The sequence below is a fragment of the Methylobacterium sp. Leaf100 genome (assembly GCF_001422845.1).
GTDB lineage: Bacteria > Pseudomonadota > Alphaproteobacteria > Rhizobiales > Beijerinckiaceae > Methylobacterium.
Window position 1 is genome coordinate 110,377 of sequence record NZ_LMMW01000056.1, and the last position, 54,509, is coordinate 164,885.

The 54,509-nt window shown below is 70.1% G+C and carries 54 protein-coding genes (2 of these 54 only partly in view); 36 read left to right on the top strand and 18 right to left on the bottom strand.

Features of this window, described 5'->3' with window-relative positions; genetic code table 11:
• From ssuC to ASF25_RS18055, 4 genes are all read left to right on the top strand, one after another.
• On the top strand, positions 1-21 hold the end of the coding sequence (gene ssuC / locus ASF25_RS18040) for an aliphatic sulfonate ABC transporter permease SsuC (protein ID WP_056172542.1). Its footprint begins 792 nt before the window's first position; only the last 21 of its 813 coding nucleotides appear in the window; the start codon falls outside the window, past its left edge; the stop codon is at positions 19-21.
• 47 nt (positions 22-68) lie between these two features.
• Positions 69-920, top strand: coding sequence for an ATP-binding cassette domain-containing protein (locus ASF25_RS18045; RefSeq protein WP_056306289.1), 852 nt, complete (start codon positions 69-71; stop codon positions 918-920).
• A gap of 69 nt (positions 921-989) precedes the next feature.
• Positions 990-2,150, top strand: coding sequence for an FMNH2-dependent alkanesulfonate monooxygenase (gene ssuD, locus ASF25_RS18050; RefSeq protein ID WP_056266749.1), 1,161 nt, complete (start codon positions 990-992; stop codon positions 2,148-2,150).
• Between the two features lie 281 nt (positions 2,151-2,431).
• Positions 2,432-3,334, top strand: coding sequence for a sulfonate ABC transporter substrate-binding protein (locus ASF25_RS18055; RefSeq protein ID WP_244473091.1), 903 nt, complete (start codon positions 2,432-2,434; stop codon positions 3,332-3,334).
• Between the two features lie 95 nt (positions 3,335-3,429).
• On the opposite strand, the gene hisS is transcribed toward ASF25_RS18055, so the two are convergent.
• The 3 genes from hisS to secB all read right to left on the bottom strand — a co-directional run bounded on the left by hisS (position 3,430) and on the right by secB (position 6,242).
• Positions 3,430-4,953 carry a histidine--tRNA ligase gene (hisS, locus tag ASF25_RS18060; protein ID WP_056306291.1) on the bottom strand — a complete coding sequence of 508 codons (1,524 nt, stop codon included), beginning with the start codon at positions 4,951-4,953 and terminating at the stop codon, positions 3,430-3,432.
• 122 nt (positions 4,954-5,075) lie between these two features.
• On the bottom strand, positions 5,076-5,561 hold the full coding sequence (locus ASF25_RS18065; RefSeq protein WP_056172524.1) for a DUF3429 domain-containing protein: 486 nt from the start codon (positions 5,559-5,561) through the stop codon (positions 5,076-5,078).
• A 174-nt stretch (positions 5,562-5,735) separates the two neighbouring features.
• Positions 5,736-6,242: a protein-export chaperone SecB gene (gene secB / locus ASF25_RS18070; protein ID WP_056172521.1), complete on the bottom strand. Its 507-nt coding sequence runs from the start codon at positions 6,240-6,242 to the stop codon at positions 5,736-5,738.
• Between the two features lie 479 nt (positions 6,243-6,721).
• Between secB and ASF25_RS18075 the strand changes: the two genes are divergently transcribed.
• From ASF25_RS18075 to ASF25_RS18115, 9 genes are all read left to right on the top strand, one after another.
• On the top strand, positions 6,722-7,447 hold the full coding sequence (locus ASF25_RS18075; protein ID WP_056306293.1) for a Tim44/TimA family putative adaptor protein: 726 nt from the start codon (positions 6,722-6,724) through the stop codon (positions 7,445-7,447).
• A 101-nt stretch (positions 7,448-7,548) separates the two neighbouring features.
• On the top strand, positions 7,549-8,724 hold the full coding sequence (locus tag ASF25_RS18080; RefSeq protein WP_244473092.1) for an MltA domain-containing protein: 1,176 nt from the start codon (positions 7,549-7,551) through the stop codon (positions 8,722-8,724).
• A complete protein-coding gene (locus ASF25_RS18085; protein ID WP_056266740.1) occupies positions 8,721-9,362 on the top strand; it encodes a Smr/MutS family protein in 642 nt (213 codons plus the stop codon). Before ASF25_RS18080 ends, ASF25_RS18085 begins: the two co-directional genes overlap by 4 nt.
• A gap of 265 nt (positions 9,363-9,627) precedes the next feature.
• Complete coding sequence (gene rho / locus ASF25_RS18090) at positions 9,628-10,971, top strand: transcription termination factor Rho (protein ID WP_056172508.1); 1,344 nt, start codon at positions 9,628-9,630, stop codon at positions 10,969-10,971.
• Between the two features lie 182 nt (positions 10,972-11,153).
• Positions 11,154-12,473 (top strand): tRNA uridine-5-carboxymethylaminomethyl(34) synthesis GTPase MnmE, encoded by a 1,320-nt coding sequence (gene mnmE / locus ASF25_RS18095; protein ID WP_056306297.1) that lies wholly within the window; start codon positions 11,154-11,156, stop codon positions 12,471-12,473.
• A gap of 74 nt (positions 12,474-12,547) precedes the next feature.
• On the top strand, positions 12,548-14,431 hold the full coding sequence (gene mnmG, locus ASF25_RS18100; protein ID WP_056306299.1) for a tRNA uridine-5-carboxymethylaminomethyl(34) synthesis enzyme MnmG: 1,884 nt from the start codon (positions 12,548-12,550) through the stop codon (positions 14,429-14,431).
• Complete coding sequence (gene rsmG, locus ASF25_RS18105) at positions 14,421-15,059, top strand: 16S rRNA (guanine(527)-N(7))-methyltransferase RsmG (protein ID WP_056306394.1); 639 nt, start codon at positions 14,421-14,423, stop codon at positions 15,057-15,059. The genes mnmG and rsmG overlap by 11 nt, the downstream gene beginning before the upstream one ends.
• On the top strand, positions 15,056-15,904 hold the full coding sequence (locus ASF25_RS18110) for a ParA family protein (RefSeq protein WP_056172499.1): 849 nt from the start codon (positions 15,056-15,058) through the stop codon (positions 15,902-15,904). The genes rsmG and ASF25_RS18110 overlap by 4 nt, the downstream gene beginning before the upstream one ends.
• Positions 15,905-15,943: 39 nt before the next feature.
• Entirely contained in the window at positions 15,944-16,840 is an 897-nt protein-coding gene (locus tag ASF25_RS18115) for a ParB/RepB/Spo0J family partition protein (RefSeq protein ID WP_056172496.1), read from the top strand.
• A 38-nt stretch (positions 16,841-16,878) separates the two neighbouring features.
• On the opposite strand, the gene holA is transcribed toward ASF25_RS18115, so the two are convergent.
• The 3 genes from holA to leuS form a co-directional block, all read right to left on the bottom strand.
• Positions 16,879-17,907 carry a DNA polymerase III subunit delta gene (gene holA, locus ASF25_RS18120; RefSeq protein ID WP_056306301.1) on the bottom strand — a complete coding sequence of 343 codons (1,029 nt, stop codon included), beginning with the start codon at positions 17,905-17,907 and terminating at the stop codon, positions 16,879-16,881.
• 13 nt (positions 17,908-17,920) lie between these two features.
• Positions 17,921-18,478 carry an LPS assembly lipoprotein LptE gene (lptE, locus tag ASF25_RS18125; RefSeq protein ID WP_056172987.1) on the bottom strand — a complete coding sequence of 186 codons (558 nt, stop codon included), beginning with the start codon at positions 18,476-18,478 and terminating at the stop codon, positions 17,921-17,923.
• A 125-nt stretch (positions 18,479-18,603) separates the two neighbouring features.
• The gene (gene leuS, locus ASF25_RS18130; protein WP_056306304.1) at positions 18,604-21,207 is read right to left on the bottom strand and encodes a leucine--tRNA ligase; all 2,604 of its coding nucleotides are present in this window, start codon (positions 21,205-21,207) and stop codon (positions 18,604-18,606) included.
• Between the two features lie 252 nt (positions 21,208-21,459).
• On the opposite strand from leuS, the gene ASF25_RS18135 reads away from it, so the two are divergent.
• Entirely contained in the window at positions 21,460-22,173 is a 714-nt protein-coding gene (locus ASF25_RS18135; protein ID WP_056306306.1) for a YggS family pyridoxal phosphate-dependent enzyme, read from the top strand.
• Between the two features lie 10 nt (positions 22,174-22,183).
• On the opposite strand, the gene ASF25_RS18140 is transcribed toward ASF25_RS18135, so the two are convergent.
• Positions 22,184-22,609 carry a MarR family winged helix-turn-helix transcriptional regulator gene (locus ASF25_RS18140; RefSeq protein ID WP_056172483.1) on the bottom strand — a complete coding sequence of 142 codons (426 nt, stop codon included), beginning with the start codon at positions 22,607-22,609 and terminating at the stop codon, positions 22,184-22,186.
• A 115-nt stretch (positions 22,610-22,724) separates the two neighbouring features.
• Here ASF25_RS18140 and ASF25_RS18145 point away from each other — a divergent pair, with 115 nt between their 5' ends.
• A complete protein-coding gene (locus tag ASF25_RS18145; RefSeq protein WP_056306308.1) occupies positions 22,725-24,035 on the top strand; it encodes an MFS transporter in 1,311 nt (436 codons plus the stop codon).
• A 17-nt stretch (positions 24,036-24,052) separates the two neighbouring features.
• On the opposite strand, the gene ASF25_RS18150 is transcribed toward ASF25_RS18145, so the two are convergent.
• Positions 24,053-24,586, bottom strand: a complete 534-nt coding sequence (locus ASF25_RS18150) for a L,D-transpeptidase family protein (RefSeq protein WP_056172476.1) — start codon at positions 24,584-24,586, stop codon at positions 24,053-24,055.
• A 290-nt stretch (positions 24,587-24,876) separates the two neighbouring features.
• Here ASF25_RS18150 and ASF25_RS18155 point away from each other — a divergent pair, with 290 nt between their 5' ends.
• The 6 genes from ASF25_RS18155 (at position 24,877) to ASF25_RS18180 (ending at position 29,842) form a co-directional block, all read left to right on the top strand.
• Complete coding sequence (locus ASF25_RS18155; RefSeq protein ID WP_056172474.1) at positions 24,877-25,563, top strand: response regulator transcription factor; 687 nt, start codon at positions 24,877-24,879, stop codon at positions 25,561-25,563.
• Between the two features lie 61 nt (positions 25,564-25,624).
• Positions 25,625-26,113, top strand: coding sequence for a Crp/Fnr family transcriptional regulator (locus ASF25_RS18160; RefSeq protein WP_056266720.1), 489 nt, complete (start codon positions 25,625-25,627; stop codon positions 26,111-26,113).
• 207 nt (positions 26,114-26,320) lie between these two features.
• Positions 26,321-26,749: a hypothetical protein gene (locus ASF25_RS18165; protein ID WP_056172468.1), complete on the top strand. Its 429-nt coding sequence runs from the start codon at positions 26,321-26,323 to the stop codon at positions 26,747-26,749.
• Between the two features lie 77 nt (positions 26,750-26,826).
• Positions 26,827-27,669, top strand: coding sequence for a 2,3,4,5-tetrahydropyridine-2,6-dicarboxylate N-succinyltransferase (gene dapD, locus ASF25_RS18170; protein ID WP_056172465.1), 843 nt, complete (start codon positions 26,827-26,829; stop codon positions 27,667-27,669).
• 184 nt (positions 27,670-27,853) lie between these two features.
• Positions 27,854-28,729, top strand: coding sequence for an alpha/beta hydrolase (locus ASF25_RS18175; RefSeq protein ID WP_056172462.1), 876 nt, complete (start codon positions 27,854-27,856; stop codon positions 28,727-28,729).
• 204 nt (positions 28,730-28,933) lie between these two features.
• Positions 28,934-29,842 (top strand): phosphatase PAP2 family protein, encoded by a 909-nt coding sequence (locus tag ASF25_RS18180; RefSeq protein ID WP_082502900.1) that lies wholly within the window; start codon positions 28,934-28,936, stop codon positions 29,840-29,842.
• Positions 29,843-30,055: 213 nt separating this feature from the next.
• Here ASF25_RS18180 and ASF25_RS18185 read toward each other — a convergent pair whose 3' ends face one another.
• Positions 30,056-30,814, bottom strand: a complete 759-nt coding sequence (locus tag ASF25_RS18185) for a TerC family protein (protein ID WP_056306310.1) — start codon at positions 30,812-30,814, stop codon at positions 30,056-30,058.
• Between the two features lie 52 nt (positions 30,815-30,866).
• On the bottom strand, positions 30,867-31,796 hold the full coding sequence (locus ASF25_RS18190) for a lipid kinase (RefSeq protein WP_056306312.1): 930 nt from the start codon (positions 31,794-31,796) through the stop codon (positions 30,867-30,869).
• 362 nt (positions 31,797-32,158) lie between these two features.
• On the opposite strand from ASF25_RS18190, the gene ASF25_RS23000 reads away from it, so the two are divergent.
• The 3 genes from ASF25_RS23000 (at position 32,159) to ASF25_RS18205 (ending at position 34,764) form a co-directional block, all read left to right on the top strand.
• Entirely contained in the window at positions 32,159-33,013 is an 855-nt protein-coding gene (locus tag ASF25_RS23000; RefSeq protein WP_056306314.1) for a hypothetical protein, read from the top strand.
• Positions 33,014-33,067: 54 nt separating this feature from the next.
• The gene (locus ASF25_RS18200; RefSeq protein ID WP_156369061.1) at positions 33,068-34,285 is read left to right on the top strand and encodes a hypothetical protein; all 1,218 of its coding nucleotides are present in this window, start codon (positions 33,068-33,070) and stop codon (positions 34,283-34,285) included.
• A 266-nt stretch (positions 34,286-34,551) separates the two neighbouring features.
• Positions 34,552-34,764: a DUF1127 domain-containing protein gene (locus ASF25_RS18205; RefSeq protein WP_056172448.1), complete on the top strand. Its 213-nt coding sequence runs from the start codon at positions 34,552-34,554 to the stop codon at positions 34,762-34,764.
• 115 nt (positions 34,765-34,879) lie between these two features.
• On the opposite strand, the gene ASF25_RS18210 is transcribed toward ASF25_RS18205, so the two are convergent.
• Positions 34,880-37,825 (bottom strand): phosphoenolpyruvate carboxylase, encoded by a 2,946-nt coding sequence (locus ASF25_RS18210; protein WP_082502906.1) that lies wholly within the window; start codon positions 37,823-37,825, stop codon positions 34,880-34,882.
• A gap of 280 nt (positions 37,826-38,105) precedes the next feature.
• Between ASF25_RS18210 and ASF25_RS18215 the strand changes: the two genes are divergently transcribed.
• The 3 genes from ASF25_RS18215 to ASF25_RS18225 are packed head-to-tail and all read left to right on the top strand — an operon-like array spanning position 38,106 to position 39,597.
• The gene (locus ASF25_RS18215) at positions 38,106-38,375 is read left to right on the top strand and encodes a hypothetical protein (protein ID WP_056172445.1); all 270 of its coding nucleotides are present in this window, start codon (positions 38,106-38,108) and stop codon (positions 38,373-38,375) included.
• An 11-nt stretch (positions 38,376-38,386) separates the two neighbouring features.
• Positions 38,387-39,115 carry a hypothetical protein gene (locus ASF25_RS23935; RefSeq protein ID WP_200927320.1) on the top strand — a complete coding sequence of 243 codons (729 nt, stop codon included), beginning with the start codon at positions 38,387-38,389 and terminating at the stop codon, positions 39,113-39,115.
• A 32-nt stretch (positions 39,116-39,147) separates the two neighbouring features.
• A complete protein-coding gene (locus ASF25_RS18225; protein ID WP_056172440.1) occupies positions 39,148-39,597 on the top strand; it encodes a cupin domain-containing protein in 450 nt (149 codons plus the stop codon).
• Here ASF25_RS18225 and ASF25_RS18230 read toward each other — a convergent pair.
• The gene (locus ASF25_RS18230) at positions 39,594-40,463 is read right to left on the bottom strand and encodes a DMT family transporter (protein ID WP_056172437.1); all 870 of its coding nucleotides are present in this window, start codon (positions 40,461-40,463) and stop codon (positions 39,594-39,596) included. The genes ASF25_RS18225 and ASF25_RS18230 overlap by 4 nt on opposite strands.
• A 170-nt stretch (positions 40,464-40,633) precedes the next feature.
• On the opposite strand from ASF25_RS18230, the gene ASF25_RS18235 reads away from it, so the two are divergent.
• Complete coding sequence (locus ASF25_RS18235) at positions 40,634-41,863, top strand: glycerophosphodiester phosphodiesterase family protein (protein WP_056306321.1); 1,230 nt, start codon at positions 40,634-40,636, stop codon at positions 41,861-41,863.
• 43 nt (positions 41,864-41,906) lie between these two features.
• On the opposite strand, the gene phbB is transcribed toward ASF25_RS18235, so the two are convergent.
• Positions 41,907-42,635: an acetoacetyl-CoA reductase gene (gene phbB / locus ASF25_RS18240; protein WP_056266695.1), complete on the bottom strand. Its 729-nt coding sequence runs from the start codon at positions 42,633-42,635 to the stop codon at positions 41,907-41,909.
• A gap of 135 nt (positions 42,636-42,770) precedes the next feature.
• On the bottom strand, positions 42,771-43,952 hold the full coding sequence (locus ASF25_RS18245) for an acetyl-CoA C-acetyltransferase (protein WP_056172427.1): 1,182 nt from the start codon (positions 43,950-43,952) through the stop codon (positions 42,771-42,773).
• A gap of 328 nt (positions 43,953-44,280) precedes the next feature.
• Here ASF25_RS18245 and phaR point away from each other — a divergent pair, with 328 nt between their 5' ends.
• Both phaR and ASF25_RS22260 read left to right on the top strand, forming a co-directional pair.
• Entirely contained in the window at positions 44,281-44,895 is a 615-nt protein-coding gene (gene phaR, locus ASF25_RS18250; protein ID WP_056172424.1) for a polyhydroxyalkanoate synthesis repressor PhaR, read from the top strand.
• 95 nt (positions 44,896-44,990) lie between these two features.
• Positions 44,991-45,230, top strand: a complete 240-nt coding sequence (locus ASF25_RS22260; RefSeq protein ID WP_082502908.1) for a hypothetical protein — start codon at positions 44,991-44,993, stop codon at positions 45,228-45,230.
• A 157-nt stretch (positions 45,231-45,387) separates the two neighbouring features.
• On the opposite strand, the gene rpmF is transcribed toward ASF25_RS22260, so the two are convergent.
• Entirely contained in the window at positions 45,388-45,576 is a 189-nt protein-coding gene (rpmF, locus tag ASF25_RS18255; protein ID WP_056306323.1) for a 50S ribosomal protein L32, read from the bottom strand.
• A gap of 363 nt (positions 45,577-45,939) precedes the next feature.
• Between rpmF and ASF25_RS18260 the strand changes: the two genes are divergently transcribed.
• The 6 genes from ASF25_RS18260 to rpoN all read left to right on the top strand — a co-directional run bounded on the left by ASF25_RS18260 (position 45,940) and on the right by rpoN (position 51,493).
• Positions 45,940-46,356, top strand: a complete 417-nt coding sequence (locus ASF25_RS18260) for a helix-hairpin-helix domain-containing protein (protein WP_056306325.1) — start codon at positions 45,940-45,942, stop codon at positions 46,354-46,356.
• A gap of 100 nt (positions 46,357-46,456) precedes the next feature.
• A complete protein-coding gene (locus tag ASF25_RS18265) occupies positions 46,457-47,083 on the top strand; it encodes a ribonuclease D (RefSeq protein WP_056306327.1) in 627 nt (208 codons plus the stop codon).
• A gap of 203 nt (positions 47,084-47,286) precedes the next feature.
• Complete coding sequence (locus tag ASF25_RS18270) at positions 47,287-48,027, top strand: hypothetical protein (protein ID WP_056172411.1); 741 nt, start codon at positions 47,287-47,289, stop codon at positions 48,025-48,027.
• Positions 48,024-48,761 (top strand): LptA/OstA family protein, encoded by a 738-nt coding sequence (locus ASF25_RS18275; RefSeq protein WP_056306329.1) that lies wholly within the window; start codon positions 48,024-48,026, stop codon positions 48,759-48,761. Before ASF25_RS18270 ends, ASF25_RS18275 begins: the two co-directional genes overlap by 4 nt.
• Before the next feature lie 53 nt (positions 48,762-48,814).
• On the top strand, positions 48,815-49,606 hold the full coding sequence (lptB, locus tag ASF25_RS18280; protein WP_244473093.1) for an LPS export ABC transporter ATP-binding protein: 792 nt from the start codon (positions 48,815-48,817) through the stop codon (positions 49,604-49,606).
• A gap of 315 nt (positions 49,607-49,921) precedes the next feature.
• The gene (rpoN, locus tag ASF25_RS18285) at positions 49,922-51,493 is read left to right on the top strand and encodes an RNA polymerase factor sigma-54 (RefSeq protein ID WP_082502910.1); all 1,572 of its coding nucleotides are present in this window, start codon (positions 49,922-49,924) and stop codon (positions 51,491-51,493) included.
• 11 nt (positions 51,494-51,504) lie between these two features.
• Here rpoN and ggt read toward each other — a convergent pair whose 3' ends face one another.
• From ggt to rlmN, 3 genes are all read right to left on the bottom strand, one after another.
• Positions 51,505-53,235: a gamma-glutamyltransferase gene (gene ggt / locus ASF25_RS18290; RefSeq protein WP_056306333.1), complete on the bottom strand. Its 1,731-nt coding sequence runs from the start codon at positions 53,233-53,235 to the stop codon at positions 51,505-51,507.
• Positions 53,236-53,724, bottom strand: a complete 489-nt coding sequence (locus ASF25_RS18295) for a hypothetical protein (RefSeq protein WP_056172400.1) — start codon at positions 53,722-53,724, stop codon at positions 53,236-53,238. It abuts the gene before it with no gap.
• Positions 53,725-53,794: 70 nt separating this feature from the next.
• Positions 53,795-54,509, bottom strand: partial view of a 23S rRNA (adenine(2503)-C(2))-methyltransferase RlmN gene (gene rlmN, locus ASF25_RS18300; protein ID WP_056172397.1) — the 3' portion only. 587 nt of this gene lie beyond the right edge of the window; only the last 715 of its 1,302 coding nucleotides appear in the window; the start codon falls outside the window, past its right edge; its stop codon occupies positions 53,795-53,797.

Here is a 54,509-nt window from a genome sequence, read left to right on the forward strand (position 1 = left end):
CCCGCCTACCGGACCGTCTGAGGCGCCGCCTCGCTCCAAGCCCTCGAAGAACTCCAACGGACCCGGCCATGACCGCCACCGCCCTGCGCGTCCACGACGCCGCGCCCGAAACCGTCCCCGTTCAGAAGCCCGCCGATCGGCCGGCGAAGGGTACCGCCCCCCGCGCCCGGCCGCCCGAGGCCACCGGCGGCCTCGCCGTCACCGTCCGCGACCTGTCGAAATCCTTCGACGGGCATACGGTCATCGCCGGCCTCGACCTCCATATCCCGGCCGGGCAGTTCGTGGCCGTCGTCGGCCGTTCGGGCTGCGGCAAGAGCACCTTGCTGCGCCTCATCCTCGGCCTGGAGCAGCCGAGCGCCGGCCGCGTCGTCCTCGAATCCGACGCCGTGCGGGCGCCCCCGAAGCGCATCATGTTCCAGGAGCCGCGCCTCCTGCCCTGGGCCAAGGTGGTGGACAACGTCGCGGTGGGCTTGGGCGAAACCGGCACCCGGGCCGAGCGCCGGGCGCGGGCCGCGAGCGCGCTGGCCGAGGTCGGCCTCACCGACAAGTCGGCCAACTGGCCCGCCACCCTGTCCGGCGGCCAGCGTCAGCGCGTGGCGCTCGCCCGCGCCCTCGTCTCCCGCCCCGGCCTGCTCGCCCTCGACGAGCCCCTCGGGGCCCTCGACGCCCTCACCCGCATCGACATGCAGGCGATGATCGAGGCGATCTGGCAGGCACAGGGCTTCACCGCCCTCCTCGTCACCCACGACGTCGCCGAGGCCGTGGCCATGGCCGACCGCATCCTCGTCGTCGAGAACGGGCACATCGCCCTCGACGTGAAGGTCGACGTGCCCCGCCCGCGCCGGCGCGGCGACCCGGACCTCGCGGCCCTCGAAGGCCGCATCCTCGACCATCTGCTTCAGAACCAAGCGCCGGCCTGAGCCGGGCATCCTGCAGAACCAAGCGCCGGCTTCGGCCGCGCTTTCGCCCCTCATCCGAAAGAGTTTCCCATGACCGGTCAGACCGACGTCCTCTGGTTCCTGCCCACCCACGGCGACGGCCGCTACCTCGGTGCCCAGGAGGGCGCGCGCGCAGTCACGCTGCCGTATCTCCGCCAGATCGCGCAGGCGGCGGACGAGCTCGGCTATTATGGCGTGCTCCTACCCACGGGCCGCTCGTGCGAGGATTCCTGGGTGGTGGCCTCCGCCCTCGTCCCCCTGACCCAGCGCCTGCGCTTTCTCGTCGCCGTGCGCCCCGGCCTGCAGGAACCGGCCGTCGCCGCCCGCATGGCCGCCACCCTCGACCGGATCTCCGACGGCCGCCTCCTCATCAACGTGGTCACGGGCGGCGATCCGGTGGAGCTGCGCGGCGACGGCGTGTTCCTCGATCACGACGAGCGCTACGTCGTCACCGACGAGTTCCTGCACATCTGGCGCGGGCTGATGTCCGGCGAGACCGTCAGCTACGAAGGCAAGCACCTCAAGGTCGAGGAGGGCCGGGTGATCTTCCCGCCCGTGCAGAAGCCCTACCCGCCGCTGTATTTCGGCGGCTCCTCCCCCGCCGGCATCGAGGTCGCGGCCGAGCATTGCGAAGTCTACCTGACCTGGGGCGAGCCCCCGGCCGGCGTGGCCGAGAAGATCGCCAAGGCCAGGGAGGCCGCCGACCGGAAAGGCAAAACATTCTCGTACGGCATCCGCCTGCACGTCATCGTCCGCGAGACCGAGGGCGAGGCCTGGGCGGCCGCCGAGAACCTGATCTCGCGCCTCGACGACGAGACCATCGCCAAGGCGCAGGCCACCCTGAAGCGCCAGGATTCCGTCGGCCAGAGCCGGATGATGGCGCTCCACGGCGGCGACCGCACCAAGCTCGAGGTCTCGCCCAACCTCTGGGCCGGCGTCGGCCTCGTGCGCGGCGGCGCCGGCACCGCCCTCGTCGGCTCCGCGGATCAGGTCGCCGACCGGATGAAGGAGTATATCGATCTAGGCATCGATCGCTTCATCCTGTCGGGCTACCCGCACCTCGAGGAAGCCTACCGCTTCGCCGAACTCGTGTTCCCGAAGCTCCCCTTGCGCGCCACCACCGGCGTCGCCCCGAGCAACGCCCGCAACGACGGGCCCTTCGGCGAGGTGATGGCCAACGACATCGTGCCCCGCCGGGTGTCGGCGCACTGAGGACGCACCTCTCTTCCCCTTGCGGGGAGGGATCGAGGGTGGGGGTGGTTCCGCCGGCCTCCGCACAGTGAAGTCCTGGCTCGATGAGGAGCGCCCGGCCACCCCCACCTCCGACTCCTCCCCGCGAGGGGGAGGAGCGCGCTTCCGGTGTCCACCGAATCCCGTCCCCTCCCCCTGTCGGAAGAACGTCCATGCCACGCGCCACCACCCATGCCCTCGTCGCCCCGAGAGTCCCATCCGTCGGCGCCTGGGCGTGGTTCGCCGCCGCCCTCTCGTTCCTGATGCTGTTCACCCTCCAGGCCCGGGCCGACGAGAAGGTGATCCGGATCGGCTACCAGAAGTACGGCACCCTCGTGCTCCTCAAGGGCAAGGGCCTGCTGGAGGAGCGTCTGAAGCCGCTCGGCTACCGCGTGACGTGGTCGGAATTCCCGTCGGGCCCGCCCCTGATGGAAGCGCTCAATGCCGGAGCCATCGATTTAGGCTCGGCCGGCGAGGCGCCGCCGATCTTCGCCCAGGCCGCGAGCCGCGATCTCGTCTACGTCGCTCACGAGCCGGCCGCGCCGCGGGGCGAAGCGATCCTCGTCGCCGCCGACAGCCCGATCCGCACCGTGGCCGACCTGCGCGGCCGGACCATCGCCCTCAACAAGGGCTCCAACGTCCACTACTTCCTCGTGCGTGCCCTCGAAGCGGCGGGCATCCCCTACGATGCGGTGAAGCTCGCCTTCCTCGGACCCGCCGACGCGGCGGCGGCCTTCGCCCGCGGCTCCGTCGACGCCTGGGCGATCTGGGACCCCTACCTCGCCTCCGGCGAGCGGGCGACGGGCGCACGCACCCTCGTCACCGGTGAGGGCCTCGTGCCGAACCGGCAGTTCTACCTCTCGCGCCGCCCCTTCGCCGACGCCGCCGTCAACCGCGCCGTCCTCGACACCACCCTGGCGGCCATCGGGACCATCGACGCCTGGGCCAAGGACAACACCGATGCGGTCGCGGCCGAACTCGCGCCGTCCGTGGGCATCCCGGCCCCGATCCTCACCGTCGCCCTCAAGCGCCTCACCTACGGGGTCACGCCCCTCGACGCCGGCACCGTGGCCGACCAGCAGGCCGTGGCCGACACCTTCCACCGCCTCGGCCTGCTGCCGAAGCCCCTGGTGGTCTCGGACGCCGTGTGGAAGCCCGGCAGCTAAAACCCGAATCCACACGGAGTGACGACGAAACGCGAAAGGGCGGGGGGATGCGTCCCCCCGCCCTTTCGCTTGGCATCGTTCACCGAGGCGGTGCCCTAGTAGTGCCGCGCCAGGACTTCGCGCACCCGCGCGACCATCTCGGCCTCCGGCACCGAGAACTGCGCCGGCCGGGCGGCCTTCCACTCGGCGTTGCTGCTGATGCCCTCGGCGGCCTTGGCGCCCTCGATGAGGTCCTTGATCTGGACCTCGCCGGCCTCGCGCTCGTTCGAGCCCTGGATGATGGCGCAGGGGGAACCCCGCCGGTCGGCGTACTTCATCTGCGCCTTCATGCCCGAGCCACCGAGGTAGAGCTCGGCCCGGATGCCTTCGCCGCGCAAGGCCGCGACGAGGCGCTGGTAATCGGCGATGTTTTCACGATCCAGCACCAGCACGACCACGGGGCCGGGCTTGCTTGTGCCCTCCAGCAACGGGCTCCCGGTGAGCTGGAGCGCCGAGAACAGGCGCGAGACGCCGATGGAGAAGCCGGTGGCCGGCACCGGCTCCGAGCGGAACCGCCCGACGAGACCGTCGTAGCGCCCGCCGCCCGCCACCGAGCCGAAGCGCACGGTCTGGCCGTCCTCGTTCACGACCGGGAAGGTCAGCTCCGCCTCGTAGACCGGGCCGGTGTAGTATTCGAGGCCGCGCACCACGCTGGGGTCGGCGCGGATCCGGTCGAAGCCGTAGCCGGCCGCCGCGCACAGGCGCATCATCGCGTGGAGTTCGGCGATCCCCTCGCGGCCGGTCACCGAATCGCCCACCACCTCGGTCCAGGTGCCGAAGAACTGTTCCCAGAACGCCATGCGGTCGGCGCCCTCCACGGGGGCGGACTGGAACGAGACGTAGGCGAGGATGCGCTCCACCGCCGCCGCATCGAGGCCGGCGCCCTTGGTGAAGTCCCCGCTCTCGTCCTTGCGGCCGGCACCGAGAAGGTCGCGCACGCCGTCGGGCCCGAGGCGGTCGAGCTTGTCGATGGCGCGCAGCACGGTGAGGCGCTGGCCCGCCTTGTCGGCGCCCGCGAGGCCGATGGCCTCCATGACGCCGTCGAGCACCTTGCGGTTGTTCACCTTGACGACGAACTGGCCGGTGAGCCCGAGCTTCTCCAGGGTGTCGGCCATGAGCATGCAGATCTCGGCATCCGCCGCGACGGTGCCGGCCCCGACGATGTCGGCGTCGAACTGCATGAACTGGCGGAAGCGCCCCGGGCCGGGCTTCTCATTGCGGAAGACGTAGCCGGCGCGGAAGCTGCGGTAGGGCTTGGGGATGGAATCGAAATGCTCGGCGACGTGGCGGGCCAGCGGCGCCGTGAGGTCGTAGCGCAGCGACAGCCAGGATTCGTCGTCGTCCTGGAACGAGAACACGCCCTCGTTCGGCCGGTCGAGGTCGGGCAGGAACTTGCCGAGCGCCTCGGTGTATTCGACGAACGGGGTCTCGAGGGCCTCGAAGCCGTAGAGTTCGAAGCTCTGGCGGATCGTCTCCAGCATCCGGTGCTGGGCGGCGATCTCGTCCGCGCGGCGGTCGACGAACCCGCGCGGCAGGCGCGGCTTCAGGGTGTCGGCCTTGTTTGAATCGGCCTTGGCCATGGTGGTTTCGCTCTGCGGACGGCTTGAAAGGGTTGCGCGGGCTCTATCGCGGGGGGACCGGGGCGGCAAGCGCGGCCGGCATCACGAGCGCGGCCGGCACCCGGACCGAGTGCGGCGCCGATCTACAGCTTCAGGGCGAGGAGCGCGCAAAGGCTCAGAATCGCGATGGGGATCTGGAGCGGACGCAGGCGCGCGAAGAACAGGGGCGCTTCGCCCCGGCGCGCCGCGATGGGATCGAGCACGGCGATCCCGGCGAATCCGACGATGAGCAGAATGAGCGCGGGGCCGGTCGCGCCGCCGGTCGTGAGCACGAGGGCGCAGAAGCCGAGGAGGAACAGGGCCAGCATCGTGGCGATCTGGACCCAGGTCGGACCGCCCTCCGTGCGGAAGCTAAGGCCGCGCCGGACGCCGGAGAGGAACAGCAGGATCGCGCAGCCCCACAGGGTGGTGAGGGACAGAGCCAGCTCGCCCCAGACCCCGCCGAGCCACCACGCGGCCGCCGCGCCCGCTGCGAAGGGCAGCATCGGTCCGTAGCCGAACACCACACTGAGCCACGGCACGGCCCCGGGCTCGGAGACGGTCAGTGTCCGGTTCTCCTGGTCCGTCATAGGCCCCTCCTGCGCGAAAGGCGGGTAACCGGCCGGGCGTCGTGCTGTTCCAGCTTCATTCCGGCACAGGACCACGGTCTGCGACGGGGACGATACGGCAAAGAAAAGCCCCGGCCGTGAGGCCGGGGCAAAGAGCGTTCGCTCGACGAAGTGACGTCGGGGAACCGCTCGGGCTCAGGACGAGAGCGGGCCGGTCTCGGCGCCTTGCGCTTCCATCGCCTTCTGGCGGTAGAGGCCGACGAAATCGATGGGGTCGATGTAGAGCGGCGGGAAGCCGCCATTGCGCACGGCCTCGGCGACGATCTGGCGCGCGAACGGGAACAGCAGGCGCGGGCACTCGATCATCACGGCCGGATGCAGCTGGTCCTGCGGGATGTTGCGCATGCGGAAGATGCCGGCATAGGTCAGCTCGAACGCGAACAGCACCTCGGTGCCGGTCTTGGCGTCGCCCTCCAGGGTCAGCTCGACCTCGAAGTCCTCTTCGGCGAGCTGCTTGGCGTTGACGTTGACCTGGATGTTGATCTGCGGCGCGGATTCCTGGGGCTGAAGCGAGCGCGGGGCGTTCGGATTCTCGAAGGAGAGATCCTTGGCGTATTGCCCCAGGGCGTTGATGGCGGGGAGCTGGTCCTCGGCCTGCGCCGTGGCGCCACCGTTCCCGTTCGGTGCCGATGTGTCGGCCATGGCGTTGTCGTCCTTCTCAAGAGCCCTGGGGGCGCGATCCTTGGGAGCACATGCGGGCCGGCGACCGAGCCAGTTCTTGTGTGCTTGCGACGGTTGCGACCACCCATCCGGTGCGAGAGCGCGCTATCATGCCCATCCGGTGCGAACAAGGCGCCGGCGGGCGGCGGCTGGAACCGGGCCGGGCACGCACCATATCCCGGACAACGCGGCAGGCCGAGAACGCACCACGGCGTTGCGGCGGGCGCGCTCGACGGGTCGGGTTGAACGACCCGGCTCGCTCCCGGCGCGGGCCTCGGCTAAGAGTGCTGGCAAAACTCCCGCCCATGGCCGGATCCATGGTTGGATCGGGCTCCGGGCGCGACGGTGCGACGGAAGTTTGGTGCGGGAGTTTGGTAACGGACTCGCAACGCGCGGGATGCGGGGTTTCCGGAGCCCCTCGAACTTCAGCTGTCGTGCGACGGCCACGATCAGGATCGGTGATGCAGGACTCCTTCGACTTGACGACCTTGATCTTCCTCGCCCTGGCGGTGTTCGTGATCTGGCGGCTGCGCTCGGTGCTCGGCCAGAAGACCGGAGCGGAACGCTCGCCGTTCAAGCCCGTGGACCGCAGCCGCACGGAGCCCCCGGCCAACCGGACGGAGGGCGACAACGTGGTTCGCCTGCCCGGCGCCGACCGTGCGCCGGCCGACCGGAGCCAAGCGGCACCCAAGGCGGAGGTCCGCGACTGGCGCGGCATCGCCGAGCCGGGCTCGGCCATCGCCAACGGCCTCGAAGCGGTGGTGCAGGTGGAGCCCGGTTTCGATCCGCGCGGCTTCGTCGAGGGTGCCAAGTCGGCCTACGAGGCCATCGTGATCGCCTTCGCCAAGGGCGACCGCAAGACTCTGCGCAGCCTGCTCTCGCGGGAGGTCTGCGAAGGCTTCGAGCGCGAGATCGACGCCCGCGAGGGCCGGAAGGAAGTGGTCGAGACCACCTTCGTCTCCCTCGACAAGGCCGAGATCGTCGCCGTCGACGTGAAGAACCGCGTCGCCCAGGTGACGGTACACTTCCTGTCCCACCTCATCACCGCGACCCGCAACGCGCAGGGCCAGGTGATCGACGGCAGCGCCGAGACCGTGGTGGAGGTGCCCGACGTGTGGACCTTCGCCCGGACGCTCGGCACCCGCGACCCGAACTGGCAGCTCGTCGCCACCGAAGCCGGCGCCTGACCCCTCCGGACCGCGTGCGACCACTCGCCCTCGGCGCGGCCTTGGCCGCCCTCGCCCTCTGCCCTCCCCTCCCCGGCTCGGTCGCCCACGCGGCCGAGCCGCTGCGCTTGGGCGGAAGGGTCTTGGGCGGAGCGGTGCTGGAGGGGGTTGACCTCGCGCGCCTGCCGGGCTTTCCCGGTCCCGATCCGGTCCGTGCCCTCGAAGCCTTCCGCCGGACCTGCGCGGCGGCCCCCGTCCCGATGGCGCCGTCGGTCGCCGGCGATGCGGGCGATCTCGCGGCGGCCTGCGCCCGCGCCGCCGCCGTCCCGCCCGAGGGCGCGGCCGCCTTCTTCGCTACGGCGTTCGACGCCTACCGGATCGTCCGCCCCGCGGTTGACGGCGTTCCCGAGCGCCGGGCGGGATTCCTGACCGGGTATTTCGAGCCGGAACTCACGGGCTCGTCCGTCGCGGCTCCGGGCTTCACCGCGCCCGTCCTCGCCCGGCCCGACGACCTCGTGAGCCTGGAGCCCGGCGAGATCCGAACGGGCCTCGATCCGGCGCTCCGCGCCGCGCGCCGGACGGAGACGGGGCTGGCCCCCTATCCCACCCGCGCCGCCATCGAGGACGGAGCCCTGGGGGAGGTCGCCAAGGCGCTGCTCTGGCTCGACCCCGTCGACCTGTTCGTGCTGCAGGTCCAGGGGTCGGGGCGGGTGCGCCTGACCGACGGCCGGACGGTGCGGGTGCTCTATGACGGGCGCAACGGCCGGCCCTACACCTCCATCGGCAAACTCATCGTCACCGAGGGCCACCTGCCCCTGGACGGCCTCACCCTGGCGCGCTGGACGGGCTGGCTGCGGGACAACCCCGAGACGGCCCGCCGCCTGATGCGCCGCAACGAATCGTACATCTTCTTCAAGCTGGCGCCCGTCGAGGACCCGTCGCTCGGCCCCCCGGGGGCCGCCGGCGTCGCGCTGAGCCCCGGACACAGCCTCGCGGTGGATTCCACCCTGTGGCGCTACGGCCTGCCGTTCTGGCTCGAAGCCGCCGGCGATTCCCGGACCGCGCGCCTCGCCATCGCGGCCGATACCGGTTCGGCCATCGTCGGCCCGGCCCGGGGCGATCTCTACCTCGGCACCGGCGAGGCTGCGGGTGTCGCCGCCGGCAACCTGCGGGCGACGGCCGGCTTCGTCGTGCTGCTGCCCCGTTCCGGCGAGGCCAAGGCCTTTCCCGAGGTCCCCCCGAAGGCCCCCGCCGAGGTCCCCCCGAAGGCCCCTGCCCTCGCCCCGACCCAACCATGAGACTCCCCCGCCGACCCCGTGGCCTCTCCGGCGAGGACGCTTACCTGTGGGGTGAGATCGCCCGCCTGATCACGCCCCTGCGCGCGAAGTCCAAGCCCAAGCCGAAAGCGCCGGACGCCAATCCGCCCGCCACGCCGCTGCCGAAGGCCGGTGCGAAGCCGGCTCACAAGCCTTCGTCCGCGACGCCTGCGAAGCCGGCCGTGAAGCCGCCGGCGAAACGCGTCACCCTGAAACCCAATCCGCCTCCGGCCCTCCCCGCTCCCGTCGTCGCCCCGCCGGCCGCGGCTCCCGCCCTGGCGCCCGGGCTCGAGCGCCGCGTCCGTCTCGCTTTTCGGCGCGGTGCGCTCCAGGTCGATGCCCGGATCGATCTCCACGGGATGTACCAGGCCCAGGCCCACGGCGCGCTGACCGGGTTCCTCATGCGGGCACGGGCAGCCGGCCACACCCATGTGCTCGTCGTCACGGGCAAGGGTGGGATGGATTACAACGACGCCTTCTCGGAGCGCGGGGTCCTGCGCCGCAGCGTGCCGCATTGGCTGCGCGCGCCCGAGCTGCGCAGCATCGTGCTCGGTTTCGAGGAAGCGGCCCGTCACCACGGCGGAGCCGGGGCCCTCTACGTTCGCCTGCGCCGCCGCTGATAGGCGCGTCCCGGGGGCGGGTCGTGCCGGTCCCGGTTGAGGGCTTGAGAAAAATCGAGAATCACGATAGGGCTGAACTCCCTCCTCGTTATGCCGTGCTGCATCCCGTGAGCCCCAAGGCTCCCTCAAGACGATGCGCGGAGCCGTCCCCCTTCGACGCTCCGACCAAAGGCGCCTTCACCGCGCCCGGCGACTCCATCCCAGAATGCATTCCGCCCTTCCGTCCGTCCTGCCGCGGTTTTGAATTCCCAGGTTTTGAATTCCCATGACAGCCTCATACGACGCCCTTGAACCCGTGGATTCGCTGGCCGAGGGCGGCCTTGCCGCCGCCGATCTCGATAGCAAGCGCGAGGTCAAGCTCCAGGATCTCAAGTCGAAGACGCCGACCGACCTGATCGCTTTCGCCGAAGAGGTCGAGGTCGAGAACGCCTCGACCATGCGCAAGCAGGAGCTGATGTTCGCCATCTTGAAGCAGCTCGCGGCCAAGGAGGTCGAGATCATCGGCGCCGGCACCGTCGAAGTGCTGCAGGACGGCTTCGGCTTCCTGCGCTCGTCCGATTCGAACTACCTGCCGGGTCCCGACGACATCTACATCTCGCCGACCCAGATCCGCCGATTCGGCCTGCGCACGGGCGACACGGTGGAGGGGCCGATCCGGGGTCCGAAGGACGGCGAGCGCTACTTCGCCCTGCTCAAGGTCAACACGATCAACTTCGAGAACCCGGAGAAGATCAAGCACAAGGTCCACTTCGACAACCTGACGCCGCTGTTCCCGACGCAGCGCTTCAAGCTCGAACTGGACAATCCGCCGAAGAAAGATTTCAGCCCTCGGATCATCGACATCGTCGCCCCCATCGGTAAGGGCCAGCGCGCCCTGATCGTGGCGCCGCCGCGCACGGGCAAGACCGTGCTGATGCAGAACATCGCTCAGTCGATCACCATCAACCACCCGGAATGCTACCTCATCGTGCTGCTCATCGACGAGCGCCCCGAGGAAGTGACCGACATGATCCGCTCGGTGAAGGGCGAGGTCATCGCCTCGACCTTCGATGAGCCGGCCACTCGTCACGTGCAGGTGGCCGAGATGGTGATCGAGAAGGCCAAGCGCCTCGTGGAGCACGGCCGCGACGTGGTCATCCTGCTCGATTCGATCACCCGCCTCGGCCGGGCCTACAACACCGTGGTGCCGTCCTCCGGCAAGGTGCTGACCGGCGGCGTCGACGCCAACGCCCTACAGCGGCCGAAGCGCTTCTTCGGTGCCGCCCGCAACATCGAGGAAGGCGGCTCGCTCTCGATCATCGCGACCGCCCTCATCGACACCGGCTCGCGCATGGACGAGGTGATCTTCGAGGAGTTCAAGGGCACCGGCAACTCCGAGATCATCCTGGACCGCAAGGTCTCGGACAAGCGCATCTTCCCGGCCATCGACATCACCCGCTCGGGCACCCGCAAGGAAGAGCTCCTGGTTCCGCCGGACTCGCTCAAGAAGACCTACGTGCTGCGCCGCATCCTCAACCCGATGGGCGTCACCGACGCCATTGAGTTCCTCATGGACAAGCTGCGCCAGACCAAGAGCAACAACGACTTCTTCGACTCGATGAACACCTGAGCTTTTCGAGAAGGCCCCCTCCTTTCCTTTGGCGTGGGAGGGGGCCGAAAAATTCGTTTCGTTCCGACCGAGTGCCAGACCGACCCGGCACGCAAGTCAGTGTTAAAAAACAACGAATTCCGCCGGAAACTATATCTCTTGCCGGCTTATGAAATTAGCCACTAAGCTGTGACTGCCCGGTGATGGACCAGCCCCCCACGATCTTCGCGCCGGCGAGTGGCTTCGGCCGCGCTGCTGTCGCGGTGATCCGGATCAGCGGCCCCGCCTCCGCATCGGTCCTGATCCGCCTGTCGGGCTCCCTCCCCGCTCCCCGTCGCCTCGTCCTGCGAACCCTGCAGGCGCCGCAAGTGCAGGAGACCTTGGATCAGGCCCTCGTCGTGTGGATGCCGGGACCCGGCACGTTCACGGGCGAAGACATGGCCGAACTCCATCTCCATGGCGGTCCGGCCGTCCGCGCGGCGGTGCTGGGTGCTCTTGCGGCTCTTCCCGGATGCATTCCGGCCGAGCCGGGAGCCTTCACCCGGCGCGCCTTCCTCAACGGTCGCCTGGGTCTCACCGAGGCCGAGGGCATCGCCGACCTCATCGACGCCGAAACCGAAGCCCAGCGCCGCCAGGCCCTGCGCCAACTCGACGGTGCACTCGGTCGTCGGGTCGCGGCGTGGCGCGACCGCCTCATCGATCTCCTCGCCGGCGTCGAAGCCGCCCTCGATTTCTCCGACGAGGGCGATGTCGACGACGATGCCCTCGACGCCGCCCTGTTTGCCAAGGCCCGGGTGATCCGCGATGCCATCGCCGCCGCCCTCGATGACGGGGGGCGCGGCGAGCGCCTGCGCGACGGCTTCACCGTCGTCCTCGCCGGTCCACCGAACGCTGGCAAATCCACCCTGCTGAATGCCCTCAGTCGGCGTGACGCGGCCATCGTCTCCCCGGTTCCCGGCACGACCCGCGACGTCATCGAGGTACGCTGCGATCTCGGCGGCTTGCCGGTTCTCTTGATCGATACGGCGGGCCTGCGCGAGGCCGGCGACGCCCTCGAAGCCGAGGGCATCCGCCGGACAAGGGCTCGCATCGCCCAAGCCGATCTCGTGCTTCTCCTGGCGGAGGCCGGTTCGACCTCCGACATGACCGATCTGTCCGTTCCGATGCCCCCGGTGCTTCGGGTCCAGACGAAGGCTGATCTGTCCGAGGGTTCGCGCTCCGCCGAGGGCCACGTCATCTCGGCGATGACCGGCGAGGGGCTCGACACCCTTCTCGATGCCATCGAACACCATGCCTCGGTGTCGATCGGGGGCGAGGCCGCGCTCATCACGCGCCAGCGGCACCGGGAGGGGCTGACGCGCTGTCGCGATCACCTCGACCGCTTGGTGCAGGGCGCTGTCCTACCCGAACTCGCCGCGGAAGATCTGCGTCTCGCCGTGCGGGCCCTGGGCGAGGTTGCGGGTCAGGTCGGTGTCGAGGAAATGCTCGATCGGCTGTTCTCCGGGTTCTGTATCGGAAAGTAGACAGGCCCGCAGTTTCACGTGAAAAACCGCCGGAATCGTTGACGGTGGCGCGCTCGGGCGCGTACTCCAGCGCCATGCTCCATTTCGTTCTGCCCTATGACGTGATCGTCGTCGGCGGTGGTCACGCCGGCACCGAAGCCGCCGCCGCTGCCGCACGGTTCGGTGCCCGCACGGCCCTGGTGACCCATAGCGCCGCGACCATCGGTGCGATGTCCTGCAACCCCGCCATCGGCGGGCTCGGCAAGGGGCATCTCGTCCGGGAAGTCGATGCCCTCGATGGTCTCATGGGACGGGTCGCCGACGCGGCCGGGATCCAGTTTCGCCTGCTCAACCGGCGTAAGGGACCGGCCGTGCGCGGCCCACGCACCCAGGCCGACCGCAAGCTCTACGCCGCCGCCATGCAGGCCGCCATCGCCGAGACGGCGAACCTCACGGTGATCGAGGGCGAAGTCGGCGACCTCACCGTTCACGACGGCCGAGTCGTGGGTGTCGTCCTGGGGGATGGACGTGCCCTCCCCTGCGCCGCCGTGGTGCTGACCACCGGCACCTTCTTGCGCGGTCTCATTCATATCGGAGAGATCCAAACCCCCGCTGGACGAGTCGGCGAAGGCCCGTCCATCGGCCTTGCCGAAACATTGGATCGTCATGGTTTCGCACTGGGGCGTCTGAAGACCGGGACACCGGCCCGCCTCGACGGGCGTACCATCGCCTGGTCCGGACTCGAGATGCAGTCGGCCGACGCCGATCCCGTGCCGTTCTCGACTTTGACCGAGCGGATCACTACGCCGCAGATTCAGTGTGGCATCACCCGCACCACCCAGGCGGTACACGACCTCATCCGGGCCAATCTCCATCGCTCGCCGATGTATTCCGGTGGAATTGCCAGTCGTGGCCCGCGCTACTGTCCGTCGATCGAGGACAAGGTCGTGCGGTTCGGCGACCGGGAGGGCCACCAGATCTTCCTCGAACCCGAAGGGCTCGACGATCCCACGGTCTATCCCAACGGAATTTCCACCGCCTTGCCGGAGGCGGTGCAGCGCGCAGTGATCGCCCTGATCCCGGGCCTGGAGCGCGCTACCATCGTGCGTCCGGGGTATGCCATCGAGTACGACTACGTCGATCCCCGCGAACTCGATACGACGCTTCAGACGCGCCGGTTGCCGGGTCTGTTCCTGGCCGGGCAGATCAACGGCACCACCGGCTACGAGGAGGCGGCAGGGCAGGGGCTGGTGGCCGGTCTCAATGCGGCGCGTTTGGCCGGTGGGGCCGAGCTCGCCACCTTCGACCGGGCGGAATCCTATCTCGGGGTCATGATCGACGACCTCGTCACCCACGGGGTGAGCGAGCCCTATCGCATGTTCACCTCGCGCTCCGAGTATCGCCTGTCCCTCCGCGTCGACAACGCCGATGAGCGGCTGACGCCGCGCGGTGCGGCGTTGGGCTGCGTCGGGACCCGCCGCGCCAGCCACTTCGCCCAGGCGCAGGGGGGGCTTCACGCGGCAAGGGCCTGTCTCGACGGCCTGAGTCTCACACCGAACGAGGCCGCTGCGCACGGCATCCCGCTCAACCAGGACGGGATCCGGCGCTCGGCGTTCCAACTGCTCTCCTACCCGGAGATCGACTGGGCCCGGCTTGCCGCGGTATGGCCGGACCTCTCGGGTGTCCCGGACCGGATCGCCGAGCGTCTCCAGACGGACGCCACCTATGCGGTCTATCTCGATCGCCAGAACGCCGACATAGCTGCGTTCCGGCGTGACGAGGCCGTCGCCCTCCCCGCCCGTCTGGATTACGGCGCGATTCCCGGCCTGTCCAACGAGATGCGGAGCAAGTTGGAAACCGTGCGTCCCGGAACCCTCGGCCAGGCGGCACGGATCGAAGGCGTGACCCCAGCGGCGCTGACCTTGCTCGCTGCTCATGCCCGGCGTGGGCACCGCCCGAGTGCCGCGCATGCAAGCTGAGTTCGGACGCGACCGCGTCCTCTCCGAGGCCGGTGTTTCACGTGAAACAGCGTCGAGGCTGGACGTTTATGTCGAGCAGCTTCGCCGGTGGCAGACGGTGAAGAACCTCGTCGGTCCCGCGACACTCGACGAAGTCTGGACCCGTCACATCGCCGACGCGCTGCAACTCGCGGCGTTGGCGCCGGATGCCACGCGCTGGCTCGACCTTGGTTCAGGGGCTGGCATTCCCGGCCTGATCCTGGCGCTGGCCGGTCACGGGCGGCCGGGCTTTCAGGTCGATCTCATCGAGAGCAACGCGCGCAAATGCGCGTTCCTCCACGAATCCGCGCGCCTGACTTCGGCACCCGCGCGGGTGCACAACGTCCGGATCGAGGATGCGATCGGCAGCCAGACCGGTGTCGAGATCGTGTGCGCCCGCGCGCTCGCTCCCCTCACCCAGCTGCTTGCCTGGACCGAGCCCCTGTTGAAAACCGGCACCGTCGCGCTGTTTCCCAAGGGGCGTGACGTGCAATCCGAATTGACCGAGGCGGCGCAACGGTGGAGATTCGTTTACGATCTTGTGCCGAGCCGTACCGATTCTGACGCGCGGATCGTCCGCGTCACGGCCCTCTCCCGCGTGGATTCATGACCAGCGCTCCCACATCCGATCCCCTCAGCGGCGGCAGGCCGGACCGGCCCCTGCGCATCCTCGCCCTCGCCAACCAGAAGGGCGGGGTCGGCAAGACCACGACGGCGATCAACCTCGGCACGGCGCTCGCTGCCATCGGGGAGTCGGTCCTGGTGATCGACCTCGATCCGCAGGGCAACGCCTCGACAGGGCTCGGTGTCGACCGGCGCCAGCGCAAGGTCTCGACCTATCATGTGTTGGCGGGGGAGGCGGAGCTGGGAGCCGCCTGCGTGCAGACGGCCGTGCCCCGTCTCATGGTCGCCCCCTCGACCATGGATCTCCTCGGCCTGGAAATGGAGATGGCGACCGCCCCCGACCGGGCGCACCGGCTGCGCAACGTCCTGAAGGGCGTCGGCCAGAGCGGGACGACGCAGGGCGTGACCTACGTCCTCATCGATTGCCCGCCCTCGCTCAACCTCCTCACCATCAACGCCCTGGCGGCAGCCGACGCGGTGCTGGTGCCCCTGCAATGCGAGTTCTTCGCCCTGGAAGGCTTGAGCCAGTTGCTGCGCACCGTCGAGCAGGTCCGGGGCGCCCTCAACGCGCGCCTGACCATCCAGGGGATCGTCCTGACGATGTTCGATCCGCGCAACAACCTCTCCGCACAGGTGGTGGCCGACGTGCGCAGCTTCATGGGCGACAAGGTCTACGAGACCATGATTCCCCGCAATGTGCGCGTGTCGGAAGCGCCGTCGCATGGCAAACCGGTGCTGCTCTACGATCTCAAATGCGCCGGCAGCCAAGCCTATCTCCGCCTCGCCTCCGAGATCATCCAGCGCGAGGGGCGTCTGCCCGTCGCGGCCTAATCCATGAAAACAGTGCGTAACGGAGTCGAGCGGGTGGCGATGGCGGATGATGTGGTGCGGCCTCGGCTCGGGCGTGGTCTCGCGGCCCTGATCGGTGATTTCGGCGACGAGGGGGCCGACGCGAACCGGTCCCAGGCCCAGCGCAAGGTCGCGGTGGAGTTCCTGCGACCGAACCCACGCAACCCGCGCCGGCGCTTCACGGAAGCCGATCTCGAAGAACTTGCGGCGTCGATCAAGGTCCGGGGCATCATCCAGCCCATCGTGGTCCGGGCCTTGTCGGGCGTGCCCGACACGTTCGAGATCGTGGCCGGTGAGCGCCGTTGGCGGGCGGCCCAGCGTGCGGGCCTGACGGAAGTCCCGGTGGTCACCGTCGAGATCGACGACCGCACCTCGCTCGAATTCGCCATTCTGGAGAACGTCCAGCGCACGGACCTCAACGCCATCGAAGAGGCGGCCGGCTACGAGCGGCTGATGAGCGAGTTTCAGTACAACCAGAGCGAGTTGGCCGAGATCATCGGCAAGAGCCGCAGCCATCTTGCCAACACCCTGCGCCTGCTGCAGCTGTCTCCCGCGATCCAGGATCGGGTGGTCGCCGGCGAGATCACGGCGGGCCACGCTCGCGCCCTCCTGGCGGTGAAGGATCCCGAGGCCGTCGCCCGGCGGATCGTCGAGGAGGGGATGTCGGTGCGCGAGGTCGAGGCCCTGGCGTCGGCCGAGGTTCCAGATAGCGACGCCCCCCGACCCGGCCGTCCCCGCCGTGGTGCCGAGAAGGACGCCACCCTGCGGTCCTTGGAGCAGGCCATGGGCCGGGCGATCGGCATGCCGGTCTCGTTCAAGACCAAGGCCGCCGGCACGGGCGAGATCCGCATCCGGTACGAGACCGCCGAAGAGCTCGATGGTCTCTGCCGTCTGCTTCAGGTGAGCCCGCAGGGGTAAAGACGATCCCCCCGCCTCGTTGAGGCGGGGTGCCCCCTTCAGCGCCGCCGCGCAGCCTCTGAGGCGATCCGCAGGAGGGTGCTCGACGCGTTGGCGTGGGCGAGATCCGGCGGCGAGCGGCGGCAGGCCAGCACGGCCTCCTGCAAGAGCTGGATCGCGTGGCGGAGCGCCGGAGGCGTCCAGCGCGCGAGCTGGGTCTCCGCCGTGGCCTTGCGGCGAAAATGCAGACCGCGCCAATTGCCGACCATCATGCTGGCGCTCTGCCCCTCCCCGGCCAGACGGGTGGCGAGGAGCGTCAGGGCGTGGCGCAGGGCCGAGCCGAGCATCACCGAAGGGTCCATGCCCTCGTGGCGAAAGCGGCGGTAATCGCGCTCGACATCGGTGGTGCGGCCCGAGAAGGCCGCGTCGATCAGTGTGTTGAGGACACTGGCGGCGACGTCGCTCACCACGGCCTCGACGTCGTCGAGGCTCACCGTGTCCTGCCCGCGGGCGTAGAGCGCCAGCTTCTCGATCTCCGACAGGCTGGCACCGCGATCTCCCCCGAGGCTCGTCGCCAGCACGTCGCGCGCCTCGCGGGCGATCCGAAGCCCCTGCTCCTGCAGGGTGCGCTCGATGAGGTCGCCGAGGGCGCGCTCGTCGTCCGGGTAGCACGGGATCGCCAGGGCCTTGGGCGACTTCTCGCAGAGGGTGCGCAGCGGCGCGGATTTCGCCAGATCCCCGGCCTCCACGACGATGCGGGCCTGAGTGATCTCGGCCTTCAGGGCGGCCTCGACGGCCGGTGCGTAGTTGCGGCTTCCCGCCCGCACCCAGATCGTGCGGTTGCCGCCGAACAGGCCGACGGTGCCGGCCTCGTCGACGAGTCGGCCGGCATCCTGCGCCAGGGTGTCGCCGTCGATCTTCACCATGGCGAACGGGTCGCCCGGATCGGAGACGAAGGCTTCGGCGAGGCGCTTGGCACGCTCGAACACCAGGCCGGTGTCCGGTCCGTAGAGGAGCAGCACCGCGATGCGCGGGTCGGGCCCGCGCCGGATCAGCGCCTCGACATCGCTGGCCTTGACGGCGGTCATGCGGGCGAGCCCGTCAGGGCTTCGTCACCAGCACGGAGGCGATGCGGGTCTTGATCTGGTCGGCCAGCACCTTGGCGAGACGGATCTCCGCATCGCGGGCAGCACGCAGGGAGGCGAAGCGCTGCACCGAGCGGTCGTAGGTCGCCGTCGAGGTCGCGACACCTTCGCTGATGATCTTGGTGCCGTCGAGATTCTCCAGGGAGTACTTCACGTTGGCGATGATGGTCCCGGCCTCGGCGCGACCGGTCTGGGACGAGACGATGGGGGTCTGCACCGTCTCGCTGCCCTGCATCTTGAGGCGGTAGCGCTTGGTCGAGGGCTGGCCCGAGCCGTCGAGATCGAAGATCAATTCGCTGCGCAGATAGTGGCCGATGCGCTCCTGGCCCTGGGCCATGCTGACGTCGTCCACCTGCACGGACGCGAGCAGGGCCGCCATGGGCTCACCTGAAGCAGTGGGGCCGTAGAGGGGCCGGAAGCATGCGGAGAGATTGAGGCCGAGGGCGCAGACGAGCGCCACCCGGGCCGCCCGACGCGCAAGGCCGTTCCGCTCCGTCCGAATCGCCACACGCATCATCGTCGCCGCCGTTCCGACTGCCCAGTTTCGAAGGGCCGAGCTCGCTGTGTACGGCGAAGCCAGGCCCGCCGCCACCCTAGTGGCCGTGTGGTTTACGCTTCGTCTCCGGCCGGATCGTGGGCCTACACGACGAGGTTGACGATCCGGCCGGGTACGACGATCACCTTCTTCGGTGCACGGCCTTCGAGGGCCTTCCGCACGGCCTCGTCCAGGAGCGTCAGGCGTTCGACCTCGGCCTTGTCGGCGTCGCGCGGCACGGTCACGTCCGCCCGCTTCTTGCCGTTGATCTGGACGGGGAGGGTGACGGAATCCTCAACCAGGAGCGCACGATCCGCTACGGGCCAGGGCGCCTGGGCCACGAGGCCGTCGCGACCGAGGGCGTGCCAGCACTCTTCGGCGAGATGCGGCATCATCGGTGCCACGAGTTGGGTGAGGATGCCGGCGGCTTCTCGGGCGGCCCCCGCGTCGACGCCGCCGCGCAGGGCTTCGTCGAGGGCGTTGGCGAGGGTGTAGATGTGCGCCACGCAGCGGTTGAAGCGCAGGCGCTCGACATCCTCCTCGACGGAGGCCAGGGCCTTGTGTGCCGCCTTGCGCAGGGCGGCGTCGTTTGCGCCCGCCGTGCCGTTCGCCCCCGCCGCGAGGGAGACGAGGCGCCAGACGCGCTGGACGAAGCGGGCTGCACCCTGGACGCCGTCCTCGGTCCAGATCACGTCGCGCTCGGGCGGTGAGTCCGAGAGCATGAACCAGCGTGCGGTATCGGCGCCGTAGCTCGCGATGATGTCGTCGGGGTCGACGACGTTCTTCTTCGACTTCGACATCTTCTCGATGGCACCGATGGCGATGGGCGCATCGGTTTTCACGTGGAACGCCTGGCGCTCACCGGACTCGGCGGTGATGCGGATGTCGGCCGGCTGAACCCAGGCGCCGGCCGCGTCCTTGTAGGTCTCGTGGACGACCATGCCCTGCGTGAACAACCCGTCGAAGGGCTCGGACACGCCGGACCAGCCGGTGGCTTGCATCGCCCGCATGAAGAAGCGCGCGTAAAGCAGGTGCAGGATCGCGTGCTCGATGCCGCCGATATACTGGTCCACGGCGAGCCACTGATCGACGGCCTTGCGGTCTGTGGGCGCGTCCTGCAGCCACGGTGCGGTGAAGCGCGCGTAGTACCAGGACGAATCCACGAACGTGTCCATGGTGTCGGTCTCGCGCCGGGCCGGCTTCCCGCAGGTGGGGCAGGGGACGTCGCGCCAAGCGTGGTCGCGCTCCAGCGGATTGCCGGGCACGTCGAACGAGACCTCGTCGGGCAGGCGCACGGGCAGGTCGGCCACGGGCACCGACACGGGGCCGCAGGCGTCGCAATGGATGATCGGGATCGGGCACCCCCAGTAGCGCTGGCGCGACACGCCCCAGTCGCGCAACCGGAACTGCACCTTTCGCGATGCGATGGGGGCGCCCGAAAGGGTCTCGGATTCGAGGCGGTTCGCCACCGCATCGAACGCCTCGTCCGTGGTCATGTCGTCGAGGAAGCGCGAATTGATCATCCGGCCGTCGCCGTCATAGGCGGTGTCGGTGACGACGAAGGTCTTGGCGTCCTGCTCTTCAGGGCAGACCACCGGAGTGTTGCCGAGGCCGTACTTGTTGGCGAAATCCAGATCGCGCTGGTCGTGGGCCGGGCAGCCGAACACCGCCCCGGTGCCGTATTCCATCAGCACGAAGTTCGCGACGTAGACCGGCAGCAGCCACGACGGGTCGAGGGGGTGGCGCACCCTCAGCCCCGTGTCGAATCCGAGCTTCTCCGCCGTATCGATGGCGGCCTGGGCCGTGCCCGTGCGGCGGCACTCTTCGATGAACGTCTGGAGTTCAGGGCGCGCGGGCGCGAGCGCCGCCGCGATCGGGTGGTCGGCCGCGATCGCCAAGAACTTCGCGCCGAACAGGGTGTCGGGGCGGGTGGTGTAGACCTTCACCTCCGGCCCCACGCCGGAGGGGGGCGCGTCGAGGGCGAAGCGGACCTCCAGCCCTTCCGAGCGTCCGATCCAGTTCTTCTGCATCACCCGGACTTTTTCCGGCCACCGCTCCAGGCCGTCGAGGGCGTCGTACAGGTCCTGGGCGAAGTCGGTGATCTTGAAGAACCACTGGGTCAGCTCGCGCTGCTCCACCAGGGCGCCCGAGCGCCAGCCGCGCCCGTCGATGACCTGCTCGTTGGCGAGCACCGTGTGGTCCACCGGGTCCCAGTTCACCTTGGCCGTGCGGCGCGTCACCAGTCCCTTGTCGAGGAAATCGAGGAACATGCGCTGCTGGTGCTTGTAGTAGTCGGGATCGCAGGTCGCGATCTCGCGGCTCCAGTCCAGGGACAGGCCCATGCTCTGGAGCTGGCCGCGCATGGTGGCGATGTTGGCGTAGGTCCATTCGCGCGGGTTGACCTTGCGCTCCATGGCGGCGTTCTCGGCCGGCAGGCCGAAGGCGTCCCAGCCCATGGGGTGCAGCACGTTGAAGCCGCGCGCCCGCTTGTAGCGGGCCACCACGTCGCCCATGGCGTAGTTGCGCACGTGGCCCATGTGGATGCGCCCGGACGGGTAGGGGAACATCTCCAGCACGTAGTATTTCGGCCGGCCGTCGTCGTTCCTGGTGGCGTAGATGCCGGCCTCATTCCAGGCCTGCTGCCAGCGCGGCTCGGTCTCCTTGGCGTTGTAACGCTCGGGCGCGGCGGGGCGGGCGGACTGGGTCATGGCGGGCGCCATCCAAATGGAGGAGCGGGCGGCGTCCAGGCGCGCCCGAAAGGGTTGGCCGCCGGACTACCACGCGGCGTCACCCGGTCAACACGAAGGCGCGCCTGGAAATCTTGCTGGGTCGGGAGTTCTGCCGTGTCAGCGGCTCTGCCTTGCCGGCACCCGTGTTCTTGCCGGGACCCCTGCCTTGCCGTGCGCGTTCGGAATGGTAGTCCGATCCCAGATCTCACGACCCCTCCGAGAACGAACCCCATGGCCGACGCCCCCTTCGAGTATGCCCGCCCGCCCGCCGTCGATGTCGTCGCCGGCCTGGAGGCCGTGCGCGGAAAAATCCGGCAGGCGGCCGACGATGCCGAACGCGATCCGGCGTCCATCGCCCTCGTCGCCGTCTCGAAACTGATTTCAGCCGAAGGCATCCTGCCGGCCCTGGAAGCGGGACACCGGGTGTTCGGAGAGAACTACGTCCAGGAATCGAAGGCGAAGTGGCCGGCCCTGCGGGAGCGGTTCCCGGACGTGGAGTTGCACCTCGTCGGGCCGCTCCAGTCGAACAAGGCCCGCGAGGCGGTAGAGCTGTTCGACGTGATCCACGGCCTCGACCGGCTCTCCCTGGCCGCGGCACTCGGGAAGGAGATCGCGCGGAGCGGCCGGACCCCGAAGCTCCTCGTCCAGGTCAACACCGGCGACGAGCCGCAGAAGGCCGGCGTCTCGCCGGCCCATGTCGATGCCCTGCTCGCCGAGTGTCGCGACACCCACGGCCTCGCGATCGACGGGCTGATGTGCATTCCCCCGGCGGAGGACCCGCCCTCGGCCCATTTCGCCCTGCTCGCCCGCATCGCGGCACGCCACAACCTGCCGATCCTGTCCATGGGCATGAGCGCGGATTACCCGGCGGCGATCCAGATGGGCGCCACGCATATCCGCGTCGGTACGGCGATCTTCGGGGCTCGGCCCTCCAGAACCCAGTAGGACCGCGCCGTCAGAGCGTATCCACCACCCGCGCCATGGCGGCGCGAAGGGCCGCCGCCTCGGGGGGCCCGAATCCCTGCTCGAAGGCGGCCTGCGCCCCTTGCCAGAGCGGCGCCGCGGCAGCCAGGCGCTCCGCACCCGCCGGCGTCAGTGAGAGTTTGCGGGTCCGGGCATCGCGTCCGACGCCGATCGCCAGCAATCCCTCCCGCTCGAGGGGACGCAGCGCCCGGCCCAGCGTGGTGCGGTCCATCACCATCCCGGTGGCGAGGGCGTTGATCGACATCGGACCCGACCGGCCGAGCCGGGCCAGTATCGGATACTGTGTCGCCCGCAGTCCCGCCGGCGCGAGGTGCCGGTCGTAGAATTGCGTCAGTTGCCGTGCGCCCTGCCGGACGGCGAGACACGTGCAGATTGCGATGGGGGTGGGCTCCGTCATGCCGGTACTTCCAGATGTTTCGCCACGACGCGACGGGGGATGCTTGAATAAAGCGTGCATATGCGCCTATGCAACGCGCATCTGAGACAGGCGGTTCGCCCCGGAGCGATCAGGCATGGCCTTTCGGGCCCTCCACCCTTCGACGGCCCTGGCGGGCGCCTTCGCGCGCCGCGACATCCACTATGGCTGGGTGGTGGTGGCGGTCACGTTCCTGACCATGCTGGTGACGGCGGGCGCCGTGGGCGCGCCGGGCGTGCTGATCCTGCCGCTGCAAAAGGAGTTCGGCTGGGACACGGCGACGATCTCCTCGGCCCTGGCCATCCGGCTGGTGCTGTTCGGCCTGATGGGACCTTTCGCGGCCGCCCTGATGAACCGGTACGGTCCGCGCCGCGTCGTCCTGACCGCCCTGTCCCTCATCGCCGGCGGCCTCGTGGCGTCCCTTTGGATGAGCCAGGTCTGGCACCTGATCCTGCTGTGGGGCGTGGTCGTCGGGATCGGTACCGGGCTGACGGCCCTGGTTCTCGGCGCGACGGTGGCGACCCGGTGGTTCTCCCATCGCCGCGGCCTCGTGGTCGGCCTGCTCACGGCGAGTTCGGCCACGGGCCAGCTCGTGGTGCTGCCGGTCCTGGCGGCGCTGACCGAGCGGTTCGGCTGGCGGGCGTCCCTCCTGCTGATCTGCGGGCTCCTGCTCGCCGCAGGGCTCGGCGTCCTGGCCCTGATGCGCGACCGGCCGGAGGATCTCGGCCTGCTGCCCTACGGCGAGACGAGACCCCTCGCGGCCGCCTCGACCCCGACGGCGGGCGGGGCCGTCGCGGTCCTGCGCGACGCCGGACGGACGCGGGTTTTCTGGGTTCTGTTCGCCACGTTCTTCATCTGCGGGGCCAGCACCAACGGACTGATCCAGACCCACTTCATTCCCCTGTGCGCCGATTACGGCATCGGTCCCGTCCAGGGCGCCAGCGTGCTCGCCGCGATGGGGATCTTCGACTTCGTCGGCACCGTCGCGTCGGGCTGGCTGTCCGACCGCTACGACAACCGCTGGCTGCTGTTCTGGTACTACGGCCTGCGCGGCCTCTCGCTGATGTTCCTGCCGTTCTCGGACTTCTCGTTCGTCGGGCTCTCGCTGTTCGCGGCCTTCTACGGCCTCGACTGGATCGCCACCGTGCCGCCGACCGTGCGGTTGACGGCGTCGCGCTTCGGCCGGGAGCGGGCGAACCTCGTGTTCGGATGGGTGTTTGCCGGGCATCAGCTCGGCGCGGCGACGGTGGCCTACGGTGCCGGCCTGTCGCGCACGGCGCTGTCGAGCTACCTGCCGGCCTTCTTCGCCGCCGGCGCCCTGTGCCTGATCGCGGCCGGTCTGATCCTGACCCTGGCCGATCTGGAGCGGCGGGGCGACGGCGTTCCGAACGCCGTGCCGGCGCACTGACGGCGCGTACCATGAGGTTATCCGATCCACATCCGCGTGCGCGGCCCGAGACGGCGCAGGAGCCGGGCGAGATCCGCGCGCTTCAGGGCGACGCAGCCCTCCGTCGGGGTGTAGCCCGGCCGCGCGCAGTGGAAGAAGATCGCCGAACCGAGGCGCTTGCGGATCGGTCCGCGATTGTAGTCGAGGTCGATGACGAGGTCGTACAGACCGTCGTCCCGCCACATCCGTTCCGTGCTCACGGGGCAGGGCAGGGTGACGGGCCGGTTGTAGCGCCGGTCCCCGGGCTCGTCGCACCAGCCGTCGCTCGGTCGCGTCGCGCGCAGGGCGAGGGCGGTGCGCGGTCGGGCCGCGAACACGTCGGGACGGTAGGCGCCCCCCCGCAGGCGAAAGTGCCCCCGCGGCGAGCCGCCGTCGCCCTCGCGCTTGCGCTGGACCAGCCCCGAGCGCCCGAGGGCACAGGGGATGACGGCCGGACCGGCGAGAACCTGTCCACGGGTGCGGTCGCCCACGAGGGCACGGACGCGCAGGTGCGAGAGCGTCGTTCGTTTCATGGGGCACCTTATCGCCCGGGACGGCACGGGATGCCATCATCGGCAGACCTTCGGCCCCTCCGTCATTTGCCACGCGACCGGACTGAAACTTTAGGCAGTCGTCGGTCGTTTGTGGGGATATTACTGCGCATACGCGCGTCTTTTCCTGAAGACGCGCGGTCCATCAAATCGTTTTCGTTCTGCCGCCGCCTCTCTGGATTCAGCTTGAGGCGGACGCCTTAATCCCTTCCCCTGGTCTGAGGATCACGCGCTGGACGTGACCTCACTCGTGCGCGAAAGTCGTCTGGTCGATGCCCAATACCCATCGCCTGCTGGTCTGCGACGACGATGCTTCGTTGCGGGAAACCCTGACGGAGCAACTGGACCTCTACGAAGAGTTCCGGGTGATCGGCCTGGCGGATGCCACCAGCGCCATCGCCTGCGTGACCGACGATCGCATCGACCTCGTGGTGATGGATGTCGGCCTGCCCGACATGGACGGACGCGAGGCCGTGCGGGCCATGCGCCGGAACGGCTATCGCGGGCCCGTCATCATGCTCACGGGCCAGGATTCCGAGGACGACACGGTGGAGGGGCTCGAAGCCGGAGCCAACGACTACGTCACCAAGCCGTTCAAGTTCGCGGTCCTGCTCGCCCGCATCCGCGCCCACCTGCGCAGCCACGAGGCGAGTGAGGATGCGGTGTTCCAGATCGGGCCCTACACCTTCCGCCCCGGCGCCAAGCTCCTGGTCGACGCGCGCGGGTCGAAGCTGAAGCTGACCGAGAAGGAGACCGCGATCCTGCGCTTCCTCTACCGCGCCGGGTGTGCGGTGGTGGGCCGGGACACGCTGCTCGCGGAAGTCTGGGGCTACAACGCCCAGGTGACCACCCACACCCTCGAGACGCACATCTATCGCCTGCGCCAGAAGATCGAGCCGAATCCGGGACTCGCGGCGATCCTGGTGACAGAGGGCGGCGGCTACAAGCTGCTTCCGTAGCGTATCGCGCCGCCGCGCGGCTTGCGGTAAGCTCGCCCATCGACGGAAGGGATAGGGCGGCTTGGGGCTGGACGACGACATCGCGATCCTGGCCGGCGCCCCCCTGTTCGGATTCCTGGGCCGCGACGCCCTGCGCCTGCTCTCCTTCGCCGCAGAGCGGCGCAGCCTGGGCTCCGGCGACCGGCTGTTCGCCCGCGGCGACGCCTCGGATGGCGGCTTCGTCGTCCTGTCGGGCACCATCGCCCTGGCGCCCCGCGTGGCCGGCGGCGAGACCATCACGCTCGGCCGCTCCGCCCTCATCGGCCGACTCGCCCTGCTCCTGCCCGGTGAGCGGCCGACGGACGCCCATGCGGCGGCGGCGGCGGAGGTACTCCGCATCACGCCCGTCCTGATGCGGCGGGTGCTGGCGGAATTCCCGCAGGCCGCGCAGGCCATCCACGACGAACTCGCCGACGACCTGACCTCCCTCGCGGGCGACCTCGACCGGGTTCGCCGGCGCTTCGATGCCGTGACGCCCGTGCTTCGGGGTGATGGCGGCGCGGTGGCATAGCCCGCGCGGCGCCTGAGCCAGCAACGTGAGCCCGCGCGGCGCCCGAGCGCCGGTCCCCGGAGTTCGGACGGTCCTCTTTCGATCGATGTCGCGAATGCTCACGACCGCGTGAGGTCTTTCCTAAGACACGCGGGCGCAGGCTGGATCAGCGGAACGGATGAGGGGGATCGGTGGAGTTCCGGCCTTCCTCGGAGACACTTCAGGACCATGCTGAACCATCTCGCGCAGGACGCGCAGGACCGGCGGGCGCAGATCGCCGGCGTGGCCTTCCTCGGCCTCGTCAGCCTGGGAGGCATCTACGCCGTCGCGGTCTATTCCGGCCGGCTCATGGTCTGCCACGAGACCAACAGCTCCCTCACCGACCAGAACTTCATCGACATCATGATCGGCAACATCGTCCGCGAGGGCGATCACGGTGGACGCGCCTACGGCAACCGTCTCGACTACCTCGACGACCGGACCGAGTGCTGCACCATCGAACGGATCACGGACCGGCTTCCGTCGGGGGCGCCGGGCAAACCGGAGGTTTCCGTCTCGGCGAAGTACTTCAACACCACGCGCAAGGACTACGTCCTGATCCAGCGCCGCTTCGACGCCTGCGGCCACGCCGCGTCGAAACCCCTGACTGCCGGCTGACGGGTGACGCGGCCGAGGTGACAGGGCGGGCGGGCTTTTGTAAGCACGGAACCCTCGTCTCATCCCCGGAAGCCGTCATGTCCCACGCCGACCTCGCCACCACCATCGAGACCGCCTGGGAGGAGCGCGCCGGCATCGACACCGGCACCAAGGGCGCCGTGCGCGACGCCGTGGAGCACGCCCTCGACCTCCTCGATGCCGGCAAGGCCCGCGTCGCCGAGAAGGTGGACGGCGAGTGGCAGGTCAACCAGTGGCTCAAGAAGGCGGTGCTGCTGTCCTTCCGCCTCAACGACATGGAGATCATCCATGGCGGCCCCGACGGCGCGACCTGGTGGGACAAGGTCCCGTCCAAGTTCGAGGGCTGGAAGAAGAAGCATTTTCGCGAGGCCGGCTTCCGGGCGGTGCCCGGCTGCGTCGTGCGGCGCGGCTCCTACATCGCGCCCGGCGCGGTGCTGATGCCGTCCTTCATCAACCTCGGCGCCCATGTCGGCGAGGGCACCATGGTCGACACCTGGGTCACCATCGGCTCCTGCGCGCAGGTGGGGAAGAACTGCCACATCTCCGGCGGCGCCGGCATCGCCGGGGTGCTCGAGCCGCTCCAGGCCAATCCGGTCATCATCGAGGACAACTGCTTCATCGGCGCTCGCGCCGAGGTGGCCGAGGGCGTGATCGTCGGCGAGGGCAGCGTGCTCTCCATGGGCGTCTACATCGGCGCCTCCACCAAGATCATCGACCGGTCGACGGGCGAGGTCATGTACGGCCGCGTGCCGCCGTACTCCGTCGTGGTCTCCGGCACCACGCCGGGCAAGGACCTGCCGGACGGCACGCCCGGCCCGGGCCTGTACTGCGCGGTCATCGTCAAGCGCGTCGATGCCGGCACCCGCTCCAAGACCGCCATCAACGAACTGCTGCGGACCTGAATCCGTCGGCGGACCCCGGTCGAGCGCAGGCTCGGCGGGGTCTGGCCCCCCGCCGGCGGGCAGACCCGTCCGGCGGATCGCCGCGATCCCGCTTCGGAGCGGCGGGAGCACTGGTATTGTGCCGCATGTCGGGGGGAGGGGGGCGACCCCATCTTGCCGACGACGCACCCGTTGGAACTGCGCGATGATCGAGCCGGCCTGCTCCGCCCGTAGCCTGTCCCTCACCGTCGCCGGACGGCCGCTGCCGACGCCGTGCGACGTGATCGGCAACGGTCCCGATGCCCTGCTGCTCCCCGCCCTGTCGTCGATCTCGGCCCGGGCCGAGATGCGGCCGCTGGCGCGGGACCTTGGCCATGACTTCCGATGCCACGTACCGGACTGGCCGGGCTTCGGCGACCGGACGCGGCCGCGGATCGCCCTGAATCCCACCACGATGCACGGGTTCCTCGACGCCCTGCTGGCGGCGGAGCGCGGCCCCTATGCGCTCGGCGTCGCCGCGGGCCACGCGGCGGGTTATCTCGTGGCGGCGGCCCGACGGCATCCCGGCCTGTTCGCGCGTCTCGTCCTCGTGGCGCCGACCTGGCGCGGCCCGTTCCCCACCATGATGGGACCGAACCGGCGCGGCCTCATCGCGGGCATCCGCCGCGCCGTCGAGCTGCCGGTGCTCGGCGAAGCCCTGTACCGCCTCAACATCAGCCCGCCGGTGATCGGCCGGATGATGCGGGCCCACGTCTACGCCGATCCCGCCCACGTCACGCCGGGTGTCATCGCCGACAAGCACGCCGTCACCCGCCACCCCGGCGGCCGCTTCGGCACCGCCGCCTTCGTCACCGGCGGCCTCGACCCGTGCGAGACCCGCAAGGACTTCCTCGACCTGTTCACCGATGACGGCCTGCCGCCGATCCTCGTCCTGCGCCCCGAACGGGCGCCGCGCCGCTCCGGCGCCGAGATGGATGCGCTCGTCGCCACCGGCCACGTCGCCCGCGCGTCGGTGCCGGGTGCCCTGAGCCCGCACGAGGAGTATCCCGGCGAAGTCGCGGCGGCGATCCGCGCGGCCTGAGGGCGCGAGGGGCGTCACGAAACGCCCGGGGAAAGATCTCAACGGCGCGCCGGCGCGGCGAGTGACAAAACACGCCGTCGGGCACTGTTCAGGCGGCGTGTGCGAAGGATCGACCCTTGCCATAGGGCCGTTACATGGGAACCCTATGACACGAGGCTGCTCCGCCTTTCGTCCCCAGTTCCACACACGCTCTCAGAGACGCCGATGGCCCGCCTACCCTTCGCCCTCGTCCTCCTCGCCACCGTCGCTGGAATCGGGCCGGTCTGCGCCGAGGATATGCAGCCCAAAGATCCATTGGCCAAGGATACACTGGCCAAGGATGCGCCCGTCAAGGATGCACCCCGCAAACCCGCCTCCGCCCCCTCCGTAGCCACCACGCCGGTGACGCCGGCCAAGGTGGCGCGCCAGCCTTATCTCGCCGACGCCGTGGCGCCCGACACCGTGGCGATCCTCCCCGCGCCGCCGCGCGGCCAGTCGGCGGCGGAAACCGCCGACAAGGCCGCCTTCACGGCGACCCGCTCCCTCAAGGGCACCCCCCGCTGGGTTCTGGCCACCACGGACGTCGCCGACGGCGCCTCGGCGATCCTCGACGATTTCGCCTGCGTCATCGGCCAGCGCATCGATCAGGCCCGCGCACCTGCCCTGATGACCCTGCTGGAGCGCTCGCGCCTCGACATCGCCCGCGCGACCCGGGGGCCGAAGGAACATTACCGCCGTATCCGCCCGTTCGTCGGCAACGACGCGGAGATCTGTGTCGTCCGCTCGGCCGAGATCGCCAACGCGTTCAGCTTCCCCTCGAGCCACGCGACCCAGGGCTGGACCTACGCTTCGATCATGGCCGCGCTGATGCCCGAGAAGGCGACCCAGTTCTTCGTGCGCGCCCGGTCCTACGGCGAGAGTCGCGTCGTCTGCGGTTTGCACTGGATGAGCGATGTCCAGGCCGGCCGTACCGCCGGAAGCATCGTCTTCGCGGCCCTTCAGGGGGATGCGGGGTTCCGGGCCGATCTGGAGCGGGCCCGGGCGGAAATCACCAAGCTCGTCGCCGGGGGGGGCTCGGCGCCCGATCAGGCGATCTGCAAACGCGAGGCAGCCGGCACCGAATCCATCCTCTGAGACTGTCTCCGGATGATCCATTCGGAGACAGTCTCAGGCGGCCCGCGCGGCGCCTCGGCGAAGCCCAAATCCGCATCGCGAAGCGATCGACCGGACTTGGTATGAAACCGTGCCGCTCGTCCGCCTGTGGGCGGGACGTCGTGTGCCCATACGAAGAAGGCCCGCCGGAGCGATCCGGCGGGCCTTCTTGTTTTCCCGTGAAACCGACGGGTCCTACCCCTCGGCGGGGCCGGCTGCGCCCTGCTTGGCCCTGCGGCGACGCCGGGACAGCATGTTGAGGCCTTCGACACCGGCCGAGAACGCCATGGCGGTGTAGATGTAGCCCTTGGAGACGTGGGCACCGAACCCCTCCGCGATCAGCGTCATGCCGATCATGATGAGGAAGCCCAGCGCCAGCATCACCACCGTGGGATTGGCGGCGATGAAGCGCGAGAGCGGGTTCGCCGCCACCAGCATCACCGTCACGGCGACGACGACGGCCACCACCATGATGGGCACGTGCTCGGTCATGCCCACCGCCGTGATGATGCTGTCGATGGAGAACACGAGGTCGAGGACGAGGATCTGGCCGATGGCCGTGGCGAAGCCGAGGGTCACGGCCTGCCCCAGGCCCTTGTCCTCCGGCTCCGGCTCCATGGTGTGGTGGATCTCCTTGGTGGCCTTCCACAGCAGGAAGAGACCGCCGCCGATGAGGATCAGGTCGCGCCAGGAGAAGGCGTGGCCCAACACCGTGAAGACCGGCTGCGTCAGGGCGACGATGTAGGCGACGGTCCCGAGCAACCCGAGGCGCAGCACCAGGGCGAGGCCGATGCCGATGCGCCGCGCCCGGTCCTGCTGGTGGGCCGGCAGCTTGTTCGTCAGGATCGAGATGAAGATCAGGTTGTCGATGCCGAGGACCACCTCCATCACGATGAGGGTGGCGAGGGCCGCCCAGGCGGTCGGGTCGCTGAGAAGGGGAAGGATGCTGTCCACGGGAGGGCTGTTCCGAACGTCGAGAAGGGCAGGGTACTAGAAGGCGAAGGTACTAGAAGGGCAGGGTGAAGGTAGGACGCGCGACGCCCGGGCGCTGCGACGCCTCCGGCGCGAAGATGCGGACGGCCTTGGGGAAGACCTTGAAGTGGGCCGGCGTGTAGGTCGACAGCTCGCCGTCGGTGTTCACCGGCCGGGGCTTCTTCGTCTTCACCACGATTTCGGTGGTGTGGAAGGCACGCACGTCCGCGGCCTTCCCTTGCGTGCCCCGCCGCAGGGCCGGCAGCAGGGCGAGCAGCCGCCACCAGTGCTTCACCTCCAGGCTGTAGAAGTCGAGCTTGCCGTCGTCGACGGTGGCGGTTTCCTCCACGGTCATGCCGCCGCCGTAATGACGCCCGTTGCCCACCGAGACCTGGATGGTGGTGATCGTCTCGGTCTGCCCGTCATGCTCGAGATACACAGTGAACGGCCGCACCCGGCGCAGGACCCGCATGGCGGCGATGCCGTAACCGACGGTGCCCCACTTCTTCTTGGATTCGGCCGTGAGGTCGCCGGCGAGCTCGGCCGAGAAGCCGATGCTGGCGACGTTGAAATAGTAGTGGCCGTTGACGCAGCCGAGATCGACCGGCCGGGCCTCCTCCGTGGCGATGAGGGTCGCGGCCGCCACCGGATCGGGGGGCAGGCCGAGAGAGCGGGCGAGGTCGTTGGCGGTGCCGAGCGGCAGGATGCCGAGGGGCAGGCCCGTCTCGACGAGGGCGGGCGCCGCCGCGTTCAGGGTCCCGTCGCCGCCGCCGAGGATCACCAAGTCGCTTTGCGCCGCATGCCGCTTGATGACGGCCGTGCAGTCGGGATCGCCCGGTGGCTCGAAGGGTTCGATGCCGCCCTCGCGCAGGGCCTCGCGCACGGCATCGAGGGAGAAGCCGCCGTTGCGGGCATTGGGGTTGACGAGGAGGAGGCCCCGGCGGGCCCGCGGACCGGCGCTCACGCGGAGGCCTCGGGAACGGTGCGACGGGAAATCTGAATCGGCATGGGGTTGGAGACCCTCCGGTGCGTTCGCGCCGCGTGAGCGCAAAGGCAGAGAAGGGGTCCGACATCACGGTCAACGCCTCGACCGCCAGAGGGGCCCGGACCCAGTACGGTCAAGGTGGGTTGCCCGCCCGGGATGGCAAGGCCGAGGGCACCGGGAAAGCGGGATCGTGAGGCTGTGGCCCTGGCGCCACGGTCGCGGATCATCGTACGTTGAGCGTCGATGGCGCGAAACCGAGCGCGCTCACGAAACGTTCAACCCCCATCGACCGCTCTGCTCCCCGAACCTTTCGCATCGGTCGCGACCCCGGTGATGATGTCATGCGCTACGGTTCGTGTTCCGTCTGCTCCGCCGCGTTGATGGGCGTCCTTTGGATCGGTGGGCCGGCCCAGGCCCAGTCGGGACCGGGCTGGATCGATCCGCCGGCCAAGACCGAGGGCAAGGCCCAGGGCATGACCGAGACGAAGGGCGATGCGGCCAAGGCCGGATCCGGCAGCGAGCCCGAAGCCCGGACCGGAGCGAGGATGCAATCGGATTCCGGCACGCCGCGGGCCTCCGCCAGGGCGGAACCGAGTCCGCCGGCTGCGGTGCGCCGCCCGGCTCGTCCGTCCGCCCGGTATCGGGGGCCCGAGGATGCGCCGCCCCGCCGCCTGTCGCGTGTCCCCGCCGTGCCGGCGACGCCCATGGCGACGGCAGCCCCCGCAACGTCCATGGCCTCGGCCGACCGGTTCCCCGAATGGGCCGCCGCGGCGGAGCGCCTGAGCGACGACTATCTCGACAGCGTCTCCGCTCCGGGCCTCGGTCTCGTGACCGCCGCACCGCGCTTCTACGGCGAGCGTGTGCGCTTCCATGGCCGGGTCGTTTCCCTGGCCGCGCTGATGGCCGAGAAGCGCCACTTCGCCGCCCGCTGGCCGGTGCGCCGCTACGAGCCGCAATCCGGCGCCACGCGCACCGCCTGCAACGCCGCCACCGCGACCTGCATCGTCCGCACCACCTTCGACTACCGCGCAGAGAACCCGGCCCGCGGCACCCGGGCACAGGGTGTGTCGGACCTCGTTCTCACCATCGACCTGTCCGGCCCCCGCCCGGTCATCGTCTCGGAAACCAGTCGCGTGCTGCGCCGCTATGGTCCGGGGCCGCTCGGCGCTATAGCGGGACGCACGCGCGGGGCGTGATCCCGCTGCGTCGTAGAATCCCTGGGAGTGGTCCACGCCTTGGAAGTGAGCGCCTTGAAACCCCGTGATCCGCGAGAGGGACCGGGCGATACCCCCGACGCGTTGGCGTGCGCCGCCCTGCGGACCCGGATCGCCGAGGAGATCGCCGCCCAGGGCGGCCATCCCCTGGCGCAGCGGACCCTCCAGCTTCTCACGGAAGCCGTGGCCGAGCCGCAGGACGCGCCGCCGGGCTACCGGATCCTCGACCGGGCCGGCCACCCGCGTCGCGGCCCCGCGGGGCCGAGCGAGGGCACGGGCAAGGCCGGCCCCGAACCGACCGTCGATTCCGAGCCGGCCATGACCCTGGCCGATTTCGTCGCGGACCTGCGCCGCCTTCACCCGGCCCTGTTCGTGCCGTCGGTGCCCGAGGCCGCGTCGGAAGTCGGCCCCGTTGGGGAATCCGCCACTCCGGCGCCGGTCGCTCCGGGCGCCGCAGCCCGGTTCGTCGAGGCCCGATCCACGCAGGCCAGACGCGCCCTCGCCCGTTCGGCCACCCGTGGTCGAGCCCTCGCCGGGCAGGCGACCGAGCGCTGGCAGGGCCTGCGTCGGCGCTTCGCTGCGCCTCTTGCTGCGACGTCCACGGAGTCCGCGCTCCCATCGACGGAAACGGCGACCCGGCCGGGCGGCCTCGGCGCCTTCGCGCGCCAGGCGGCGGGGCGGGCGCGGGGCGGTTTCGCCGACACGGGCGCGCGCCTGCACGGGACCATGCGGGAGGGTGGGGTGCTTCGCGACCGCCGGGTTCTCGCCGCCGGCGCCGGCCTTCTCGGGCTCGTCGTCCTGATCGCCGTGGCCCAGCGCTCCGGCGAGGACACCCAAACGCCATCGCCGCCGCCGGTCTCCGACGCCGCCCCGTCCGCCACCGAGACGGTTCCCCCCGCCGTGAGCGAAGCGGCGAAGCCCGTCGGCGAGCGGGCCGCCGATGCCTTGACCGGCCCCGTCGAGGTCATCGACACCGCGACCCTGCGCGTGGCGGGGAAGCTCGTGCGCCTGTTCGGCGTCGAATGGGTGCGCGGGGGCCAGGCGGACGAACTCACACGCTATCTCGCCGGACGCACGGTCACCTGCCAGCCCGTGGCGGGCAGCGAGGCGCGCCTGTGTAACGTCGACGGCCGCGACCTGTCGGAGGTGGTGCTGTTCAACGGCGGCGGCCGCGCCTCGTCGGAGGCGACGCCCGATCTCGTCGCCGCCGAGGATCGTGCCCGGACCGAACGGCTGGGAGTCTGGGCCCGCTAGGGACCGGATCGCCCCGCCCGAACCGCGTTGCGCCGGGGTATCCCCGCGAACCCGCTTCCGCTCAACCGGACGGCACGCCGGACCGAAGCTGAAAAACTGGGCTGGATTGCATCGAGCTTAAGCAATCCCTGCACACTGCATGCCCAAGGAGCATGGCTGACCCACCCGCTTTCCCTCTCGTCGTTGCAGTGCACAAACCTTACTTTCCGATCAGACGCCGCCGAACGAGACCAGGGCGGCAGAGACAAAGCCGGAAAGCAAAGCCCGTGACCCTCTCCCTCATCACCAGCCTGAAGTCCCGCTGGAAGGACAACGAAACCGCGCGCCAGATCGCCCAGCTGACCGACCGCGAACTCGCCGATATCGGCGCCCAGCAGATCGGTGGCCGGATCCTCTCGAAGGCGCAGAATTACCGCGTCGCCGACGGCCTGCGTGGCACGCAGTCGCCGCTTCGCTACGCTTCGTTCCCCTCCGCCTGACCTGTCATCCCGACCCGCCCGGCCGATCCGGCCGTCGGGTTCTCGGGAGTTGCCTGAACACGCCGGCCCTTCGTGGCCGGCGTTTCCATGTGCGGGACAACACACCGCCGTCCGACTACCCGAACGCCCCGACCTCGTGCTGGATCATGCCGGAGAGCTCGCGCACCCGGGCGAAGGAGCGGCGGATCGGCTCGAACAGGGTGTTGTGCTCGGCTTCATAGGTGCCGACGTCGCGTGGCCCCGCCGGCTCGCCGAAGTTGAGACCGAGCGTCGGGTCCGGCGTCACCGGGAAGATGTCCTCCAGGAGCGTCAGGCAGCCGTCGATGTCGAGGCGTAGGAACCGCTCGATGAGGGCCTCCCGGCTGATGCCCGATTGCGGCCGGAAGCCGGGGATGTGCACGGCCAGGAACCAGATCCGGTGGATCAGGGCGAGGCGGATTGCGTGCAGCAGGGTCAGGCGGGGCGACATCTTGCCGAGGTCGGGTGCCGCCGCCTGGAGGCTGAGCCAGTCGCAGGTGAGCCGCCCGAACAGCCGGCGCAGGTCCGGGGCCAGGCGCAGGCGGTCGAGGGCCGTGGCGATGACCACGAGTTCCTCGCGGCGGCCGTCGCGCTGGGTGCGCCGCGCCCGCTCCAGCCACACCGCCGGGTCGAGGGTGTCGACGTAGGCGCGCAACACGTCGAGGTCGCCGACGCTGGCGGCGTGCTGGACGAGGCGGAAGGCCCGGGAGAACCGCACGGAATCGCGCCGCATGTCGCGAAACAGGTCCGGCGCCCGGCCGGCGGCCCGGCCGATGCCGTGCAGGGAATTGGCGAGGAAGCCGAGCTGCTGCAGGATCGCGTTGTTGGGGATCGCCCGCATCTGGCGCGGATGGGTGATCATGCTCGGGCCCCCGCCATCGGATTGGCGCGCCACGGGCCGTGAACCGGTGCGGTCGAGGAGGCTCGGGCCGAACGTGCCGAGCAGGGCGGCGTAGCCCGGGTCGTCGACGAGGGTCTCCATGTCCTGGCGCACCACCGTGAAGAATTCGGCGGAGAAGTCGGCCTCGCCGTAGATCGGGTCGTCGGCCTCGTCGGCACCATTCGTCGCATCGGACAGGACATAGTCGGCAAACGAATCGTCGTCGGTGAGATCCAGGGCGAAGACGTGCTCGGCGATGCGCTCCACCGTGGCTTTCGCGAGCGGCAGGGTGCCGAACATGAGGTAGCCGTCGGAGCCCTGGAAGCTCGATTCGAGACGGACCCGGATGCCCGCCGCCCGGTTGCGCCGGCGCGCATCCTCGGGGGCGAGATAGGCGAGGCGGTCGCGCAGGCTCGTCGGGTGGGCGCCCCGGCCGATGGATTCGCCGTGGGTGTCGAAGATGGCGAGTTCGACGCCGGTGAGGTCGTTCTGCACCATGAGTTCGGTGATGCGCAGGCGCAGGCGCTCGATCCAGAAGCTCGCGGCGAGCTGGCCGACGTAGCGGCCGGAATCCGAGTAGCCGAACTGCACCGTGAGGCGGCCGATGCGCTTGAGGTATTGCCGCCAATGCGGGTTGCGCAGGGCGTCGTCGAGGACGCGGATGCCCTGCTCCAGGGCCGAGGCGGTCTCGAACAGGGGCGTGATCTCGACCTTGTCGGCGATCCCGTAGTGCCGGGCGAGCCAGAGGGCGGCCAGCAGGGTGTAGCCCGTCTCCGTCTCGGCGATGAGGAAGCGCACGGGATGCGTGCCGTCCACGTGCTTGAGGATCTGGGTGATGGTCATCATCAGCCGGGCGGCCGAGGCCCGCTCGGCGGCGAGCGCCCCGAAATCCACGTCCACGGCGTGGACGTCGTTGAGCAGCGCGTGGATCGTCGAGAGGTGGGAGCGGCGCTGGGCCGCGTCGGTCGGCTCGCCCTCGAGGTCGGTCACCCGGCGCACGGCGTTGTGGATCTGGCTGGCGTTGAGCCGGAAATGGGGCAGGGCGTTGGAGAGGCCGTGGGTGGCGATGCCCGAGCGCAGGATCGCGATGGCGCGCCGCTCCTCGTCCGTCGCGACCCCGCCCATGGCCCCGGCGAGGCCGGCGAGGATCGCGGTGGCGTCGGTCTGGGCGCGCTCGCGCTCGATGATGAGGGCGAGGGCGAAGCGGTGGACCGCCTCAAGGGACGGCTTGGTGCCGAGGCGCGGGGCCACGGCGAGCTGGCGATTGACCGCCGCCAGCGCCCCGGCCGTGAGGTCGCGGACCACCTGGGTCGCGGGCACCTGCGGCAGGTGGCGCATCACCCGGTCGAGCTGCATGCGCTTCGATTCGATGCGGTAGCGCAGGGTGTCCCACCACCCGATATCCGTGCGCCCGTCCGTGTCGCAGCCGACCCAGCTGGCGATGGCGAAGGGTTTCGGCACGAGTTCGGTCCAGCGGTCGGGCCAGCGCTGGCGGGCGGCCTCCAGGAGGGCGTCGTTGAAGGCGTCCAGGGCCGAACGGCCGTGATTGGCCGCGACGCAGGCCTGTTCGAACTCGTCGTCGAGGGAGATGGCCGGATCGGGCCGGGTGGAGAGGGCGGCGGCCTTCTCCGTCAGGGGCCGGCGCGCGGCCGCATCCGCCTCGCTCGCGGCCTCGGCGATGAGGCCGGCGACCGCCCGGGGCATGCCGAAGGTCGGATGCGCCGTGAACACCACGGCAAAGCCCGTGCGGCCGACGAGGTCGCGAAACGCCTCGAAATCGCCCTGGCGCTTCGGGATCGCCGCGACGAGGCGTGCCGGCGTGTGGGCCTCCTGCCCGGAGGCCGCATCCCGCTCCAGGCCCACATAGGCGCGCAGGCGCTCGGCCCGTTCGGCCAGGGCCTGCGCCCGCAGCCGGGCGAACAGGCCGTCGAGGACCTCCTCGCCGATCTCACCGCGATCGAACCGACGGGTGATGGCCAGGGTCACCGCCAGGACGGGGTTGCGGAACGGATCCTCCGCCGCCTGTTCGCGGGATTCCTCGATCAGCCCGAGGAGATCCGCCTCGAGGGCCTCGGGCGCGAGGACCCCGTGGGCAGGAACCCCGTGGGCAGGAACCCCGGGGGTCGAAACCGCGTGATCCGGGCTGCGGTCGTGCATGCGCATCGATGGACCTTGGTGACGGGGTGGACGGGGACCGTCATAGGACAATCCGGTGGCGGTGGGGCGATCCCCGGGCCGGGCATCCCCAGACAGGCAGGTATCCCCGCTGGGCACCTGTATCCCGCCGGGCAAGGTATGCCCCGGCGGACGGGTATGCCTGCCCGACATCGCCACCCGGACGTTCGACGCCCGTGCGGTGCCACGCAAGGACCGTTCCGGGTCCGTCTCCCAAGCCGGGCGGCGGATGCATCGCCGGTCATCCTGGGGTAACGCTGACGGCGGCATGGAAACCACCCTGATCCTGGCCGCGATCGCGGTCTTCACCCTCTCGTGCATCGTGGTGATGGCGATGATGGCCCGCGCACGGCGGCCCGAACTGCGCATGGCGCGCGAGGAGGATCTGATGGAGGACCTCATGGAGGAGGACGAGGAGACCCTGATGCGCAGCCTGCAAACGCCCCGGACCAGCCCCATCGACCGTTCCGCGACGATCCTGCCCATCGAGCCGCAACCGGATGTCCGGCGCCTGCCTCCCGGCGACGGCACCCGATGACGGATCCGCGGATGCGTCCCACCCGCCCGACCCCCACGACCCGCTCGGGGCCTGCGGCCCGCCTGGCCCTCGCCGCGCTCCTCGCCGCCTGGACGCACGCCGCCGCGGCTCAGGAGCCGGCGCCGGACCAACCGGCCGCCGCCGCCCCGGTGCGAAAGCCGGTGCCCCGCAAGGTCGCGCCGGCCAAGCCGAAGCCGGTCGCGCCGCCGCCCGCCGCCAGCGCACCGGAGACCCTCACGCCGGCGGCGCCGCCACCCGCCCCGCGTGCGGACCTCACCGTCGCCTGCGCGGAGAAGGCCGCCCTCTACGAGGGACCGAAGAACTTCTCCGTCTGGGTCACCCGGACCGGGCTCATCGTGGTCGAGAACCCCCTGCTGCCGCTGACGCCGGAGACGGCGCGGGTGCTGCAGGTCGTCATCGCCGGCAAGGTCGCGACCGCCTACGGGCCGGACCTGTACGCCCTGCGCCGGGGCGGCGCGCCCGCCGCCCTGGAGGGGGCGAAGGGTGGGACCATCCGCTGGGACGCGACCCCGACGCCCCTGCCCGACACCCTCAACATCGTCTCGGAGGCGGGCCAGCCCCTGGCACAGCTCGCCTTCCAGTCCTGCGGCGAGGCGCCGACCGTCAAGGCGGCCCCCGTGGCCAGATCCAACCCGGGCACCAAGCCCAAGGCCCGTCCGAAGACGGCGCCCGAAGCCCCTCCGGGGATGCGGCTGCCGGCCTCGGCCCTGGAGCCCTGATGCCGTCTCACCCGCAACAGAACGGAATGCCCATGGGCCCTGGACCGGGCGGCCCGACCGCCGCCGAAATCATCGCCCGCTTGCGGTTGGCCCCGCACCCGGAGGGCGGGCATTACCGCGAGACCTTTCGCGATGCCCGCACCATCGACGGGCGCTCCGTCGGCAGCGCGATCTATTACCTGCTCGATACGGGCGAGGTCTCGGAGTGGCACCGGGTCGATGCCGCCGAGATCTGGCACTGGCACGCCGGCGCGCCGCTGGTGATCACCCAGAGCCCCAACGGGCACGACGCGACGGCGGCCTATCTCGGGCCCGACCTCGCGCGCGGGCAGCAGCCGCAGATCGTCGTGCCGGCCGGCCATTGGCAGACGGCCACGAGCCTCGGGGCCTGGACGCTGGTCGGCTGCACGGTCGCGCCGGCCTTCGAGTTTGCCGGCTTCGAGATGGCTCCCCCGGACTGGCGGCCGACCCCGCGGACCTAACGGTCGCCGGCCCGCGAGGCCCGGACGGCGATCCCGGCGCCCAGGATGATGAGGGCGCAGGCCAGTCCAAGGGCTGGGCTCGGGTCCGCGTAGCCGCCGGCCACGAGGGTGATGGTCGAGAGCACGGGCGCCGCATAGGCGGCGACGCCGAGGAGCCGAAGGTCGCCCCGCTTCACGCCGACGTCCCAGAGGTAGAAGGCGGCGCCCACGGGGCCGAGGCCGAGGGCGAGGACTGCGCCCCATTGCACGGCGCCCACCGGCCACAGCGTCGTCTCGAAGGCCCAATGGCAGGCGAGGCTCAGGGCGGCGGTGCCGAGGCAGAAGCCCGCCACCGCGTCCGTCGGCACCGCGCCGACCCGCGCGGAAAGCACGGAATAGGCCGACCAGACGAAGGCGGCCGCCAGAGCCGCGAGGTAGCCGGGCAGTGCCCCGGGCTGGAAATCGAGGCCGCCCCGCCCGGCGAACAGGGCCACGACGCCGGCCAAGCCCAGGGCGGCGCCGACGAGATGCCCGGCGCGCAGGCCGGCCGCGCCCGGCATCTGCGCCGACAGGAGCACGATGAGCAGGGGCCAGAGATAGTTGATCAGGCCGGCTTCCGCCGGCGGCGCGAGGCGCAGCGCGGCGAAGTAGAGGGAATGGTAGCCGAACAGGCCGCCGATGCCGAGGAGCCAGACCGGCCAGGGTTGACGCAGGGCCCGAAGACCCGGCGGACGCACGATCCAGCTGGCGCAGCCCGCGAGTCCCCCGATGGCGAAGGTCATCGCGGCGAGCTGGAACGGCGGTACCGCCCCCGACAGCGCCGTCAGCAGGGCGAGCAGCGACCACAGCAGGATAGCACCGAAGCCGAGAAGAGTCGCGGTGGACATGGAGGGCCGGGGTGGACTTGGAAGGGCCGGGGTGGCGCGCGCGGAGGCCCCTGTTCCACGCCGGCACGCCGAAAGGCAACATCGGTGCGCCACCAGTCTTTCACGGGCCGGTCACGGGTCCGGGCTACCGCTCGATACCGGTGTGAACGAAGCGCGGAGCGCGGAGAGCCATGCGGAGCATCATCCTGGGAGCGGCGCTCCTCGCCGGGCTGTCCGGCGGCGAGGCGCGCGCCGGCGAGATCGCTCAGATCGGACCGCGTCCGTTCTACCTCGTCGACAGCATGAAGCCCGGCCCGGTGCAGGATCGCCTTCGGGCCTGCGGTTCCGACAGAACCTACACGGCCCGCGCCTTCTCGATCGCGCATCGAGGCGCCCCGCTGCAATTTCCCGAGCACACCCGGGAGGGCGTCCGCGCGGCGGCCCGCATGGGGGCCGGTTCGATCGAATGCGACGTCGTCTTCACGCGGGACCGGCACCTGGTCTGCCGGCATGCGCAGTGCGACCTCCACACCACCACCGACATCCTGGCGCGGCCCGAACTCGCGGCGAAATGCAGCCGCGACTTCCAACCGGCCGATCCCGCCACCGGGCGCAAGGCGAGCGCGCGCTGCTGCACCAGCGACCTGACGCTGGCCGAGTTCCGGACCCTGAACGGAAAGAGGGACGCCTTCGACGCAGAGGCCACGACCCGCGCCGCCTACATGAACGCCACCCCGCGCTGGCGTACGGACCTCTACGCCACCACCGGCACCCCGATGACCCACGGCGAGTACATCGTCCTGGTGAAATCCCTCGGGCGCCGGTTCATCCCGGAACTGAAGGCGCCCGAGGTCGCGATGCCGTTCGGGGGCTACACTCAGGATCAGTACGCGCAGGCGATGATCGATGCCTACCGCCAGGCGGGGGTGCCGGCCGCCGACGTCCGGCCGCAGAGTTTCCAGCTGCGGGACATCCTGTATTGGCTGGAGGCGGAGCCGGACTTCGGCCGGCAGGCGCTTTGGCTCGACAACCGCGACGAGACCGATCCGGGCTTCGACCCCGAGACGCCCGCGAGCTGGAAACCCGGCATGGCGGACCTCGCCGCCCTCGGCCTGCGCACGCTGGCGCCGCCGCTCTGGATGCTGGTGCGGGTGGGGGCCGGCGGGGGCATCGAGCCGTCCGCCTACGCGCGCGCGGCGAAGGCCGCCGGCCTCGAGCTGATCACCTGGTCGTTGGAGCGCTCGGGACCGCTGAAGGGCGGGGGCGGATACTACTACAAGTCCATCCGGCCGCTGATCGAGCGGGACGGCGACGTGCTCGCCCTCCTCGACGTCCTGTACCGGGACGTGGGTGTGACGGGGGTCTTCTCGGACTGGCCGGCGACGACGACGTTCTACGCCAACTGCATGGGGATCGAGTGAGGGGCGCGGCTCCCCCCCGCGGGGAAGCCGCGCGGGAGCCGTATCAGGCGATGTACTGGCCGCCGTTGATGGTGAGCGTCGAGCCGGTGACGAAGCCCGAATCCTCCGCCGCGAGGTACTCCACCGCGCGGGCGATCTCCTCGGCCTCGCCGAGGCGGCCGACGGGGATCGTGGAGATGATCTTGTTGCGGATGTCTTCCGCCACCGCCATCACCATCTCGGTGGCGACGTAGCCCGGCGCGATCACGTTGACGGTGATGCCCTTGCCGGCGCTCTCCTGGGCGAGCGCCTTGGCGAAGCCGATGACGCCGGCCTTGGCGGCCGAGTAGTTGGTCTGGCCGGCCTGGCCCTTCTGGCCGTTGATCGACGAGATCAGGATGATGCGGCCGAAGTTGCGCGAACGCATGCCTTCGATGAGCGGACGCGTGCAGGTGAACATCGAATCGAGGTTGGTCTTGATGACCGCCTGCCACTTCTCGAAGCTCATCTTGTGGAACGCGCCGTCGCGGGTGATGCCGGCGTTGTTCACCAGGATGTCGATGGGACCGACCTCGGCCTCGATCTGCTTGATGCCGGCCTCGCAGGCGGCGTAATCGCCGACGTCGAACTTGAAGACCGGAATGCCGGTCTCGGCCTTGAAGGCGTTGGCGGCTTCGTCGTTGCCGCCGTAATTGGCGGCGACCTTGTAGCCCTTGGCCTGAAGGCCCTTCGAGATGGCGGCACCGATGCCGCGCGTTCCACCCGTGACGAGGGCGACGCGTTCTTGAGCCATGATATCCTCCGGTTCGTGTTTTTTTGGCAGGTTCGCGAGTGGGTCGTGCGCGGCTTTAGCTGGCGAGGCAGCCGGCGCGCGACCCATTTAAATTTGCGGCGCCATCAAGAATTATGGCGCCGCAAGGCCGTGCGATCAGACGCGCTCGATGCACATGGCGACGCCCATGCCGCCGCCGATGCACAGGGTGGCGAGACCCTTCTTGGCGTCGCGGCGCTTGAGCTCGTGCAGCAGGGTGACGAGGACGCGGGCGCCGGAGGCGCCGATGGGGTGGCCGATGGCGATGGCGCCGCCGTTGACGTTCACCTTGTCGGTGTCCCAGCCCATGTCCTTGTTCACGGCGAGCGCCTGGGCGGCGAAGGCCTCGTTGGCCTCGATCAGGTCGAGGTCGGACGGCGTCCAGCCGGCCTTGTCCAGGGCCTTGCGCGAGGCCGGGATCGGGCCGGTGCCCATCACCTTCGGGTCGACGCCGGCGGTGGCCCAGGACACGATGCGGGCGAGCGGCGTGATGCCCCGGCGCTCGGCCTCGGAGGCGGACATCAGCACGATGGCGGCGGCGCCGTCGTTGAGGCCCGAAGCGTTGGCGGCCGTCACGGTGCCGTCCTTCGAGAAGGCGGGCTTGAGCTTGGCCATCGCCTCGATGGTGGCGCCGTCACGGATGTACTCGTCGGTGTCGACGATGGTGTCGCCCTTGCGGCCCGGCACGGTGACGGGGCAGATCTCGTCCTTGAAGCGGCCTTCCTTGCGGGCGGCCTCGGCCTTGTTCTGCGACTTCGTCGCGAACTCGTCCTGCTGCTCGCGGGTGAGCTGGAAGGCCTGGGCCACGTTCTCGGCGGTGGTACCCATGTGGTAGCCGTTGAAGGCGTCCCACAGGCCGTCCTTGATCATGGTGTCGACGAGCTTGACGTCGCCCATCTTCTGGCCGCCGCGCAGGTACTGCGCGTGGGGGGAGAGCGACATCGATTCCTGGCCGCCGGCCACGATGACCGTGGCGTCGCCGTTGGCGATCTGCTGCATGCCGAGGGCGACGGTGCGAAGCCCCGAGCCGCAAACCTGGTTGACGCCCCAGGCCGTGGCCTTCTCGGGGATGCCGGCCTTGATGGCGGCCTGGCGGGCCGGGTTCTGTCCGGCGCCGGCGGTGAGCACCTGACCGAAGATCACCTCGTCCACGTCGTCGGGGGAGACGCCGGCCCGCTCCAGGGCGGCCTTGATCGCCACGGCCCCGAGGTCATGGGCGGGTACGGTGTTGAAGGCGCCGCCGAACGAACCGACGGCGGTGCGGGCCGCCCCGACGATGACGATATCTTCTGCTGCCATGGTGACGTTCTCCTCATGCCGGCCGGCGCTGCGTTGTCGCTTACGGGTGAGCGTGCGCGCCTTGTGCCGTTGCCATCGGATGAAAGCCCACGACCCCGCGAAGTCAAGGCGCTTTGGCGAGGACGCGGAGGCTCTGTCATACCCGTGGGTGCGGAGACCGGCACTATTCCGCGTGGACGGCGGTCAGATAGGTGTTTTCGTCGGCGGGCGAACGCCTTAAGATGAATCTAGGCGGATCTGGAGTGTTCACGGCTCCGTGTGCGTCGTCGAAGATCGAGCCGCAAGGATCGAGCGACCTGCATGATCGCGTTGGGAGAGGCCCCCAGAGATGGCGGACAACGGTAAGTCCAACCACACCGTTATCAAGAAGTACGCCAACCGGCGCCTCTACCATACCGGCACCTCGACCTACGTCACCCTCGAGGATCTCTCGACGATGGTCCAGAACGGTGAGGACTTCCTCGTCTACGACGCCCGTTCGGGCGACGACATCACCCGCTCGGTGCTCACCCAGATCATCTTCGAGCAGGAGAACAAGGCCGGCGACGACAACCTGCTGCCGGTCGCGTTCCTGCGCCAGCTCATTCGCTTCTACGGCGACAGCATGCGCACCATGGTGCCGAGCTTCCTCGAATTCTCCATGGCCAACTTCGCCCGCGACCAGGACGGTCTGCGCGAGAAGATGACCCAGAGCTTCGCCCCCACGGTGTTCCAGAACGCCATGGAGGAGCAGGTGCGGGCCAACATGAGCTTCTTCGGCGACGCCATGAAGATGTTCACGACCTTCGGCACGGGTCCCCTCTCGGGCATGGGCTCGCACCCCTCCGCCGCGCCGCGCCCGGCGCAGGCGGCGGTTCCGACGCCCACGGGGGCCGACCTCGACGATCTCAAGCGCCAGATGGCCGAGATGCAGTCGCGCCTCGAGGATCTCTCGAAGAAGTAGGGTCCCGCCGCCGCCCCAGGATGAAAGGTTGACGAACCGTTAACGTCGGCCCACCTCTTGCGCATCTCACCCCGGTTCACACGGGAATGGATGCGATGGGGCGATCTGGAACAGGCCGACGTCCGGAAACGGAACAGGCGCCGGTCTACGATCTCGTGGTGGTTCCCGGCGGCGTCGAAGCGCAGGGCTTCCGGCGAGTCGCTTCCGCACGGGCGAATGCGGGTTTCCTCACCCACCTTCTCGTCAGCGCCGACCCGGCCATGCGCCCCGCACGGCTGGAGCGGACGCGCCTGGCCGCGGCCACCTATGCGGCTGCGGGTCGACGCATCGCCTGATCATCGGTCCAATACGAAAAACCGCGCCCGCTCTCGCAGGGCACGGTCTGTTCGCGCTCCGTCGGAACCGGTCTTCCGTCAGACCTGGTCCACGGGCGCGGTCCGTCGAACCCGGGCCGCCGGAGCGGCCATCCCGCCCGAGGGCGCGGCGTCGGGTTCAGGCCTCGGCCGACTTCATCTTGAGGACCTGACGGCCGCGGTACATGCCGGTCTTCAGGTCGATGTGGTGGGGACGGCGCAGCTCGCCCGAATCCTTGTCGGCGACGTAGGTCGGAGCCTTGAGGGCGTCGGCGGACCGGCGCATGCCGCGCCGCGAGGGGGAGGTCTTGCGCTTCGGAACGGCCATGGGATGATCCTGTCGATGGCAAAAATGGCGCCTCAGGCGATCCCCCTCCGGGAGGACGCCTCGGCACCGTGTTCAAACGGAGATTCGAGGCCGGGCTTATAGCCGCGCGCGGTCGTCCTGGCTAGGGCACCGGGCGGAAAAGTGGAGCCGGTCTCCGCCGCGGCGATACGGGCGGAAAAGCGTACGGATCAAGATCTCGCGCGGTGATCCGGCGTTCCGCCAAGGCCTGCGCGGCGCAGTCGCATCGTTAACCAAGGCCTGCGCGGCGCAGTCGCATCGTTAAGCGGCGGTTCAACCGCGTTTGTCTAGGTCTTCGAAGGTTGGCGCGGCACCGCGATCACGCCATCGACCCGGGAGTGTCCCATGCCGTCATCCCTTCTTCGCAGCCTCGTCGTCCTGGCCGGCCTCGCCACCGTTCCCGCACTGGCGCAGGCTCCGAGCCCTTCTGCCCCGAGCCCCACAATCCCCACGACGAAGCCTGCCCCGGCGGTGCCGGCGCCCTCGAATCCCACTCCCCCCACCGTCACGCCGCCGAAGGCGCCGACGACGGCCGCCCAGCCCGAGTCGGGCAAGGCCGAGACGGGCAAGGCCGCGCTCATCGACCTCAACAGCGCCAGTCCCGCCGAACTCGATGCCCTGCCGGGCATCGGCGCGGCCCGCGCCGCCGCCATCGTCAAGGGCCGGCCCTATCGCGGCAAGGACGAGCTCGTCTCGAAGAAGGTCCTGTCGCAGGGCGTCTACGACGGTATCAAGGACAAGGTGATCGCCAAGCAGAAGTAAGCGCTCATGGCGCGCGGCGGATCGGGTATCCGCCGCGCTTGTCCGCCCGGGGGCCGGGTGTTACGCGCGGAGCCGTCTGTCTCCATCCGCGAAGTCCCCCATGCCGCCCCAACCCCTCGTGCGCGTCCATCGTGGCGACCTGCCCGCCGATTACGTCGCCGGCCCCGCCATCGCCATCGACACGGAGACCCTCGGGCTGAACCCGCACCGGGACCGGCTCTGCGTGGTTCAGATCTCGCGGGGGGACGGCAGCGCCGACGTGGTGCAGATCATCCCCGGCGGCCCGGTGCCGGAGGTCCTCGCCCGGGTGATGGGCGATCCCGGCACCCTCAAGATCTTCCATTTCGGCCGGTTCGACCTCGCCGTGCTGTTCAACGCGCTCGGGGTGATGCCTGCCCCGGTCTACTGCACCAAGATCGCCTCGAAGCTCGCGCGGACCTACACCGACCGCCATGGGCTCAAGGATGTGGTCCGCGAACTCGTCGGCGTCGACCTGTCGAAGCAGCAGCAATCCTCCGACTGGGGCGCCGAGACCCTGAGTCAGGCGCAGATCGACTACGCGGCCTCCGACGTCCTCTATCTCCACGCCGTCCGTGGCCGCCTCGACGCGATGCTGGCCCGCGAGGGGCGGACGGAGATGGCCCAGGCCTGCTTCGACTTCCTGCCGACCCGCGCCCGCCTCGACCTCGCCGGCTGGCCGGAGACCGACATCTTCGCCCACACCTGACGGAATTCTTCGCCGAGCCTTCGTCTTCGGCAAGTCTCTGTCTTCGCCAAGCCTTCGTCTTGGACAGGGCCTCGCTTCCATGGGGCGGTGCGTCCTCGCACATGAGCGCGGCCGGGCGTGCGGGCGCCCTTGATGATTTGGCAACGGGGTGGTCATAACTTCGCCATGGCCCGCGCGCATCCGGCGGCATGTTTGGGACTGTCATGCAGGTGGGCGAGGCCATCGAGACCGAGACATCCGGCGGCCCGCGCGCCGATGCGCGCCGCACCCGCGCCCATGCGCGCGCCCGCAGCCACAGCACCCGCGTCCGAACCCTGCGGCGGGTCATCCCCCTGGTGGCCGGCACGGCGGTGCTGGCCCTCGCGGCCGTCCTGTTCAATCCGTTCGGCACGAGCCTGCCGGGCGTGAGCGTCGGCCCCGTCAGCCTGTCCGGCACCAAGGTGAAGATGGAGAGCCCGCGCCTGTCCGGCTTCCGCCAGGGCGAGCGCGGCTACGAGGTCACGGCCACGGCGGCGTTCCAGGACGTGCGCAAGCCGACCCTCATCGAATTGCAGGCCATGAAGGGCCGCCTCAACACCGACGACAAGGGCGGCCGCGCCCATCTCGAGGCGGCGTCGGGCCTGTTCGACACGGCCCGGGAAGCCCTGACCCTGGAGCAGGACATCCGGATCTGGACCGACAAGGGCGAGGAGATCCGCCTGAAGTCGGCCGCCGTCGATTTCAAGGCCGGCACGGTCAAGTCGAACGAGACCGTCACGGTGACGATCCCGAGCGGCACCGTGGTGGCCGACACCCTCGACGTCACCGACAGCGGCCACGTCATCTCCTTCGTGGGCAACGTCCACACGGTGCTGCACGAACTCGACAGGCCGGACAAACCCGCCAAGCCCCCCCGCGTCCTCACCTCCGCGGCCGAGCCGACGGATGGGGAGTCCCGCCCGTGATCGCCCTGCGGTCCGTCGGCTGGGCGGCCCTCGCCGCCGGTCTCGCCCTCGCGGTGCCGGCCGGTGCGCAGACGGCCGCCCCCGCTCTGAAGAAGGAGAAGCCCGCCGGCGGCCTCGGCAATCTCGGCGGCGGCGGCAAGGAGCCGATCAAGATCGACGCCGACCGCCTCGACGTGTTCGACCGCGAGAACAAGGCCGTCTTCGCCGGCAACGTGGTGGCCGTGCAGGGCGACAGCACCATCCGCTGTTCCAGCATGACCGTGCGGTACAAGCGGGGCAAGAAAGACGACAAGAAGGGGGACGCGGCCCGGGAGCCGGCCGCCGACACGGCCGAGGCCTCGGAAAAACCCGCCGGCGGGATGGGCGAGAACGGCATCCAGCGCGTCGAGTGCGCCGGCCCCGTCACCGTGGTGCAGAAGGACCAGGTCGCGACGGGCGACAACGCGGTGTTCGACCAGGAGGCCAAGCGCATCGTGGTCACCGGCAACGTCGTGCTCAGCCAGTGCCAGAACGTGACCCGCGGCTCGCGCCTCGTCTACGACATGAACACCGGCCGGGCGAACATGGACCCCGTGGCCGGCGGCCGGGTCTCGGCCCTGTTCGTGCCGCAGAAGGAGGACGGCCCGAAGACCGGCAAGGGCTGCGCGACGCCCCCCGCCGCGGCCAAGGCTGTCCAGAAACCGGCGGACGGCAAGCCCGCCGAGGCGGCCAGGCCCCGGGCGCAGGCGAATTGAGCGCCGCGTCGCCGGTGTCTGCCGCCCCGGTCCAGCCGTCCCTGTTCAGCCGGATGTTCGGTCGGGGCCGCCGCGACGCGGCCGCCGCGCGCGAGGCCGCGATCCTCGCCGAGGGCGGCGGGCCGGGCATCCTGCACGTGCGCGGCCTGCGCAAGAGCTACGGCGCCCGCACCGTGGTGCACGAGGCCGGCCTCACCGTGCGCAACGGCGAGGCGGTGGGTCTGCTCGGTCCCAACGGCGCCGGCAAGACCACGATCTTCTACATGATCACCGGCCTCGTCTCGGCCGATCGCGGATCGATCAGCCTCGACGGCCTGCCGATCACCCACCTGCCGATGTACCAGCGCGCGCGCCTCGGCATCGGCTACCTGCCGCAGGAAGCCTCGATCTTCCGCGGCCTCACGGTGGAGGACAACATCCGGGCCGTGCTCGAAGTGGCCGAGCCCGACCGCAAGGAGCGGGCGAAGAAGCTCGACTCCCTGCTGGAGGAGTTCGACATCGCGCGCCTGCGCAAGTCCCCCTCCATCGCCCTGTCGGGCGGCGAGCGCCGGCGCTGCGAGATCGCCCGGGCGCTGGCCTCGTCCCCGAGCTTCATGTTGCTCGACGAGCCCTTCGCGGGCATCGACCCCATCGCGGTGGGGGACATCCAGGATCTGGTGAAGCACCTGAAGCAGCGCGGCATCGGCGTGCTCATCACCGACCACAACGTGCGCGAGACCCTGGGACTCATCGACCGGGCCTACATCGCCCATTCGGGCCGGATCCTCACGGAGGGCACGCCCGAGGAGATCGTCGCCAACCCCGAGGCGCGGCGGCTCTATCTCGGCGAGGATTTCCGCCTCTAAGCCGGGTTCGCTGAAACGGCCCCCGAACCGAGTGCGGCCCCGCGACGGCCCATTTCGCCCCATCCGAGACGCGTCGTCCGCCGCGTCCGGGAAGGCTTTCGTTACCGCCCCGATGTGATGCTGACACCACGCCGCGGCGGCGCGTGCAGGCGGCTGGGCAATTTTTAGGCACCGAGCACCCAACACACTTTGACGTGGGCGCAGGTTGGGGCTAAACCTCGAAACGGTAAAAAGAAGCAAGATTGATGCCGAAGTTCGGCCCGCGCTGCCGCGCGCCGCCGAGCGGAGGTGCGACTCGGGGATCGGGACCTTACCATGAGTCTGGTGCAACGGCTGGAAATGCGCCAGGGCCAAGCCCTGGTGATGACGCCTCAGCTCCTGCAGGCGATCAAGCTCCTTCAACTCTCCCATCTCGACCTCACCGCCTATGTGGACGCGGAACTCGAGCGCAATCCGCTCCTCGAACGCGCCGAGGGCGAAACCGGGGACGAGCGTACCCCCGGCGAGACCCCGTCCGAATCCTCCGTCGACCGCCAGGGCGAGGAGGGGGGCGATTTCGACGGCGGCGATTTCGAGGGTGGCGAAGAGCCCTGGATCGCCACCACCCTGACGGCGAGCGGCGCCGACATGGAGGGCGCCCTCGACACCCGCCTCGACAACGTGTTCGCGGACGAGAACCCCACCCATGCCCGCGAGGCGGCGTCGGGCGACATGCTGTCCCTGACACCGGCACCCTACGGCAACACCGGAGGCTCCTTCGACGGCCAGGCCCCGGATTTCGAAGCGACCCTCACCTCCGAGATGTCCCTGCGCGAGCATCTGGTCGCCCAGCTCGACCTCGCCACCCGCGATCCGGCCGACCGTCTCATCGCCGGCTTCCTCATCGATGCCGTGGACGACGCCGGCTACTGCCGCGAATCCATCGACGACCTCGCCGAGCGGCTCGGCACGTCCCTCGACACCGTCGCGCGCGTGCTGAAACTGGTGCAGAGCTTCGAGCCGGCCGGCATCGCCGCCCGCGACCTCGCCGAATGCCTCGCCCTGCAGCTGCGCGACCGCGACCGGTTCGATCCGGCGATGCAGGCCCTGGTCTCGCGCCTCGACCTCGTGGCCAAGCGCGATTTCGCCTCGCTCCGGCGCCTCTGCGGCGTCGACGACGAGGACCTCGTCGACATGCTGGCCGAGCTGCGCCGCCTCGACCCGAAGCCCGGCCGCGCCTTCGGGGCCCGGGCCGTCGAGGTGCTGATCCCCGACGTGTTCGTGCGCGCCGCCCCCGACGGGTCGTGGCTGGTGGAATTGAACGCCGAGGCCCTGCCGCGCGTTCTGGTGAACCAGAGCTACTACGCCCGCGTCTCGCGCGGGGCGCAGGCCGAGGGCGACAAGGCGTTCCTGTCCGAATGCCTGCAGACGGCGAACTGGCTCACCCGCAGCCTGGAGCAGCGCGCCCGCACCATCCTCAAGGTCGCCTCCGAGATCGTGCGCCAGCAGGACGCGTTCTTCCTGCACGGGGTCGCGCACCTGCGCCCCCTCAACCTCAAGACCGTCGCCGAGGCCATCGGCATGCACGAATCCACCGTCTCGCGGGTGACCTCGAACAAGTCCATCGGCACGAGCCGGGGCACCCTGGAGATGAAGTACTTCTTCACGGCCGCCATTCCGGGCGCCGCCGGCACCGCCGCGCATTCCTCGGAGGCCGTGCGCCACCGGATCAAGCAGCTCGTCGACGGCGAGGCCCGCAGCGACGTGCTCTCCGACGACGCCCTGGTGCAGAAACTGCGCGACGAGGGCATCGACATCGCCCGCCGCACGGTGGCGAAGTACCGGGAATCCCTACGGATTCCCTCCTCCATCGAGCGCAGGCGCGAGCATTTCGCCTACGCGCGGTAGGGGAGCCCCCCTCAGTACCCCTCCGCCAGGGTGCCGCGCTGGCGGGGGTCGGCCGCTCCGGCCACGAGCCCGTCCGCGGTCATCACCGAATTGGCCGAGCCCGAGGCCGGCGCCACCACCACCCGGTGGCCGCGCGCCCGCAGGATCGCGAGGGTGTCGGGCGAGACGCCTTCCTCCACCGTGAGCACGTCCGGGCGCCACTGGTGGTGGATGCGCGGAGCCGCCACCGCCTGCAGCAGGTTCATGCGGAAATCGACGACGTTGACGATGGTCTGCAGCACCGTCGAGATGATGCGGCTGCCGCCCGGACTCCCCGTCACGAGGAGCAGCTTGCCGTCCCGGAACACGAAGGCCGGCGTCATGGAGGACAGGGGCCGGGCGCCCGGCGCCACGGCGTTGGCCTCGCCGCCGACGAGGCCATAGGCGTTGAGCGCCCCGGTCTTGGCGGAAAAGTCGTCCATCTCGTTGTTGAGCAGCACCCCGGTGCCGGGGGCGACGAGGCCCATCCCGTAGGAAAAGTTCAGGGTGGTGGTGTTCGAGACCGCGTTGCCCTCGGCATCCATCACCGAGAAATGCGTGGTCTGGTCGGACTCGTGGGGGAGGGGATCGCCGGCCTTTACCTCCGCCGCCGGACGGGCGCGGGCCGGGTCGATGGCCGCGCGCAACCCCTCGGCGTAGGATTTGGCCGTCAGCCCCTCGACGGGGATCTGCGACCGCGTCGGGTCGCCGAGCCAGGTGGCCCGGTCGGCATAGGCCGGCTTCATCGACTCGGCGAGGGTGTGGATCGCGTCGGCGCTGCCCGCCCCCATCCGGGCGAGATCGAAGCCCTCCAGCATGTTGAGGATCTCGATGAGGTGGATCCCCCCCGAACTCGGGGGCGGCATCGATGCGATGGACAGGCCCCGATAGGTACCGCGCACGGGTTGGCGGATCACCGGTCGGTAGGCGGCTAAGTCCTCCGCCGTCACGACGCCGCCGGCCTCCTGAACGGCCCGCGCGATGGCCACCGCGATGGGGCCGGTGTGGAACGCGTCGGGGCCGTCCTTGGCGATGGCCCGCAGCGTAGCGGCGAGGTCGGTCTGCACCAGCCGCTCGCCGCGACGGAGTGGTCTGTCGCCGGCAAAGAAGATCGCTCGGCTCGACGGCCAGCGCCCGAGCAGGTCGACGGCGCGGGGCAGGGAATCGGCGAGGCCGGCCTCGACGTCGATGCCCTCGCGGGCCAGCCGCTCGGCCGGGGCGACGAGGTCGGCGAGGGTGAAGCGGCCCGACCCGTAGAGCCGGTGCGCCTCGGCCAAGCCCCGCACGGTGCCGGGCACGCCGACCGCCTTGCCCGTGCGGGTGGAGGCGGCGTGGTCGGGCTCGCCCCGCGCGTCGAGGAACATGTCGGCGCGGGCCGCCGCCGGGGCGGTCTCGCGGTAGTCGATGGCCACGGTCTCGGCGGGGCTCGCCCGATGCACCATCATGAAGCCGCCGCCGCCGAGGTTGCCCGCGCGCGGCAGGGTGACGGCCAGCGCGAAGCCCACGGCCACGGCGGCGTCGACGGCGTTGCCGCCGGCCTTGAGGATCGCAACGCCGACCCGCGTCGCCCGCGCCTCCTGCGAGGAGACCATGCCGTGCGCGGCCAGTACCGGCAGCATCCGGGCGGTGTCCGACTGGATCGGCGAGGAATCCGCCTGAGCCCACGCCGCGTGGGGGAGGCCGAGCAGGAGGCAGAGGGCGAGGACTGGGGTCTGGCGGCGCATTCACACGGCTCCGTCGCGCGGGCCGAAGCGGCCCGCCACCAGCCAATAGACGAGGCCCGAGGCCGCGCCCGTGAGAAACAGGATGGCGGTGATGCGACCCTCCTGGGCGAAGGCCTGCGTGTCGCCGGCGCGGGCCGCGGACCGGGCGAGCCACGGCACGAGCGCCGTGAGGAGGCCCGTGCCGGCGCCGTACCAGGCGGCGGACCGCCAGTTCAGGGTCTCGCCGATCACCGCCAGGGCGACGGGCGGCAGCACGAGGAGGAGGAACAGGGCGCGGGCGAAGGCGGCGAGAGCGAACAGAATCGTCTCGGGGCCGATTCCGGAGGCGAGGTCGTTCAGCCCCTCGAACAGGCCGGCGAGCCCGAGGCTCCCGAGCACGTCGCGTGAGACCGGATCGAGCATGGCTCCCAGCCCGAGGACGAACGCGCCGCACGGGATCGCCAGGAGCAGGGCGAGGCATCCGACGAAGACGCGGCCGAGGAACCGCATGGTGACGCCCTCTTGGATGTGTTGGAAACGCGGCCCTCCTCCCCGCAAGGGGGAAGGGGGTGTCAGGCCATCAATCGTCGTCGCCGTCGTCGGCGCCCGCGTAGACGCCCTCGGCGCCGATCCCGTCCTCCAGCATCATCCGGGCGCGGGCGCGCAGCTTCTCGGTCTCGCTCTTGAGCTGACCGCAGGCGGCGAGGATGTCGCGGCCGCGCGGGGTGCGCACGGGGGACGCGTAGCCGGCGTCGTAGACGATCTCGGAGAAGCGCTCGATGCGCTCCCAGTCGGAGCATTCGTAGACGCTGCCGGGCCAGGGGTTGAACGGGATGAGGTTGATCTTGGCCGGAATGCCCTGGAGCAGCCGCACCAGCTCGCGGGCATCGGCGTCGGTGTCGTTGATGCCCTTCAGCATCACGTATTCGAAGGTGATGCGCCGGGCGTTGTTGAGGCCCGGATAGTTGCGGCAGGCGGCGATGAGTTCGGCCAGCGGATACTTGCGGTTGAGCGGCACCAGGGTATCGCGAAGATCGTCGCGCACGGCGTGAAGCGAGATCGCCAGCATGGCGTGGGCGTCGGTGCCGAGGCGCTGCATCTGCGGCACCACGCCGGAGGTCGAGACGGTGATGCGCCGGCGCGACAGGCCCAGGCCCTCCTGGTCGGCCATGACGCCCACGGAATCGATGACGTTGTCGATGTTGTAGAGGGGCTCGCCCATGCCCATGAACACGATGTTGGTCACCGCGCGGCGAACCTCGTCGGCCCCGGCCGGCGTCGGATTCTGCCCGGCC

What these genes read in the sequence shown, in the direction of transcription:
- ASF25_RS18045 (WP_056306289.1), top strand. Translation starts at nt 69, where the DNA reads ATGACCGCCACCGCCCTGCGCGTCCACGACGCCGCGCCCGAAACCGTC.
- ssuD (WP_056266749.1), top strand. Translation starts at nt 990, where the DNA reads ATGACCGGTCAGACCGACGTCCTCTGGTTCCTGCCCACCCACGGCGAC.
- ASF25_RS18055 (WP_244473091.1), top strand. Translation starts at nt 2,432, where the DNA reads ATGCTGTTCACCCTCCAGGCCCGGGCCGACGAGAAGGTGATCCGGATC.
- hisS (WP_056306291.1), bottom strand. Translation starts at nt 4,953, where the DNA reads ATGGCCAAGGCCGATTCAAACAAGGCCGACACCCTGAAGCCGCGCCTG.
- ASF25_RS18065 (WP_056172524.1), bottom strand. Translation starts at nt 5,561, where the DNA reads ATGACGGACCAGGAGAACCGGACACTGACCGTCTCCGAGCCCGGGGCC.
- secB (WP_056172521.1), bottom strand. Translation starts at nt 6,242, where the DNA reads ATGGCCGACACATCGGCACCGAACGGGAACGGTGGCGCCACGGCGCAG.
- ASF25_RS18075 (WP_056306293.1), top strand. Translation starts at nt 6,722, where the DNA reads ATGCAGGACTCCTTCGACTTGACGACCTTGATCTTCCTCGCCCTGGCG.
- ASF25_RS18085 (WP_056266740.1), top strand. Translation starts at nt 8,721, where the DNA reads ATGAGACTCCCCCGCCGACCCCGTGGCCTCTCCGGCGAGGACGCTTAC.
- rho (WP_056172508.1), top strand. Translation starts at nt 9,628, where the DNA reads ATGACAGCCTCATACGACGCCCTTGAACCCGTGGATTCGCTGGCCGAG.
- mnmE (WP_056306297.1), top strand. Translation starts at nt 11,154, where the DNA reads ATGGACCAGCCCCCCACGATCTTCGCGCCGGCGAGTGGCTTCGGCCGC.
- mnmG (WP_056306299.1), top strand. Translation starts at nt 12,548, where the DNA reads ATGCTCCATTTCGTTCTGCCCTATGACGTGATCGTCGTCGGCGGTGGT.
- rsmG (WP_056306394.1), top strand. Translation starts at nt 14,421, where the DNA reads ATGCAAGCTGAGTTCGGACGCGACCGCGTCCTCTCCGAGGCCGGTGTT.
- ASF25_RS18110 (WP_056172499.1), top strand. Translation starts at nt 15,056, where the DNA reads ATGACCAGCGCTCCCACATCCGATCCCCTCAGCGGCGGCAGGCCGGAC.
- ASF25_RS18115 (WP_056172496.1), top strand. Translation starts at nt 15,944, where the DNA reads ATGGCGGATGATGTGGTGCGGCCTCGGCTCGGGCGTGGTCTCGCGGCC.
- holA (WP_056306301.1), bottom strand. Translation starts at nt 17,907, where the DNA reads ATGACCGCCGTCAAGGCCAGCGATGTCGAGGCGCTGATCCGGCGCGGG.
- lptE (WP_056172987.1), bottom strand. Translation starts at nt 18,478, where the DNA reads ATGCGTGTGGCGATTCGGACGGAGCGGAACGGCCTTGCGCGTCGGGCG.
- leuS (WP_056306304.1), bottom strand. Translation starts at nt 21,207, where the DNA reads ATGACCCAGTCCGCCCGCCCCGCCGCGCCCGAGCGTTACAACGCCAAG.
- ASF25_RS18135 (WP_056306306.1), top strand. Translation starts at nt 21,460, where the DNA reads ATGGCCGACGCCCCCTTCGAGTATGCCCGCCCGCCCGCCGTCGATGTC.
- ASF25_RS18140 (WP_056172483.1), bottom strand. Translation starts at nt 22,609, where the DNA reads ATGACGGAGCCCACCCCCATCGCAATCTGCACGTGTCTCGCCGTCCGG.
- ASF25_RS18145 (WP_056306308.1), top strand. Translation starts at nt 22,725, where the DNA reads ATGGCCTTTCGGGCCCTCCACCCTTCGACGGCCCTGGCGGGCGCCTTC.
- ASF25_RS18150 (WP_056172476.1), bottom strand. Translation starts at nt 24,586, where the DNA reads ATGAAACGAACGACGCTCTCGCACCTGCGCGTCCGTGCCCTCGTGGGC.
- ASF25_RS18155 (WP_056172474.1), top strand. Translation starts at nt 24,877, where the DNA reads ATGCCCAATACCCATCGCCTGCTGGTCTGCGACGACGATGCTTCGTTG.
- ASF25_RS18165 (WP_056172468.1), top strand. Translation starts at nt 26,321, where the DNA reads ATGCTGAACCATCTCGCGCAGGACGCGCAGGACCGGCGGGCGCAGATC.
- dapD (WP_056172465.1), top strand. Translation starts at nt 26,827, where the DNA reads ATGTCCCACGCCGACCTCGCCACCACCATCGAGACCGCCTGGGAGGAG.
- ASF25_RS18175 (WP_056172462.1), top strand. Translation starts at nt 27,854, where the DNA reads ATGATCGAGCCGGCCTGCTCCGCCCGTAGCCTGTCCCTCACCGTCGCC.
- ASF25_RS18180 (WP_082502900.1), top strand. Translation starts at nt 28,934, where the DNA reads ATGGCCCGCCTACCCTTCGCCCTCGTCCTCCTCGCCACCGTCGCTGGA.
- ASF25_RS23000 (WP_056306314.1), top strand. Translation starts at nt 32,159, where the DNA reads ATGCGCTACGGTTCGTGTTCCGTCTGCTCCGCCGCGTTGATGGGCGTC.
- ASF25_RS18210 (WP_082502906.1), bottom strand. Translation starts at nt 37,825, where the DNA reads ATGCGCATGCACGACCGCAGCCCGGATCACGCGGTTTCGACCCCCGGG.
- ASF25_RS18215 (WP_056172445.1), top strand. Translation starts at nt 38,106, where the DNA reads ATGGAAACCACCCTGATCCTGGCCGCGATCGCGGTCTTCACCCTCTCG.
- ASF25_RS23935 (WP_200927320.1), top strand. Translation starts at nt 38,387, where the DNA reads ATGCGTCCCACCCGCCCGACCCCCACGACCCGCTCGGGGCCTGCGGCC.
- ASF25_RS18225 (WP_056172440.1), top strand. Translation starts at nt 39,148, where the DNA reads ATGGGCCCTGGACCGGGCGGCCCGACCGCCGCCGAAATCATCGCCCGC.
- ASF25_RS18230 (WP_056172437.1), bottom strand. Translation starts at nt 40,463, where the DNA reads ATGTCCACCGCGACTCTTCTCGGCTTCGGTGCTATCCTGCTGTGGTCG.
- ASF25_RS18235 (WP_056306321.1), top strand. Translation starts at nt 40,634, where the DNA reads ATGCGGAGCATCATCCTGGGAGCGGCGCTCCTCGCCGGGCTGTCCGGC.
- phbB (WP_056266695.1), bottom strand. Translation starts at nt 42,635, where the DNA reads ATGGCTCAAGAACGCGTCGCCCTCGTCACGGGTGGAACGCGCGGCATC.
- ASF25_RS18245 (WP_056172427.1), bottom strand. Translation starts at nt 43,952, where the DNA reads ATGGCAGCAGAAGATATCGTCATCGTCGGGGCGGCCCGCACCGCCGTC.
- phaR (WP_056172424.1), top strand. Translation starts at nt 44,281, where the DNA reads ATGGCGGACAACGGTAAGTCCAACCACACCGTTATCAAGAAGTACGCC.
- ASF25_RS22260 (WP_082502908.1), top strand. Translation starts at nt 44,991, where the DNA reads ATGGGGCGATCTGGAACAGGCCGACGTCCGGAAACGGAACAGGCGCCG.
- rpmF (WP_056306323.1), bottom strand. Translation starts at nt 45,576, where the DNA reads ATGGCCGTTCCGAAGCGCAAGACCTCCCCCTCGCGGCGCGGCATGCGC.
- ASF25_RS18260 (WP_056306325.1), top strand. Translation starts at nt 45,940, where the DNA reads ATGCCGTCATCCCTTCTTCGCAGCCTCGTCGTCCTGGCCGGCCTCGCC.
- ASF25_RS18265 (WP_056306327.1), top strand. Translation starts at nt 46,457, where the DNA reads ATGCCGCCCCAACCCCTCGTGCGCGTCCATCGTGGCGACCTGCCCGCC.
- ASF25_RS18270 (WP_056172411.1), top strand. Translation starts at nt 47,287, where the DNA reads ATGCAGGTGGGCGAGGCCATCGAGACCGAGACATCCGGCGGCCCGCGC.
- lptB (WP_244473093.1), top strand. Translation starts at nt 48,815, where the DNA reads ATGTTCGGTCGGGGCCGCCGCGACGCGGCCGCCGCGCGCGAGGCCGCG.
- rpoN (WP_082502910.1), top strand. Translation starts at nt 49,922, where the DNA reads ATGAGTCTGGTGCAACGGCTGGAAATGCGCCAGGGCCAAGCCCTGGTG.
- ggt (WP_056306333.1), bottom strand. Translation starts at nt 53,235, where the DNA reads ATGCGCCGCCAGACCCCAGTCCTCGCCCTCTGCCTCCTGCTCGGCCTC.
- ASF25_RS18295 (WP_056172400.1), bottom strand. Translation starts at nt 53,724, where the DNA reads ATGCGGTTCCTCGGCCGCGTCTTCGTCGGATGCCTCGCCCTGCTCCTG.